Source organism: Nonomuraea sp. NPDC050383 (assembly GCF_044459125.1).
Lineage (GTDB): Bacteria > Actinomycetota > Actinomycetes > Streptosporangiales > Streptosporangiaceae > Nonomuraea.
Map to the genome: position 1 here is coordinate 1 of NZ_JBITIP010000020.1, position 57,115 is coordinate 57,115.

Annotated in this window: 47 protein-coding genes (1 of these 47 cut by a window edge); 33 read left to right on the forward strand and 14 right to left on the reverse strand. The window is 73.3% G+C overall.

Annotated features, from left to right (window positions below; all coding sequences use genetic code 11):
- Positions 1-139 precede the first annotated feature (139 nt).
- Positions 140-1,282 carry an FAD-dependent oxidoreductase gene (locus ACIBG4_RS34955; protein WP_397205919.1) on the reverse strand — a complete coding sequence of 381 codons (1,143 nt, stop codon included), beginning with the start codon at positions 1,280-1,282 and terminating at the stop codon, positions 140-142.
- Between the two features lie 109 nt (positions 1,283-1,391).
- On the opposite strand from ACIBG4_RS34955, the gene ACIBG4_RS34960 reads away from it, so the two are divergent.
- The 5 genes from ACIBG4_RS34960 (at position 1,392) to ACIBG4_RS34980 (ending at position 6,342) form a co-directional block, all read left to right on the forward strand.
- Entirely contained in the window at positions 1,392-1,943 is a 552-nt protein-coding gene (locus tag ACIBG4_RS34960; protein WP_397205921.1) for a TetR family transcriptional regulator, read from the forward strand.
- Between the two features lie 67 nt (positions 1,944-2,010).
- Positions 2,011-3,519 carry a cobyric acid synthase gene (locus ACIBG4_RS34965; protein WP_397205923.1) on the forward strand — a complete coding sequence of 503 codons (1,509 nt, stop codon included), beginning with the start codon at positions 2,011-2,013 and terminating at the stop codon, positions 3,517-3,519.
- 93 nt (positions 3,520-3,612) lie between these two features.
- Complete coding sequence (locus ACIBG4_RS34970; RefSeq protein ID WP_397205925.1) at positions 3,613-4,524, forward strand: ABC transporter ATP-binding protein; 912 nt, start codon at positions 3,613-3,615, stop codon at positions 4,522-4,524.
- On the forward strand, positions 4,502-5,293 hold the full coding sequence (locus ACIBG4_RS34975; protein ID WP_397205927.1) for an ABC transporter permease subunit: 792 nt from the start codon (positions 4,502-4,504) through the stop codon (positions 5,291-5,293). The genes ACIBG4_RS34970 and ACIBG4_RS34975 overlap by 23 nt, the downstream gene beginning before the upstream one ends.
- On the forward strand, positions 5,293-6,342 hold the full coding sequence (locus ACIBG4_RS34980; protein WP_397205929.1) for a PucR family transcriptional regulator: 1,050 nt from the start codon (positions 5,293-5,295) through the stop codon (positions 6,340-6,342). The genes ACIBG4_RS34975 and ACIBG4_RS34980 overlap by 1 nt, the downstream gene beginning before the upstream one ends.
- Before the next feature lie 12 nt (positions 6,343-6,354).
- Here the strand turns inward: ACIBG4_RS34980 and ACIBG4_RS34985 are convergent, their stop codons facing one another.
- Positions 6,355-6,978 carry a LysE family translocator gene (locus ACIBG4_RS34985; protein WP_397205931.1) on the reverse strand — a complete coding sequence of 208 codons (624 nt, stop codon included), beginning with the start codon at positions 6,976-6,978 and terminating at the stop codon, positions 6,355-6,357.
- 91 nt (positions 6,979-7,069) lie between these two features.
- Between ACIBG4_RS34985 and ACIBG4_RS34990 the strand changes: the two genes are divergently transcribed.
- Positions 7,070-8,281 (forward strand): low temperature requirement protein A, encoded by a 1,212-nt coding sequence (locus ACIBG4_RS34990; RefSeq protein ID WP_397205933.1) that lies wholly within the window; start codon positions 7,070-7,072, stop codon positions 8,279-8,281.
- Positions 8,282-8,284: 3 nt separating this feature from the next.
- Here ACIBG4_RS34990 and ACIBG4_RS34995 read toward each other — a convergent pair whose 3' ends face one another.
- Positions 8,285-9,232: a quinone oxidoreductase family protein gene (locus tag ACIBG4_RS34995; protein WP_397205935.1), complete on the reverse strand. Its 948-nt coding sequence runs from the start codon at positions 9,230-9,232 to the stop codon at positions 8,285-8,287.
- Positions 9,233-9,576: 344 nt separating this feature from the next.
- Here ACIBG4_RS34995 and ACIBG4_RS35000 point away from each other — a divergent pair, with 344 nt between their 5' ends.
- The 6 genes from ACIBG4_RS35000 to ACIBG4_RS35025 are packed head-to-tail and all read left to right on the forward strand — an operon-like array spanning position 9,577 to position 15,080.
- On the forward strand, positions 9,577-11,244 hold the full coding sequence (locus tag ACIBG4_RS35000; protein WP_397205937.1) for a hypothetical protein: 1,668 nt from the start codon (positions 9,577-9,579) through the stop codon (positions 11,242-11,244).
- 7 nt (positions 11,245-11,251) lie between these two features.
- Complete coding sequence (locus ACIBG4_RS35005) at positions 11,252-11,707, forward strand: roadblock/LC7 domain-containing protein (RefSeq protein WP_310712174.1); 456 nt, start codon at positions 11,252-11,254, stop codon at positions 11,705-11,707.
- Positions 11,704-12,054 (forward strand): DUF742 domain-containing protein, encoded by a 351-nt coding sequence (locus tag ACIBG4_RS35010; protein ID WP_310712176.1) that lies wholly within the window; start codon positions 11,704-11,706, stop codon positions 12,052-12,054. The genes ACIBG4_RS35005 and ACIBG4_RS35010 overlap by 4 nt, the downstream gene beginning before the upstream one ends.
- Positions 12,035-12,613, forward strand: a complete 579-nt coding sequence (locus ACIBG4_RS35015; protein WP_310712177.1) for an ATP/GTP-binding protein — start codon at positions 12,035-12,037, stop codon at positions 12,611-12,613. The genes ACIBG4_RS35010 and ACIBG4_RS35015 overlap by 20 nt, the downstream gene beginning before the upstream one ends.
- A complete protein-coding gene (locus tag ACIBG4_RS35020) occupies positions 12,610-13,935 on the forward strand; it encodes a cytochrome P450 (RefSeq protein WP_310712178.1) in 1,326 nt (441 codons plus the stop codon). The genes ACIBG4_RS35015 and ACIBG4_RS35020 overlap by 4 nt, the downstream gene beginning before the upstream one ends.
- Entirely contained in the window at positions 13,923-15,080 is a 1,158-nt protein-coding gene (locus ACIBG4_RS35025; RefSeq protein WP_397205940.1) for a cytochrome P450, read from the forward strand. The genes ACIBG4_RS35020 and ACIBG4_RS35025 overlap by 13 nt, the downstream gene beginning before the upstream one ends.
- 62 nt (positions 15,081-15,142) lie before the next feature.
- Here the strand turns inward: ACIBG4_RS35025 and ACIBG4_RS35030 are convergent, their stop codons facing one another.
- Positions 15,143-16,021 carry a virginiamycin B lyase gene (locus tag ACIBG4_RS35030; protein WP_397205942.1) on the reverse strand — a complete coding sequence of 293 codons (879 nt, stop codon included), beginning with the start codon at positions 16,019-16,021 and terminating at the stop codon, positions 15,143-15,145.
- Positions 16,012-17,700, reverse strand: coding sequence for an ABC-F family ATP-binding cassette domain-containing protein (locus ACIBG4_RS35035; protein WP_397205944.1), 1,689 nt, complete (start codon positions 17,698-17,700; stop codon positions 16,012-16,014). The genes ACIBG4_RS35030 and ACIBG4_RS35035 overlap by 10 nt, the downstream gene beginning before the upstream one ends.
- Before the next feature lie 139 nt (positions 17,701-17,839).
- Here ACIBG4_RS35035 and ACIBG4_RS35040 point away from each other — a divergent pair, with 139 nt between their 5' ends.
- The 3 genes from ACIBG4_RS35040 to ACIBG4_RS35050 all read left to right on the forward strand — a co-directional run bounded on the left by ACIBG4_RS35040 (position 17,840) and on the right by ACIBG4_RS35050 (position 20,430).
- Positions 17,840-18,421, forward strand: a complete 582-nt coding sequence (locus ACIBG4_RS35040) for a TetR/AcrR family transcriptional regulator (protein WP_397205946.1) — start codon at positions 17,840-17,842, stop codon at positions 18,419-18,421.
- Between the two features lie 69 nt (positions 18,422-18,490).
- Complete coding sequence (locus ACIBG4_RS35045; protein ID WP_310712184.1) at positions 18,491-19,054, forward strand: helix-turn-helix domain-containing protein; 564 nt, start codon at positions 18,491-18,493, stop codon at positions 19,052-19,054.
- Positions 19,051-20,430: an MFS transporter gene (locus ACIBG4_RS35050; protein ID WP_310712185.1), complete on the forward strand. Its 1,380-nt coding sequence runs from the start codon at positions 19,051-19,053 to the stop codon at positions 20,428-20,430. Before ACIBG4_RS35045 ends, ACIBG4_RS35050 begins: the two co-directional genes overlap by 4 nt.
- Positions 20,431-20,492: 62 nt before the next feature.
- Here ACIBG4_RS35050 and ACIBG4_RS35055 read toward each other — a convergent pair whose 3' ends face one another.
- A complete protein-coding gene (locus ACIBG4_RS35055) occupies positions 20,493-22,151 on the reverse strand; it encodes a serine/threonine-protein kinase (protein WP_397205949.1) in 1,659 nt (552 codons plus the stop codon).
- A gap of 182 nt (positions 22,152-22,333) precedes the next feature.
- Between ACIBG4_RS35055 and ACIBG4_RS35060 the strand changes: the two genes are divergently transcribed.
- Positions 22,334-22,600, forward strand: a complete 267-nt coding sequence (locus tag ACIBG4_RS35060) for a DUF6504 family protein (protein WP_310712188.1) — start codon at positions 22,334-22,336, stop codon at positions 22,598-22,600.
- Positions 22,600-26,397, forward strand: a complete 3,798-nt coding sequence (locus tag ACIBG4_RS35065) for a DNA polymerase III subunit alpha (protein WP_397205951.1) — start codon at positions 22,600-22,602, stop codon at positions 26,395-26,397. The genes ACIBG4_RS35060 and ACIBG4_RS35065 overlap by 1 nt, the downstream gene beginning before the upstream one ends.
- A gap of 53 nt (positions 26,398-26,450) precedes the next feature.
- Here ACIBG4_RS35065 and ACIBG4_RS35070 read toward each other — a convergent pair whose 3' ends face one another.
- Together ACIBG4_RS35070 and ACIBG4_RS35075 are read right to left on the reverse strand one after the other, a co-directional pair.
- A complete protein-coding gene (locus tag ACIBG4_RS35070) occupies positions 26,451-27,143 on the reverse strand; it encodes a DUF4328 domain-containing protein (RefSeq protein ID WP_397205953.1) in 693 nt (230 codons plus the stop codon).
- A gap of 68 nt (positions 27,144-27,211) precedes the next feature.
- A complete protein-coding gene (locus ACIBG4_RS35075) occupies positions 27,212-27,859 on the reverse strand; it encodes a response regulator (protein ID WP_397205955.1) in 648 nt (215 codons plus the stop codon).
- A gap of 90 nt (positions 27,860-27,949) precedes the next feature.
- On the opposite strand from ACIBG4_RS35075, the gene ACIBG4_RS35080 reads away from it, so the two are divergent.
- Together ACIBG4_RS35080 and ACIBG4_RS35085 are read left to right on the forward strand one after the other, a co-directional pair.
- On the forward strand, positions 27,950-28,627 hold the full coding sequence (locus ACIBG4_RS35080) for an ABC transporter ATP-binding protein (RefSeq protein ID WP_397205957.1): 678 nt from the start codon (positions 27,950-27,952) through the stop codon (positions 28,625-28,627).
- A complete protein-coding gene (locus tag ACIBG4_RS35085) occupies positions 28,624-30,633 on the forward strand; it encodes an FtsX-like permease family protein (protein ID WP_397205959.1) in 2,010 nt (669 codons plus the stop codon). The genes ACIBG4_RS35080 and ACIBG4_RS35085 overlap by 4 nt, the downstream gene beginning before the upstream one ends.
- A 33-nt stretch (positions 30,634-30,666) precedes the next feature.
- Here the strand turns inward: ACIBG4_RS35085 and ACIBG4_RS35090 are convergent, their stop codons facing one another.
- Positions 30,667-31,668: an LLM class F420-dependent oxidoreductase gene (locus tag ACIBG4_RS35090; protein WP_397205961.1), complete on the reverse strand. Its 1,002-nt coding sequence runs from the start codon at positions 31,666-31,668 to the stop codon at positions 30,667-30,669.
- Between the two features lie 79 nt (positions 31,669-31,747).
- Between ACIBG4_RS35090 and ACIBG4_RS35095 the strand changes: the two genes are divergently transcribed.
- Entirely contained in the window at positions 31,748-33,190 is a 1,443-nt protein-coding gene (locus ACIBG4_RS35095) for a sulfatase (protein ID WP_397205963.1), read from the forward strand.
- Here ACIBG4_RS35095 and ACIBG4_RS35100 read toward each other — a convergent pair.
- Complete coding sequence (locus tag ACIBG4_RS35100) at positions 33,180-33,896, reverse strand: FadR/GntR family transcriptional regulator (RefSeq protein WP_355450921.1); 717 nt, start codon at positions 33,894-33,896, stop codon at positions 33,180-33,182. The two genes, ACIBG4_RS35095 and ACIBG4_RS35100, sit on opposite strands and share 11 nt — an antisense overlap.
- An 89-nt stretch (positions 33,897-33,985) precedes the next feature.
- Here ACIBG4_RS35100 and ACIBG4_RS35105 point away from each other — a divergent pair, with 89 nt between their 5' ends.
- Genes ACIBG4_RS35105 through ACIBG4_RS35115 form a run of 3 tightly spaced genes read left to right on the forward strand, consistent with a single transcriptional unit; the run spans position 33,986 to position 36,689 of the window.
- Positions 33,986-34,723 (forward strand): (Fe-S)-binding protein, encoded by a 738-nt coding sequence (locus ACIBG4_RS35105; protein ID WP_397205965.1) that lies wholly within the window; start codon positions 33,986-33,988, stop codon positions 34,721-34,723.
- Complete coding sequence (locus tag ACIBG4_RS35110) at positions 34,720-36,105, forward strand: lactate utilization protein B (protein ID WP_397205967.1); 1,386 nt, start codon at positions 34,720-34,722, stop codon at positions 36,103-36,105. The genes ACIBG4_RS35105 and ACIBG4_RS35110 overlap by 4 nt, the downstream gene beginning before the upstream one ends.
- Complete coding sequence (locus ACIBG4_RS35115; protein ID WP_397205969.1) at positions 36,102-36,689, forward strand: lactate utilization protein C; 588 nt, start codon at positions 36,102-36,104, stop codon at positions 36,687-36,689. The genes ACIBG4_RS35110 and ACIBG4_RS35115 overlap by 4 nt, the downstream gene beginning before the upstream one ends.
- Positions 36,690-36,694: 5 nt before the next feature.
- Here the strand turns inward: ACIBG4_RS35115 and ACIBG4_RS35120 are convergent, their stop codons facing one another.
- Together ACIBG4_RS35120 and ACIBG4_RS35125 are read right to left on the reverse strand one after the other, a co-directional pair.
- Entirely contained in the window at positions 36,695-37,708 is a 1,014-nt protein-coding gene (locus tag ACIBG4_RS35120) for a Vms1/Ankzf1 family peptidyl-tRNA hydrolase (RefSeq protein ID WP_397205971.1), read from the reverse strand.
- Positions 37,709-37,711: 3 nt separating this feature from the next.
- Positions 37,712-38,119 (reverse strand): DUF2795 domain-containing protein, encoded by a 408-nt coding sequence (locus tag ACIBG4_RS35125; RefSeq protein ID WP_397205973.1) that lies wholly within the window; start codon positions 38,117-38,119, stop codon positions 37,712-37,714.
- An 87-nt stretch (positions 38,120-38,206) separates the two neighbouring features.
- Between ACIBG4_RS35125 and ACIBG4_RS35130 the strand changes: the two genes are divergently transcribed.
- The 9 genes from ACIBG4_RS35130 (at position 38,207) to ACIBG4_RS35170 (ending at position 51,685) form a co-directional block, all read left to right on the forward strand.
- Positions 38,207-39,286, forward strand: coding sequence for a GNAT family N-acetyltransferase (locus ACIBG4_RS35130; RefSeq protein WP_397205975.1), 1,080 nt, complete (start codon positions 38,207-38,209; stop codon positions 39,284-39,286).
- 62 nt (positions 39,287-39,348) lie between these two features.
- On the forward strand, positions 39,349-40,620 hold the full coding sequence (locus ACIBG4_RS35135) for a precorrin-6Y C5,15-methyltransferase (decarboxylating) subunit CbiT (RefSeq protein WP_397205977.1): 1,272 nt from the start codon (positions 39,349-39,351) through the stop codon (positions 40,618-40,620).
- A gap of 66 nt (positions 40,621-40,686) precedes the next feature.
- On the forward strand, positions 40,687-41,535 hold the full coding sequence (locus ACIBG4_RS35140) for a sirohydrochlorin chelatase (protein ID WP_310712205.1): 849 nt from the start codon (positions 40,687-40,689) through the stop codon (positions 41,533-41,535).
- Between the two features lie 32 nt (positions 41,536-41,567).
- Positions 41,568-42,638 (forward strand): nicotinate-nucleotide--dimethylbenzimidazole phosphoribosyltransferase, encoded by a 1,071-nt coding sequence (gene cobT, locus ACIBG4_RS35145; RefSeq protein WP_397205979.1) that lies wholly within the window; start codon positions 41,568-41,570, stop codon positions 42,636-42,638.
- A 104-nt stretch (positions 42,639-42,742) separates the two neighbouring features.
- Positions 42,743-43,975 carry a uroporphyrinogen-III C-methyltransferase gene (cobA, locus tag ACIBG4_RS35150; RefSeq protein WP_310712207.1) on the forward strand — a complete coding sequence of 411 codons (1,233 nt, stop codon included), beginning with the start codon at positions 42,743-42,745 and terminating at the stop codon, positions 43,973-43,975.
- Entirely contained in the window at positions 43,972-46,221 is a 2,250-nt protein-coding gene (locus tag ACIBG4_RS35155; RefSeq protein WP_397205981.1) for a dynamin family protein, read from the forward strand. Before cobA ends, ACIBG4_RS35155 begins: the two co-directional genes overlap by 4 nt.
- Positions 46,218-47,840, forward strand: a complete 1,623-nt coding sequence (locus ACIBG4_RS35160) for a GTP-binding protein (RefSeq protein WP_397205983.1) — start codon at positions 46,218-46,220, stop codon at positions 47,838-47,840. Before ACIBG4_RS35155 ends, ACIBG4_RS35160 begins: the two co-directional genes overlap by 4 nt.
- 294 nt (positions 47,841-48,134) lie before the next feature.
- Entirely contained in the window at positions 48,135-49,178 is a 1,044-nt protein-coding gene (locus tag ACIBG4_RS35165) for a single-stranded DNA-binding protein (RefSeq protein ID WP_397205985.1), read from the forward strand.
- Positions 49,179-49,975: 797 nt separating this feature from the next.
- Positions 49,976-51,685 (forward strand): GGDEF domain-containing protein, encoded by a 1,710-nt coding sequence (locus ACIBG4_RS35170; protein ID WP_397205987.1) that lies wholly within the window; start codon positions 49,976-49,978, stop codon positions 51,683-51,685.
- A 439-nt stretch (positions 51,686-52,124) separates the two neighbouring features.
- Here the strand turns inward: ACIBG4_RS35170 and ACIBG4_RS35175 are convergent, their stop codons facing one another.
- Together ACIBG4_RS35175 and ACIBG4_RS35180 are read right to left on the reverse strand one after the other, a co-directional pair.
- Positions 52,125-53,378 carry an MFS transporter gene (locus ACIBG4_RS35175; RefSeq protein ID WP_397205989.1) on the reverse strand — a complete coding sequence of 418 codons (1,254 nt, stop codon included), beginning with the start codon at positions 53,376-53,378 and terminating at the stop codon, positions 52,125-52,127.
- Between the two features lie 108 nt (positions 53,379-53,486).
- Positions 53,487-54,029: an SDR family oxidoreductase gene (locus tag ACIBG4_RS35180; RefSeq protein WP_397205991.1), complete on the reverse strand. Its 543-nt coding sequence runs from the start codon at positions 54,027-54,029 to the stop codon at positions 53,487-53,489.
- Between the two features lie 179 nt (positions 54,030-54,208).
- Between ACIBG4_RS35180 and ACIBG4_RS35185 the strand changes: the two genes are divergently transcribed.
- Positions 54,209-57,115: the 5' portion of an AfsR/SARP family transcriptional regulator gene (locus tag ACIBG4_RS35185; protein WP_397205993.1), read on the forward strand. The gene runs 381 nt beyond the window's last position; 2,907 of the gene's 3,288 nt are visible here — the first part of the coding sequence; it begins with the start codon at positions 54,209-54,211; the stop codon falls past the right edge of the window.

A 57,115-nucleotide genomic window follows, 5' to 3' on the forward strand; every position in this document is an offset into this window, starting at 1 on the left:
ATGTACCCATCGAGCCACGCCCGAGCTCACCGTGCTGCCCGAATCGGCGAATCAGGCGGCTAAACACTCCTTCTGATCCACAAAACACTGCCTAGGGCCGCACGACCCTCCCCCGGAAGCCGGAAGCCGGAAGCGGGGGTCAGCGGCGGGAGAGGCCGGAGAGCTGCCAGGAGAGGGTGCGCCGGACCCTGGGGAGCCGTCCGGCCAGCCCCATCACCGCGTTGCGGAGCGGGCGCACGGCCCGTCCGGCCGTGGCGAGGCGGGTGAGCCTGCTCGCCAGCCCCACCACCTCCTCGGCGACCGGCCGGCGGGCGTCGGCGTAGGCGTCGAGGAGGTCCGGCGAGCCGCCGTCGAGCACCCGGGCCAGGGTCTCGCCGAGCGTGACGGCGTCCTCGATCCCGAGGTTCATGCCCTGGCCGCCCGCGGGCGAGTGGACGTGCGCGGCGTCGCCCGCGAGCAGCAGCCGTCCCGACCGGTACGTCGCGGCGATGCGGTGGTGGACGCGGAAGCGCGACCCCCACACCACCTCCTCCACGACGGCGCGCTCGGCCCGCGGCCCGCGCTCGTCCAGCAGCGCCTGGACGAACGCCAGGTCCGGCTCGCGCGGCGCCTCCTCCACCGTGGCGACGATCCGGTACATGTCCCCGGGCAGCGGGGCGACGACGACCAGGCCGGCGGGCGAGAAGTACAGGATGACCTCCTCCGCCGGCACTCCGCCGCGCAGGCGCACGTCGGCGAGCGCGAACGACTCGGCGTACGTGCCGCCCTCGAACGCGATCCCGGCGTGCTCGCGGACCGTGCTGCGCATGCCGTCCGCGCCGACGAGGTAGGCGGCGCGGACGTGACGGCCGTCGTCGAGCGTGGCGGTGACGCCGGACGGGTCCTCGGCGACGGCGGTGACGGTGCGCGGGCGCAGCACCTCGACGCCCAGCTCCTTCAGCCGCGCCCGCAGGTGCGCCTCGGTGTCGGCCTGGGAGAGCATCAGCGTGTACGGGTACGGGGTCGGCAGGTCGCCGAACGGGACGCGGACGAGCAGGCGGTCCCGGTCGCGCACGGTGAAGGTGGGCACGCGCGTGCCGTGGGCCACGAGCCGGGACGTCACGCCGTACGGCTCCAGGAGTTCGAGGGTGCGGGAGTGGACGACGGCGGCGCGGGAGGTGTTGGCGCCCTCGGCCTGCGCGTCGACCACGGTGACGGCGCGGCCGCGCTGGGCGATCACGACGGCGGCGGTCAGCCCGACCGGTCCGGCCCCGACGACGAGGACCTCGGTGGTGATGTCCATGGCTCCTCCATGCGGTCTGCGGTCAACGGCTGTTGGCCAACGCTTGTAGGCATCACGGTAGGCTCGGCCGCCCCGTCATGTCAACGGCTGTTGGCCTACACTCGTTGACATGAGGAGATCTTCGGAGGAGACGAAAGCGGTCATCCTGGGGGCGGCGCGGGAGCGGTTCGCCGCCGACGGGTACGAGCGGGCCACCATCCGGGCCATCGCCGGGGACGCGCGCATCGACCCCGCCATGGTCATGCGGTACTTCGGCAGCAAGGAGCGCCTGTTCGCCGCCGCCTGCGCGTTCGACCTGGCGCTGCCCGCTCCCGGCGCGATGCCCCGGGAGCGGGTCGGCGAGCTCCTCGTCGCCCACTTCCTCGAACGCTGGGAGAGCGACGAGGCGCTGCAGATCCTGCTGCGCACCGGGGTGACGAACCCCTCGGCCGCCGAGCGGATGCGCGAGATCTTCGTCGCGCAGCTCGTCCCGCTCGCGGCGGAGCTGTCCGGCGACCCGGAGAGCGCCCCCCGCCGCGCCGGGCTGGTGACCACGCAGGTGCTGGGGCTGGCGCTGTGCCGGTTCGTGCTGGAGATCCCGCCGGTCGTGGCGATGGGCCGCGAGGAGGTCGTGCGCTGGGTCGGCCCGTCCGTCCAGCGCTACCTGCTCGACCCCGCGTGAGCCGGACGCGCTGACCTCCGGCCCGGGCCGCCTCCTGCCGAATGGGGAGATGTGGGAGGATCCGGGCGTGCGAAGCGTGCGGGCGGTCAAGGGTGCGCTGCTCGTCGCGGGGACGTCCTCCGACGCGGGCAAGAGCGTGGTGACCGCCGGAATCTGCAGGTGGCTGGCCCGTCAGGGAGTTCGCGTGGCGCCGTTCAAGGCGCAGAACATGTCGCTGAACTCCTACGTCACGGTCGACGGCGCCGAGATCGGGCGGGCCCAGGCGGTGCAGGCGCAGGCGGCCGGCGTCGAGCCGGACGCCGACATGAACCCCGTGCTGCTCAAGCCGGGCAGCGACCGCCGCAGCCAGGTCGTGCTGCTCGGCCGGCCCGTCGCCGACGTCGACGCGATGGAGTACGGCCGGGTGCGCGACATGCTGCGCGCGACCGCGCTGCGCTCCCTGGACCGCCTCAGGAGCCGGTACGACGTCGTGATCTGCGAGGGCGCCGGCAGCCCCGCCGAGATCAACCTGCGGCGCGGCGACCTGGCCAACATGGGGCTGGCCCGGGCCGCCGGCCTGCCCGTGATCGTGGTGGGCGACATCGACAGGGGAGGGGTGTTCGCCTCCTTCTACGGCACGGTCGGGCTCCTGGAGGCGGCCGACCAGGCGCTGGTGGCCGGGTTCGTGGTGAACAAGTTCCGCGGCGCGCCGGAGCTGCTGCGGCCCGGCCTGGACCAGATCCGGGCGCTGACGGGCCGCGAGGTGTACGGCGTGCTGCCGTGGGCCGACGGCATGTGGCTGGACGTCGAGGACTCCCTGGCCCTGGACTCGCGCCCGGTGGCGGGCCGGGAGCCGTACGGGCGGCAGACGCTGCGCGTGGCCGTGGTCCGCCTGCCGCGGATGTCGAACTTCACCGACGTGGACGCGCTGGCGGCCGAGCCGGGGGTGGTGGTGCGGTTCGTCACGGCCGCGGCGGACCTCGACGACGCCGACCTGGTGATCCTGCCCGGCTCGCGGGCCACGGTCGACGACCTGGACTGGCTGCGCCGCACCGGACTGGCCGCCGCGCTGCTGGCGCGCAAGGGGCCGATCCTCGGCGTCTGCGGCGGCTTCCAGATGCTCGGCCGGGAGATCGTGGACGAGGTCGAGTCGCGCGCCGGCCGGGTGGACGGGCTCGGGATGCTGCCGGTGCGGTTCGCGTTCGTCCCGGACAAGGTGCTCGGCCGGCCCTCCGGGCACGCCTACGGCCGGCCGGTCACCGCGTACGAGATCCACCACGGCGTCCCGGTGGTGGAGGGCGGCGAGCCGTTCCTGGACGGTTGCCGCGTCGCGAACGTCTGGGGCACCACCTGGCACGGCGCGCTGGAGAACGACGGCTTCCGGCGCGCCTTCCTCGCGGACGTGGCCCGGGAGGCGGGGCGCGACTTCACGCCCGCGCCGGGCACGGACTTCGCCCGGCTGCGCGAGGAGCGCCTGGACGCGCTGGGCGACCTCGTGGAGCGGCACCTCGACACGGCGGCGCTGCTGCGCCTCATCGAGCACGGCCCGCCGGAGCTGCCGTTCCTCCCGCCGGGAGCTCCCGACCCCGTCCCGTAGCCGCGGCGGTTGCCGGTTCCCGGAAGGAAGCCGCGACCGCTCTTGCCGGACTCGCCCCTGACGCCGCCCCGCCCGATCGCCCACCATGGCGGCATGACAGCAGTGGTGCAGGCCGAAGCGCTCAGCAAGTACTACGGCGGGCGCCGTGGCCTGGAGGACCTGACGCTCGACATACAGCCGGGCGAGATCTTCGGGTACCTCGGCCCGAACGGCGCGGGCAAGACGACCACGATCCGGCTCCTGCTGGACGTGATCCGGCCCACGCGTGGCCGGGTGCGCGTCCTCGGCGAGCCCCCCGGTGCGGCGGTGGTCCGGGCGCGGATCGGCTACCTGCCCGGCGACCTGGCGCTGGAGGGACGCGAGCGGGCCCGGGACTACCTGGCGTTCCTGGCCGGAGTGCGGGGCGGGGTGCCGCCCGCCCGGGTCGCCGAGCTGGCCGAACGGCTCGACGCCGACCTGTCCGTGCCGATGCGCAAGCTGTCCAAGGGCAACCGGCAGAAGATCGGGCTGATCCAGGCGTTCATGCACGAACCCGAGTTCCTCATCCTGGACGAGCCGACCACGGGACTCGACCCGCTGGTGCAGCAGGAGTTCCTGGCCATGCTGCGGGAGGTGCGCGCCTCCGGGCGCACGGTGCTCATGTCCTCGCACGTGCTGGCCGAGGTGGAGCACGTCTCCGACCGGGTCGGCATCGTCCGCGCCGGCCGCCTGGTCGCCGTCGAGAACGTGTCGACACTGCGCGAGAAGGCCGTGCGCCGGATCGAGCTGCACTTCGACGCCCCGGTGCCGCGCGAGGCGTTCGAGGGGCTGCCGGGCGTGCGCGACCTGCGGGTGGAGGGCGCCGGCGTCCGCTGCACCATCGACGGCCGGCCCGACCCGCTGATCAAGGCCGCCGCCCGCTTCACCGTCGTGCACCTCGTCAGCGCCGAGCCGGACCTGGAGGAGATCTTCCTCACCTACTACAGCGAGGAAGGCGCACACCATGATCATCAAGAGTCTGCGTGACCACCTCCGGACCCTGGTGGGCTGGACGATCGGCCTCAGTGCGTTCATGTCGATGTACCTCGGCATCTACGGCAGCATCAAGGACGACCCCCAGACCTACAGCGCCCAGGCCATGGCCAAGTACCCCGGCGCGCTGAGGGACCTGATGGGCGGCCTGAACGACATCGCCAGCGGCATCGGCTACCTCCAGTCGGTCGCCTACCAGCTCTTCGTCCCGGCGTTGCTCTCGGCCTGCGCGATGATCCTGGCCAACCGGTCGCTGGCCGGGCCCGAGGAGGCGGGCACGCTTGAGCTCGTCGTCACCCTGCCCGTCAGCCGCCGGCGGCTCGTGCTGGAGCGGTTCGCCGCGCTGGCGCTCGGCCTGCTCGCCGTGGCCGTCGGGACGTTCGCGGTCGCGTGGGCCATGACCCGGGCCGTCGGCATGGACGTCTCCTCCGGCCGGCTGCTGGCCGCGCACACCGGCGTGTACCTGCTCGCCCTGTGCTTCGGCACGGTGACGCTGGCCGTCGGCGCCGCCACCGGGCGCAAGGCCGTCGCCTCGGCCGTGCTCGGCGCGTGGGCCGTGCTCGGGTACATGGTCGTCACCGTCGGCCGGAACGTGGACGCCGTCTCGTGGCTCAAGTGGGTCTCGCCGTTCCACTACTACGGCGAGGGCAGGCCCCTCTATCAGGGGCTCCCGGCCGGGGACTACCTTGTGCTGGCGGGGGCGACGGCCGTGCTCGCCCTCATCGCGGTCCTCGCCTTCGACAGGCGTGACGTAGGAGTGTGATGGTCGCCTCCCGGGTGCCCGCCGACCTGCTCGGCGGGCACTTACAGGTGCTCGCGCGGGCCGCCGGCACCGGCCGGCTGCCGGACCGCGCCGATCTGGACGCCTACCACGAGGCCGGCGCCCGCGCCGCCCGGCTGGGGGTCCCGCTGCGCGCCGTGGTGGACGCGGCCCTGTCGGCGGCTGAGCAGCCGCCCGCCGGCGAGGGGCCGGGCAGCCCCGCGCGGGGCGGCCCGGCCGTGCTGGCCGCCCGGCGCAGGGCGGTCGCCGCGCTCATGGAGGGGTACGAGCGGGCCCAGCTCGCCGCGATCCGTGAGGAGGAGACGGCGCGCCGGGAGTTCGTGGACGACCTGCTCCTCGGCCGGGCCGAGCGGCTCGCCGAGCGCGCCGAGCACTTCGGGCTGCGGCTCGCCGAGTCGTACGTCGTGGCCGTCGCGCGCGGGCTGAAGGACGGCGGGCAGGACCGCATCGAGCGCGACCTGGTCGCCCGCTTCGGCTCCCACAACGTGCTCGTGGCCGTCCGCGACGGGCTGCTCGTCTGCGTCGCGCCCGCCACGCTGCCGGCCGCGGTCGGGGAGTTCACCCACCATGTGCGCTCCCGCTTCCCCGCGGGCTGGCGGGTGGGGGTCGGCCGCCCGCAGCGCGGTCCCGGCGGCGTGGTGGCCTCTTTCCGCGAGGCCGCGTCCGCGCTCGACCTCGCCGACCGGCTCGGGCTGGTCCGGGACGTGGTCAAGGCCGCCGACCTGCTGGTCTTTCCCGTACTGCTGCGTGACAGGAGCGCGATGGAGGACCTCGTGACCAGTGTGCTGAGCCCACTGCTGAGCGCCCGTGGCGGGCACGGGCCGCTGCTGGAGACGCTGGAGGCGGTCTTCGCCGCCCAGGGCAACCAGACGGCCGCCGCCCGCCGCCTCGGCATCAGCACCCGGGCCGTCACCTACCGCCTGGAACGCGTCCGGCGGCTGACGGGCTTCTCCCCGGACGACCCCACGCAGCGCTTCACCCTGGAGACGGCTGTCCTGGGCGCCCGCCTGCTGGAGTGGCCGTGGCCCTGAGGAGTGTCCTCGTCACCTGTCGATCGCCAGCCGCAGGCCGAAGCCCACGATGACCACGCCCGTGACCCGGTCCAGGACCCGCCTGACCCGGGGCGTGCGCAGCACTCCGGCCATCAGCGTCGCGAATCCGACGAGCACGGTGCTCCACACCAGCCCCTCGGTCACGTGCACGCCCGCCAGGAGCAGCCCCATGGCGGCGTGCGGGGCGCCGTCCGGGATGAACTGCGGCAGCATCGCCACGTAGAAGGCGCCCACCTTGGGGTTCAGCAGGTTCGTCACCAGCCCGCGACGGAACCCGGTCCGGAACCGCGTCTCCTGGCGCCCCTCCGCCTCCTCCGGCGCGGCCGTGCCCCGGGTGAGCAGCATCCGCGCGCCCATCCACACCAGGTACGCGGCCCCCGCCCAGCGCAGCACGTCGTAGGCGAGCTGGGAGGCCGCGAGCAGCGCGGACAGACCGGCGGCGGTGAGCACGCCCCAGACCAGCGTGCCGAGCTGGATGCCCAGCACGACGCCCCACGCCGTCCGCCGCCCGGCGACGACGGAGGTCCGCAGGATGAGCGCCGTGTCCAGCCCCGGCGTCAGCGTCAGGAACGCGACGACCACGGCGAACGACGCGACAGAGGCACCGATCTCCATAGCGCCGCACCCTATCCAAACCATGTCGAACCGGGCGGATCACCGTCCCCGCGGCGCGTGACGCGATCCCGGCGATCTATTCTCGTGAGCCGTGAAAGAAGCGGGAGAGCGCCACGCGAGCTGGCTTGAACTGTTCTTCGACCTGGTCGTGGTGGTGGCGGTCGCCCAGCTCGCCCACCGCCTCGCGCACCCGACGTGGGCCAACGTCGCCCTGTTCGCGGTGCTCTACTACGCGGTGTGGAGCGTGTGGACGTCGCTGACCCTCTACTCCAACGTCCGCGCCGAGCAGACCCACACGCGCAGCATGCTGATCGGCATGTTCGGCATCGCCGTCATGGCCGCCGCCGCGCCCGACGTCGCCCACGAGATCGCCGGTGTCGGCACGCACGACGGCTGGTTCATCGCCGCCTACATCACCTGCCGCATCAGCGCCTCCCAGTCCCTGCAGGCGTCGGGCACCATCATGACGGCCTGGCCGGCGACCCAGCTCGGCGCGGGGCTGGCGCCGTGGTTCGCCTCCATCTGGGTGGATCCGCCGCTCCGGTACGCCCTGTGGGGGCTCGGCGTCCTGCTCGACGTGGTCTTCTCGGTGGCCCAGAGCCGCCGGCCCGAGCGGTTCGTCGCGGAGATGCGGCGCCAGGCCGAGCGCGTGGAGCAGCGGCAGCGGCATCGGGGCGGTGCGGGGCGGGCGCACCCGCCCCGCACCGTCACCGCCGCCGTCCTCGACCCCGCCCACCTGGGGGAGCGCCTCGGCCTCTTCGTGATCATCGTGCTGGGGGAGGCGGTCATGCAGGTCGTCCTCGCCGCGTCGGGCCAGGACTGGCAGCCGCCGCTCGGGCTCGCCGCCGTGGCCGGGTTCGGGCTGATCGTCTCGCTGTGGTGGCTCACGCTCCAGTACGGCCTGAGCGCCGTCCCGGGCGTCGGCGAACGGGGGCTCAAGTCGTACGTCGCGCTGCCCGCGCACTTCGCCATGACGGCCGGCATCACCGCGACGGCGGCCGGGCTGGGCGTGGTCGCCGCCGCCCCGGAGGAGCACCTGCACGGCGGCACCGGGTGGGTCATGGGCGGCGGGCTGGCCGTCTACTTCGCGGCCTCCGCCGTCCTGGGCTTCGCGGCGCGGGCCGGGCGCGTGTGGCTCTGGTGCTGGGCGCTGCCCGCCGTCGTGGCGCCGCTCGTGGTGGCGGCGGCGTCGGGTCTCCTGCCGGGGTGGGGCGTGGTGGCCCTGCTGCTGCTCGTGGCCCTGTGGCGGGTCGCCTACCGCCCCCGCGGCGGCCGTGCCGCGGAGGCGGTGTCGCCCGCCTGATGGTCAGGGGATCAGCAGCAGCTTGCCCGTGGTGCGGCGCGAGGTCAGGTCCTCGTGGGCCCGTGCCGCCTCCGCCAGCGGGTAGCGCGCGGAGACGTTGATCCGCAGCCGTCCCTCCCTGATCCAGCCGAACAGGTCCGAGGCCCGCTGGAGCAGCTCCTCCCGATCGGCGATGTAGTCGGCCAGGGTCGGGCGGGTGAGGAAGAGGGAGCCGTTCTTGTTGAGCGTCTGCGGGTCCACGGGCGGCACCGGGCCGCTGGCCGCGCCGTACAGGGCCATGAGGCCGCGCGGGCGCAGCGCCTTCAGCCCGCCGTCGAACGTCGCGGCGCCCACCCCGTCGTAGACCACGTCCATCCGCCCGCTCAGCGCCTCGGCGAAGTCGTCGTAGCGCAGCACCTCGTCGGCCCCCGCCTCGCGGGCCAGCTTCTCCTTCTCGGCGGTGGACACCGTGGCGTGGACCTTGGCGCCCCTGAGCTTGGCGAGCTGGATGAGGAGCTGCCCCATGCCGCCGGCGCCGGCGTGCACGAGCACGTGGTCGCCCTCGCGCACGGCGTGCGTCGAGTGGGTGAGGTAGTGGGCCGTCATGCCCTGGAGCATCGTGGCGGCGGCCAGCTCGGCGTCCACGCCGTCCGGCACCGGCACCAGCCGGTCGGCCGGCACCACGGCCTTCTCGGCGTAGCTCCCGAGCACGCTCGCCCACGCCACGGTGTCGCCCACGGCCACGTCCCGCACGCCGGGGCCGACGGCGGACACGGCACCCGCCCCCTCGGAGCCGATCGCGGCCGGCAGCGCCAGCGGGTACGCCCCGGAGCGGTGGTAGGTGTCGATGTAGTTCACGCCGGCGGCCGCGACGTCGACCACCACCTCGCCCGGGCCCGGCTCGGGGTCGGGACGTTCGACGTGCTCGAGGACCTCTGGGCCGCCGTGGGCGGCGATCACTATGGCTCGCATGCTCCTAGTCAACCCCCGCCCGGGTCTCCCGATTCCACCCGCCCCTCCTCCGCTCGATGCCGCGACACTTCCTTACTCAGAGTTGACTAATGTGACTAAAACGGAATACTGGGACACCTGATCGGCCGCTGCTCACTGATTCAGAGGACGCCCATGCCGGATGGCCACACCCTGCCCGCGACGCGGTCGTGCCGGGCATGGAGCCGGCCCGGCCGCTTACGGCGGCGGGCGGCGCGTGGACGCGGCCCGAGCCGGCTGTCCCGGGACGGCGACGCGTCTCGCTGACGCCTCCCACCGGCAGCCCCTCCCGCCCGGCTCGTCCTCCCCCCGACCTCAGGATTCTCATGCCGCAAGACTCCCTCATCGTCGCGACAGTGATCGGCGTCGCCGTCCTCGCCGTCGCGGGCGTCCTGCTCGTCCACCTCCGCGCACGTCGGGAGCTGGCCCTGACCCGCGGGCAACTGGCCCAGGCCCGGCAGGCGCAGGAGCACCTGTCACGCGAGACCAGCGCCCGGGACCAGCGGCTGAGGGAGGCCGAGCGCCGGCTCCAGGAGGCCGCGGAGCGCAAGGCGTTCGAGGCGGCCGAGGCCGTCCGCGACGCCCGCGGCCAGTACGACCTGGTGTGCGCCGAGACGGAGTACCTGCTCGACAAGCGGATCCCCGCGCTGGCCTCGCACCTGCGGTCCCCGCACGTGATCGTGCCCGGCATGCAGAACCCGGCCCTGGCCGGCACCGAGATCGACCGGCTGCACCGCGGCATCCTCGACGCGCTCGCCCGCGCCATCCGCGACGAGGGCGAGCGCGTCGACGAGGCCGCCCAGGCGGTCGTCAGGGGCGCGATGTCCCGCGTGCAGACCCAGGCGCTGCGCGCCCAGGACCTGCTCGCGGACGTGCAGCGGCGCTACAGCGGCGACGAGCACACGGCGCTGATGCGCGAGGTGCTGGGGCTCGACATGTTCAACGAGCTCATCATCCGGCGCGTCCAGGCCACCGGCATCGCCTGCGGGGCCACGCCCGGTCTGTCGCGTGACGACACCTACCTCGTGGACCTGATGGTGGGCGCCATCTCCCGCGTCGAGAACTTCGAGCAGCGCGTCGAGGGGCCGGCCAACCACCTGCGCCGCCGGGTCGGCGTGGCCGCCCGCGCCGCCGAGCCGATCCTGTTCATCACCTCCGAGCTGCTGGCCAACGCGGTCCACCACTCCCACGGCACCCTCAAGGTGTCCATCGCCGTGCACGAGACCAACACCGGCGCCGCCATCGTCATCGACGACGCCGGGGTGGGGCTGAACGAGGAGCAGTACGCCCGCGCCACCCGCCTGCTCAGCGGCGCCCAGCCCGTGCGGCTGATCGACCTCGGCAACCCGCCGCACACCGGCTGGGCGGCGATCGGCCGCCAGGTGGCGCACTACGGCATGCAGGTCACGGTCAAGAAGAGCGCCTTCGGCGGGGTCCAGGCCGTGGTCGGCATCCCGAACGAGCTGCTGGTGGAGATGCCGGAGCACATCCGGCCCTCGGTGCTGGCGCCCGAGCCGGTCAGGGCCGTGCCGGCCGCGACGCTCCGTCGGGAGCCCGTCATGACGGCGTCCCGGGCCGGCGGCCCCACCGCTGTGCCGGCCGTTGCGCCGGTCACCGCGCAGGCCACTCCGCAGGTCCCGTCGCCGGCCCCTTCGCCGGCGACGGTGCCGATCAGCGAGCCGGCCACGGGCCCGATCGGCGCCCCGTTGACCGCGTCCGCGTCCGGCCCCGTGCCCACGCAGGCGACCGGTGAGCCGGGACGGAGCGAGTCCGGGGAGCCCTTCCCCGGGCTGCCCCAGCGCCGCCGCCAGACGCCCCGGACCACCCCCGGCCGCGCCGGCGGCCCGGGCGGACGCTCCGGCGGCTCCGCGGACAAGGCGCTCACCACTCCGGAGGAGGCCCAGAGGAGGTGGGGAGACTTCCAGACCGGGGCCGAAGCGGGCCGCCGCGAAGCGCTCCCGTCCCAGCCGCACGACTTCACCGAAGGGAACTGACCACCCCATGGACGCCCACTCCGCAGCCCCCACCGCGCAGACCAAGGGCCGCCCGCTCTCGCTAGACGTGTCCTGGGTCCTGTCGCCGCTGCTGGCGCTGCCCGGCGTGAGCCGGGGCGTGGTGCTGAGCCGTGACGGGCTCATCCTCGGCGGCTCCGCCGGTACGTCGGTCGAGGCGGGGGAGCGCGCCGCCGCCATGACGAGCTCGGTGCTGGGCGCCGCGCGCGCCCTGTGCGAGGGCCTCAGCAACGGCGCCGACGGCGAGGTGGTGGACATCGTCATCTCGGCGGGCACCGGGTACTACTACATCGCCCCCGCGGGCGAGCGGGCCGCCATCGTGGTGGCGGCCACCGGAGCGGTCAACATCGGCTCCCTGGCCTACGAGGTCCAGCTCCAGGTGCAGAAGCTGATCAAGGCCCTCGACGAGGCCAGCGCGGCCAGGACGCCGGGCGTCCGGGCATGAGCTCCGGACGGCAACGGCGGCGTGTCGTACCGGACTACATGGCCGCCGCCAGGGTGGTCGTGCCCGAGCACATCAGCATCGAGCGGACCACCCTCGTCTACGTCGCTCCGGACGTGGTCGCCAACGGGCTGGACCCGCCGGCCTCGCACCTGCTGACCCTGCTGGGGGAGGGGCCGCTGTCGGTGTACGAATGCGCCGCGCACCTCGGCCTGCCGTACTGCGTGGTGCGCCTGCTGGTGGCCGGGCTGGTGGCCGGAGGGACGCTGCTGACCCGCGACCCGCCCCCCGCCGACCTGCCCGACCTGGAGATCTTGGAGTTGGTGCTCAGTGGCCTTCGCGCCCTCTGACGGCCGGATCAGTGCCGATCACATACCGGTCAAGCTGGTCATCGCCGGGCCGTTCGGCGTGGGCAAGACCACCATCGTCAACGCGCTCTCGGAGATCGAGCCGCTCAACACCGAAGAGATGCTGACGCAGGCCGGCACGCTGGTCGACGACCTGACCGGCGTCAACGAGAAGACCACGACCACGACCGCGATCGACTTCGGCCGCCTCACCCTGCCCGGCGTGGTCCTCTACCTGTTCGGGGCGCCGGGGCAGACCCGGTTCCAGGTTCTCTGGGACGAGCTGGTCCGGGGCGCGCTGGGGGTGCTCGTGCTGGCCGACACCCGCCGCATCGACGACAGCTTCGCCGTCCTGGACCTGGTGGAGGGCGCCGGCATCCGCTACGCGGTGGCCGTCAACCACTTCCCCGACTCGCCCCACTACCCGGCCGACGTCCTGCGCAAGGCGCTGGACCTGGACCCGCGCACGCCGCTGCTGGTGTGCGACGCACGTGACCCCGTGTCCGCCCGCGCCTCGCTGATCGCGCTGGTGGAGCACATCAGAGAGCTGGTTCTATCGTGACGACGCGCTACATCCCCGACGCCGGCCGCCTGTACGGGCCGGAGTTCGCCCGAGACCCGCAGGCGGTGTACGCCTCGCTGCGCGCGCGGCACGGCGCGGTGGCGCCCGTCGAGATCTCGCCCGGGATCGGGGCGCACCTCGTGATCGGCTACCAGGCCGCCGTGGACGTGCTCACCAACGTGGGGGGCGCGTGGAGCAAGGACTCCCGCGACTGGATGGCCGCCCTGCCCGAGACCCCGGAGGCGGCCGGCGCGGTCGGCATGCTCGGCTACCGGCCCAACGCGCTGTTCTCCGACGGGGCCGAGCACACCCGCTACCGCAAGGCGATCATCGACTGCTTCGGCATGGTCCAGCCGCACAAGCTGCGCCAGCTCGTGATCGAGGTGTCCGACTCGCTCATCGCCCGCTTCGCCGCGACCGGCGAGGCCGACCTGGCCGCCGACTTCGCCAAGCCCATCCCGCTGAAGATCTTCAACCGGCTCTTCGGCCGCCCCGACTCCGACAGCGACGCCCTGATCAGCGCCCTGTCGGACCTGATGGAGGCCGACGGCGAGGCCGGCGCGCGCGGACTGGACGCCTTCAGCCGCTACCTCGGCGAGCTGGTCACGGCCAAGTACGCCGACCGGGGCGACGACCTCACCTCCTGGTTGATCGACCACCCCGCCGGGCTGAGCCAGGACGAGCTCATCTGGCAGCTCGTCCTGGTGGTGGCCGCCAGCTACGAGCCCACGGCCAGCCTCATCTCCAACGCCATCTCCCGCATGGTCAGCGACGACCGCTACTACAGCTCGCTGACCAACGGAGCGCTGAGCACGTACGACGCGCTCCTGGAGGCGCTGCGCGCCGAGCCCGCCATGGCCAACTACGGCCCCTACTTCGTGCGGCAGCCCGTGCACTTCCACGGCACCTGGATCCGGCCGGCCGAGCTGGTCCTGGTCTCCTACGCCGCGGCCAACACCGAGCCCGCCAACGTGCCCGGCGGGCTGCGCTCCGACGGGGGCGCCTACCTGGGCTTCGGCGCCGGGCCGCACCGCTGCCCCGTCAGCGACCCGGCCATGCTCATCGCGATGACCGCGATCGAGCGCCTGACCTCCCACCTGTGCGACCTGGAGCTGACCGTGCCCCGCGAGGAGCTGTCCTGGCGGCCCGGCCCGTTCCACCGGTCGCTCGCCCACCTTCCGGTCCGTTTCACACCTATCCGTCCCGATCAGCCTGGAGAATCCCCTTGGGCAGTGCAGCCCCCGTCGTCCTCGATCCCTTCGGCCGAGACCTTCCCGGAGAGGTCCGCAGGTTACGTGACCTCGGCCCCGTGGTCCTCGTAGAGCTGACCGGAGGGATCCCCGCCTGGGCCGTCACACGCCACGACCTGCTCAAGGAGCTGGTCCTCAACCCCATGGTCAGCAAGGACAAGCGGCACTGGCGGCTGCTGCCGCAGGCCCTGTCGGAGCCCGGCTGGACCTGGATCATGACCTGGATCGGCGTGTCCAACATGCTGAGCGCGTACGGCGAGGAGCACCGGCGGCTGCGCAGGCTCGTCGCCCCCAGCTTCACCGCGCGCCGCTCCCGGGCGATGCAGCCGATCGTCGAGGGCATCGTCGCGGAGCTGCTGGACGCCATGGCCGCCGTGCCGCCGGGCCAGGTCGTGGACCTGCGCGCCGCCTACGCCCACCCGCTGCCGATGCGGGTGATCTGCGAGCTGTTCGGCGTCCCCGCGCACATGCGGGAGGAGATGGCCCGGATGATGGAGGCCATCATGGACACCTCCGCCACCCCCGAGCAGGCGGCGGCCACGGCGGCCCAGATCGGCACGGTGCTGCCCGCCCTGGTGGCCTACAAGCGCGAGCACCCGGGCGACGACCTCACCACGGAGCTGATCAACGTCCGCGACAGCAGCGCCGCCGGCGTGGGCGGGGGCGCGTCGCTGAGCGACGACGAGCTGCGCGACACCCTGCTGCTGCTCATCGCCGCGGGGCACGAGACCACGGTCAACCTGATCGGCAACGCCGTGCACGCCCTGCTCACCCACCCCGACCAGCTCCGGCGCACGCTCGCGGGAGAGATCTCGTGGGAGGCCGTGGTCGAGGAGACCCTGCGCTGGGCGCCGTCCATCGCCCACCTCCCGCTGCGCTTCGCCGTCGAGGCGATCGACGTGGGCGGCGTGCGGATCGAGGCGGGGGACGCGATCATCACCTCCTACCTCGCCGCCGGGCACGACCCGGACCAGCACGGGCCGGACGCGGCGGCCTTCGACGCCACCCAGGAGCGGGACGAGCACCTCGCGTTCGGGATCGGCGTGCACCGCTGCATCGGCGCCCCACTGGCCCGCCAGGAGGCGCTCACGGCCCTGCCGGCGCTGTTCGCCCGCTTCCCCGACCTGCGCCTGGCGGTGGAGGCGGACGCGCTCACGCACGTGCCGTCGTTCATCGCGCACGGCTGGAGCGAGCTCCCCCTGCTCCTGCACCGCTGATCACCGAGCCGCGGCCCGGAGTCCCCCGCCGGGCCGCGCGGCCGGCATGGCGCGCAAGAGTGTCAGGGGATCTCCACCCGGGCGAGCGCGCCCGCTTCGAGGGCCACCCAGATGGCCCCGTCGGGCCCGACCGTCAGACCGTGCGGCTCCGCGCGTACGTCACCGGCTCCCGCGCCCGTCGCGGTCAGGTCGTACTCGTCCACCTCGCCCTTGACGGTGATGCGGCCGAGGCGGTCGGTGGCCCACTCGGTGAACCACAGCGCCCCGTCCGGCCCCGAGACGACGGCGTGCGGGCGGCAGGCGCGGTCCGGCAGCGGGAACTCGGTGATCTCCCCGGTCACGGTTACGCGCCCGATCTGCCCGGCGCCGATCTCCACGAACCACAGCGCACCGTCGGGCCCGGCCGTGATGCCCACCGGGGCGGCCCCGGGCGTGGGCAGCCGGTGGATCGTCATCTCGCCGTCGAGCGAGACGCGGCCGACGGCGTCGCCCTGGTTGAGCGTGAACCACAGGGCGTCGTCCGGCCCGGCGGTGACGGCCGAGGGCATGCCGCCCTTCACCGGCACCTCGAACTCGGTCACCGTTCCGTCGCGGGAGATCCGTCCGATGCGGTCGGCCTGCATCCGGGTGAACCACATCGCCCCGTCGGGGCCCGCGGTGATGCCGTACGGCGAGCCGGCCTCGAAGGAGGTCACCTCGCCCGACTCCGTCACCCGCCCGACCCGGCCTCCCTGGAACTCGGTGAACCACATCGCCCCGTCGGCGCCGGGTGTGATCACGGTCGGTCCGCCGTCCGCCGGGTCGAGCCGGTGGACGACCGGCTCCTCGCCGGGCACGAGCCTGCCCACCATGCCCTGGTGGACCAGCGTGAACCACAGTGCCCCGTCGGGGCCGGTCGCGACGCCGTAGGGGGCGCCCTGCGGAATCATGGTCAGTGACATAGGTGTCCTCCTGAGACTTCCAGCCGCGTCCCCCGGAACCGCCTGTGCAGGGCGCGGTCGTGCGTGACCACCACGAGGGTTCCCGTGAAGCGGTCGAGGGCCTGCTCCAGCTCCTCGGCCAGCTCAGGGGACAGGTGGTTGGTGGGCTCGTCGAGCAGCAGCACGTCGTGCTCCTCGGCGAGCAGCCGGGCCAGCGCCAGCCTGCGCCGCTGCCCCACGGACAGCGCGCCCACCCTGAGGTCGAGCGTCTCCGCCCGGAACAGGCCGGTGGCGAGCAGCGCGGTCCGCCGCTCGTCGGGGTGGCCGTGGCCGTACGCCTCCAGGACCGGCAGCGCGGGGTCGAGAACCGTCTCCTGGGCGAGGTGTCCCACGCGACCCCGGGCCCGCTCGGCGACGGCCCGCAACAGTGTGGACTTGCCCGCCCCGTTGTGCCCGTGGACGAGCAGCCGGTCACCGGCCCGGATCACGAGCGACTCGACGCTCAGCCGGTCGCCCACCCGCACGTCCCGCAGCTCGGCAACCACCCGGCGCGGGGACCGGGGCGGCACCCCGTCGGCCTCCGCCGGCCCGCAGGCGGCCTCCACGGCGCTGGGGGCGGCCTCCACGGCGCCGGGGGCGGGTTCCGCGGGGGTGGGGGCGGGTTCCGCGGGGGTGGGGGCGGGGTCCGCGGGGGTGGGGGCGGTGAACGTGCCGCGGAAGCGGAGCGGGGCCGGGGGCCGGGGGACCGGGTGCTCCTCCAGCCGGCGCAGCCGTTCCTGGGCGTTGCGGACCCGGCCGGCGATCGAGCTCTGCACCCGCCCCGCGTTGCGGTCGTAGGCCATCTTGTTGTTGTCGCGCATGACACGGCCTTGGGCGACGCGGCGGGCGGTCGTCGCGGCGTGGTCGCGCACCTGGCGCACCTCCTCGCGCCAGGCGGTGTACGCCTGCTCCCAGCGGGCCCTGGCCGCCGCCTTGGCGGCCAGGAAGCCGGCGTAGCCCCCGCCGTACCGGGTGACCTCGCCGCCCTCCACCTCGATCACGGCGGTGGTCACCCGGTCGAGGAAGATCCGGTCGTGCGCCACCACGACGACCGTGCCGGGATGGCCGCGCAGACGCTCCTCCAGCCAGACGAGCGCCGACTCGTCGAGATGGTTGGTGGGCTCGTCCAGCAGCAGCGTCTCCGGCGAGGCGGCCAGCACGCACGCCAGCCCGAGCCGGGCCTGCTCGCCTCCGGACAGGCTCCCCAGCGTCCGCTCCCGGCCGCCGGCCTCGCCGCGGCGGGTGCGCGCGGACGGGCGTTCGGCGGTGAGGTGGGGAAGGCCGAGGGCGTGGAGGGACTTGTCCACCCGGGCGTCCGCTTCGTAGCCGCCCCGTGAGGCGAAGGCCGTGAGCAGGTCGCCGTACTCCTCCAGCGAGGCGTCGTAGCCTTCGGCGGGCTCGGCGGCGAGCGTGGACTCCAGCTCGCGCAGCCGCCGCTCCATGGCCCTGAGGCCGGCCAGCGCGGCGTCGACGGCCTGCTGGACCGTGAGGTCGGAGGACAGGCCGAGAGTCTGGCCGAGGTGGCCGACCTCGCCGGACACGACGACCTCGCCGGAGTCGGGCCGCTCGGCGCCGGAAAGGAGCCGCAGCAGGGTGGACTTGCCCGAGCCGTTCTCGCCGACGATGCCCAGGCGCTCGCCCCGCCGGACGGACATGGACACGCCGGACAGGACCCTGCGGTGGGCGTAGGACTTCGTGATGTCTCGAAGCAGGATGGTCAGGATGGAACTCCAATCGCAACTTGTGTAGCGTTAGAGTGGCAGACTCGAAAGGCTAATGCAACTGGAGTAGCGTTTGAAAGTGGTGAAGCGGCCCGGTGGACGCAGCGCGCGCGTGCGCGACGCCGTGCGGCAGGCGACGCTCGGCGAGCTGGCCGAGCACGGCTTCCGCGGCCTGACCGTGGACGGCGTGGCGGAGCGCTCGGGCGTCCACAAGACGACCGTCTACCGGCGGTGGGGCACCGTCGAAGGGCTCGTCGCCGACGCCCTGGAGCTGGCCGCCGGCGAGCCGTGGCCCGTCCCCGACACCGGCACGGTCCAGGGCGACCTGCGGGGCGTCGTCGAGCTGGTGCGGAGCGGGTTCGAGGATCCCGAGCTGGGGCCCGTGTCGTCGGCGTTCGTGGCGGCGGCCATGCAGAGCCCCGAGGCAGCGCGGGCCCTGCGCGCCTTCTTCGAGGCCCGCCACGAGCAGTCGGCCCAGGTCGTGCGGCGGGGCGTGGAGCGGGGCGAGCTGCCCGTCACGGTCGACGCCCGGGAGGTGGTCCGGGTCGCGGTGGCGCCCGTCTACTACCGGCTGTTCGTCGCCCACGAGCCGGTGAGCCAGGCCGACGCCGACCGCGCCGCCGACGCCGCCCTGGCCGCCGCCCGCGCCGGAGTTCTCTGACGAGCAGGGCCCCAGCCCGCGCCGAGGGTCGTATGGATTCTGTACATACAAGTATGTACAATCGAAGGCATGAGCACGAGAACGGCCTTGATAGAGGCGACGTCGGAGCTGTTGTGGGAGCGCGGCTACGCCGCCACCAGCCCCACGATGATCCAGAGGCGGGCCCACGCCGGCCAGGGCAGCATGTACCACCACTTCTCGGGAAAGGCGGGCCTGGCCGTCGCCGCCATGGGCTATTCGGCCGAAAAGCTGCGCGAGACCGCGGAGGCGGTGCTGAGCGGGAGCGGCTCGGCGGTCGAACGCGTGTGCGCCTATCTCGACCTCGAACGCGACCCGCTGGCGGGCTGCCGCTTGGGCGGCCTGGTCCAGGACTACGACGTGGCGACCGACGACAGCCTGCGTGCTCCGGTCGCGGAGCTCTTCTCATGGCTGGTCGGGCGCATCACCCAGGTGCTCGAAGAGGACCGCGAGGACTTTCGCCCGGACGCCGACATCCTGGCGACCGCTTCCATGGTGGTGGCCGCGGTGCAGGGGGGTTATGTCCTGGCCAGAGCCACCCAGGACCCGCAGGCGTTCCGGCGCGTCACCCAGGCCGCCAAGCAGGCGGTGCGCGACCTCGTCCGCGGGCAATGAGCACTCGGACGCTGGAGCGGGCCATCGCGGCGCCGAGCGGACGTGCGCTGGCCGCCGTCTGTCTCGGCTTCTTCATGGTCCTGTTGGACGGCAGCGCGCTCAACGTCGCCCTGCCCGCGATCGAGCGGGACGTCCACGGCTCCATCACGGCGCTGCAGTGGGTGGTGAACGTCTACACCATCCCACTCGCCAGCGTGCTGCTGACGGCGGGCAGCATGAGCGACCGCTGGGGCGCCCGCAGGCTGTTCGCGGCCTCGCTGGCCACCTTCACCGCGGCCTCCCTGCTGTGCGCGGTCAGTCCCACGCTGAACGTGCTCATCGTCGCGCGGTTCGCGCAGGGACTGGCCGCGGGCGGGCTGCTGCCGACCACCTTGGCGATCATCGCCCGCACCTACCCCGACCACGCCGAGCGGGCAAGAGCCATCACGGTCTGGGGCGCGACAGGCGGGCTCGCCCTGGTGGCGGGGCCGGTCGGCGGCGGGCTGCTCACCGACCTGCTCGGCTGGCGCGCGATCTTCGCGATCAACATCCCGATCGGCCTGGTCACGATCCTGCTGGCGCTGCGCCACGTCGCCGAGACCCCCCGACGCCAGGCCCGCGCCGACCTGCCCGGGCAGGTGGCGGCGGCGGTCGCACTCGCGTCAGTCACCGCGTGGCTGATCGAGGGCGGCCCCCTCGGCTGGGGCTCGGCCGTCCCCCTCGGGCTGCTGGCACTCGGCACCGCCGCGACCGCCGCCTTCCTGCTGATCGAGCGGCACTCCGGCCATCCCATGCTGCCGCTGGCGGTCTTCCGCCGCGCCGCCTTCTCCGCGTCGGTCGGCAGCGGACTGGCGTTCCAGTTCGCCGGGTACGGCATGCAGTTCATGCTCGCTCTCCATCTTCAACAGCACTGGAGTCTCGGCCCCGCGCGAACGGGCGTATGGTTCCTGCCCTTCTCGATCGCCTGGGTGTTCGGCACCATCGTGATCAACCGCCGCCTGATCGGGCTCGGGCCCCGGGCACTGCTGTGGAGCGGGGCGCTGGTGTCCGCCGCCGGGGCGATGCTGCTGCTGGGCGTCGCGGGGCCGGGCACCTGGCCACTGTTCCTGGCGGGCACAACGCTGGCTGGGCTCGGATGCGGCGTGTTCTCGCCCAGCCTGAACGCCGCCGCACTCCAGGCGATCGACCCGGCCTACGCGGGGCTCGGCTCAGGAGTCCTCAACACCGCCCGCCAGGCCGGCATGGCCATGGGGGTGGCGCTCCTCGGCTCCCTGGTGTCGATGCGCGACGCGGCGCTGGGCGTCCACCTCGGCGCGGCCCTGCTCACCGCCTGCTTCCTGACCATCGTCTGGCTGAGCCTGCGCTACCTCCCCGGTCGCTCCGATCGGCTCGCGTGACCACCGGCGGCGGCCACGGCGTCGTACGGGTGGGGTGAGGTTCGGGCGGGGTGCGGCGAACCTCAGGTCTGCTGCTGGCCCCGCAGGTCGAAGTCGTCGAACGTGGTGCGCAGCACCGACTCGCTGTCCTTGGGCGTGCGGGCGAACAGCCCCACGTACCCGTTGCCGAGCCCGTTCGGGTCGTCCACCTGCTGGACCCGATCGCCGTTGACCCACATCGTCAGCCGCACCGCGCTCCCGCGCTGCTCGCACGACGCCTCGATGCGGGCCTTGCCCGGCAGCCCGTCCACCTTGACCGGCTGCGCCAGCGTGCCGCCCGAGCCGTCCACGATGCGCCGGATGCGGGCCTGCCCCGACGTGTCCAGGCCGAACTCGTAGGAGGTGCGGTCGTCGGCCGAGTGGCAGTACACGCCGTACTCGCCGCTGCCGACGACCTGCCGGACCTGCGCGGTAACGCCGACGACCACGCTCGGCGGCATCATCGGCGTCGGGGTGCTCGACGGCAGCGGCGTCCCCGTCGGCGTGGCGATGAGGTACGACGTGGGCGCCTTGATCCGGCGCTCCTCGTAGTCCTCCTCCACGTCGAGGCCGAACGTGCCGTCGGTGCGGTAGCCGTAGGAGGCGGTCTCGTCGGGGTCGTAGGTGCCGCCCCAGCCGCCGGAGGTCTGGGTGAAGTCCTCCTGGAGGAGCGTCGGCCCCTCGGGCGGCCCGCCGGGCGACAGGAACGTCCACGCCGCCAGGACCGCGCCGGCGAGCGCCACCGTCCCGACGGCCAGCCCGGCGGCCAGGAGCCCCCGCCTGCGCCCGCGCGAGGGGGCTCCCGGCCCGCCGCCCGGGACCGGGTGCGGGACACCCGGCTCTGTGAACGGCGTCGTCCCCTGCTGCTGCCAGCTCAGCCGCACCGTCCGCGCCGCCTGCTCCGGCGCCGCCGAGCGGCCCACCAGGTGGTCGAGGAGCTGCTGCGCCGTCGGCCGGGCCGCCGGGTCCTTGCGCAGGGCGGCGGCGACCAGCTCGCGCAGCGACGGATCGACCTGGCTCAGGTCGGGCTCGGTGTTGAGCACCTGATAGACGATCGCGGGCAGCGTCTCGCCGCCGAACGGCGCCCTGCCGCTCGCCGCGTACGCCACCAGGCAGCCCCACGAGAACACGTCGCACGCCGGCGACACCGGGTCGCCCCGCAGCACCTCGGGCGCCATGTAGCGAGGCGTGCCGACGATCTCGCCGGTGCCCGTGACCCCGCTGAGCGTGTCGAGCGCCCGAGCGATGCCGAAGTCGATCACCCGGGGGCCGACGGGCGACAGCAGCACGTTGGACGGCTTGAGGTCGCGGTGGACCACCCCGGCCCCGTGGATGGCGGTCAGGGCGGTGGCCACGCTGACGGCCAGCGCGTCGAGGCTGGATCCGCGCAGCGGCCCGGACTGCTCGACGGCCTGCTCCAGGTTGGGGCCCGGCACGTACTCGGTGACGACGTAGAGGATCCGGCCGTCGAGGGCCGCCTCCAGGACCGCGGCGGTGCAGAACCGGCGCACCCGCCGGGCGGCGTCGGCCTCCCTGCGAAAACGCATGCGGAACTGCTCATGCTGGCTGAACTCCGCGTTGATCACCTTGATGGCGACGCGCTGCCCCGCGGTGTCCTCGGCGAGGTGCACCGTGCCCATCCCGCCCCTGCCCAGCACGCTCAGCAACCTGTAGCGCCCGATGTGGGAGGTTTCACCGCTCACGGCGGGTTAGCTTACCGATATCGGGCTCGTCCGGGTGGGCCGACACGGGCTCGCCGCCGACCGGGCTCACCTGCGTGAGCGACTTGCGCTCCGAGCCGCAAAGAACATATGTTCGATATGTAAGAACGCCCGCCTTCCCCCGGGTGGCTGAACACAGTCGAAAAGCCGCGGGGAGAGGCGTCTTGAGCAGACTCTATGGCGATCCGATCGAGGTGTGGACCCGGGAGGGCGAGCCCAGCCAGTTCGTCTGGCGTGACCGGCTCTATCTCGTGCGCCGCGTCCTCGACCACTGGGTGGTGACGCGCGAGTGGTGGAAGGTGCGGGAGGGCGATCCGGGCGAGCGCCAGTTCTGGCGGGTCGAGGCCAGCCCGGGGCGTGAGGCGGGCTCCTACGAGCTGAGGTTCGACACCGCCAGCGGCGGCTGGCTGCTCCTGAGGGCGTGGGACTGATGGGCGCGCCGTTCCCGCACCTCAACGTGGCCTCCGCCTACTCGATGCGGTACGGCACCGCGTTCCCGCGCGAGCTGGCGCGGCGGGCCGCCGACGACGGCATGGACATCCTCGCGCTGACCGACCGCGACGGTCTGTACGGGGCGGTCAAGCACGCGCAGGCGTGCGCGGACGCCGGGATCGGGCCGGTCTTCGGCGTCAGCCTCGTCCTCGCCGGAGCGGGCGGCCCCGGCGGCGGCCACGAGGGCGCGCTCGACGGCCTCACCCTCGACTCCGGCGGCGCGCTCGACGACCTGAGCCCCCTCGCCCGGAGCCGGAAGCCGCAGCGCCCCCGCACCGGGGCGGACGCCGAGGACCGGATCACCGTGCTGGCCCGTTCGGGCGGCTGGTCCCGCCTGGCCCGGCTGGTCACCGACGCCCACTACGCGGGCGGGCGCGGCGAGCCGCGGGTGACCCGGGAGATGGTGGCCGCGTGGGCCGGCCCCGGCGTCACCCCCGACGACGGGCTGACGGTGCTGCTCGGCCCCCGCTCCGACGTGGGCCGGGCGATGGCCGCGCGCCGCGACGAGCGGGCCGCGGCGCTGCTCGGCCTGTGGCGCTCCATGGTGCCCGGGGTGGTGGTCGAGCTGGTCGACCAGTACGGCTTCCGCGACGCCATCACCGCCGTCCGCATGCTCGCCCTGGCCGAGTCCGCCGGGGTGCCCGCCGTGCTCAGCAACGCCGTCAGGTACCTCGACCCGGACGACCACCAGGTGGGCGACGTGCTCGACGCGGCCCGCCAGCTCGTCCCGCTGCACCCGCGCCACCTGGAACGCACCACCTCCCACGCCTATCTCAAGGGCTCCAAGGACATGGCGACGGTGGCCGCGAAGATCTGCGGCTCCGACGCGCGCCGGGTCGCCGACCTGCTGCGCGCCACCCGCAGGGTCGCGGAGGAGTGCGTGATGGACCCGCGTGAGCTGCTCGCGCTGCGCGGCGACCCGCCCGCCCTGCACCTGCCCGAGATCGGCGCCGACCCGGTGCCGCTGCTGCGCCGCCGGGTGGAGGACGGGATGGCGGCGCGCGGCCTGGCCCGCTCCCGGGAGGCCGGCGAACGGCTCCGGGACGAGATGGCGATCATCGAGCGCAAGCGCCTGTCCGGCTACTTCATCGCCGTGTCCGACATCACCGACATGATCCGGCGGATGGGCATCCGGTGCGCCATCCGCGGCTCCGGCGCGGGCAGCCTGGTCAACTACCTCATCGGCATCGGCGAGGTGAACCCCCTCCACCACGGCCTGCTCATGGAGCGCTTCCTGTCGGAGGGCCGCGTCGGGCTGCCCGACATCGACGTGGACGTGGAGTCCGCGCGCCGGCTCGACTGCTACAAGGCCATCTTCGACAGGTACGGCGAGGAGCGCGTGGCCTGCGTGTCCATGATGGAGACCTACCGGGCCCGCAGCGCGATCCGTGACGTGGCGGGCGCCATGGGCCTGCCCCCGTACGAGATCGACGCGATCGCCAAGGCGTTCCCGCACATCAGGGCCAGGCAGATCACCGCGTCGCTGAGCGACCTGCCGGAGCTGCGCGACAGCAGGCTGGGGGAGGCGGGGCTGGACCGGGTGTTCAGGCTGGCTGAGAAGCTCGACGGGCTGCCCCGGCACATCGCGCTGCACCCGTGCGGGGTGCTGATCGGCAACTCCGGGCTGCGCGACCGCACGCCGGTGGAGCGCAGCCTGCTGGAGTTCCCGATGTCGCAGTTCGACAAGGACGACGTGGAGGAGGCGGGGCTGCTCAAGCTGGACGTGCTGGGCGTGCGCATGCAGTCGGCGATGGCGTACGCGCTGGGCGAGATCGAGCGGGTGGACGGCGTCGTGGTCCGGCTGGACGAGCAGCGCCCTCCCGACCCGCAGGCCCGCGACCCGGAGCCGCCGATCCCGGAGCCCCGGCCGATCCCGGACGCCCGGCCGGAGATTCGTTACGTGCCGCACGACGACCAGGACACCTACGACATGATCTGCGCCGCCCGCACCCTGGGCTGCTTCCAGATCGAGTCGCCCGGCCAGCGCGAGCTCGTCGCCAAGCTGGAGCCGCGCGCGATGCACGACCTGATCGTGGACATCTCGCTGTTCCGGCCGGGACCGGTCAACTCCGACATGGTCACCCCCTACCTGGAGGCCAGGCACGGGTGGCGCGCGCCCTACTACCCGCACGAGCGGCTGCACGAGGCGCTGAAGGAGACGCACGGCGTCGTGGTCTTCCACGAGCAGGTGCTCAGGGTCATCGCGGTGATGACGGGGCGCGACCTGTCGTTCGCCGAGATGCTGCGGCGCTCGCTGTCCACGCCCGAGGGCCGGGAGCTGGTCCGCAAGACGTTCGTGCCGCTGGCCAAGGCGAACGGGTTCGACGACGCGACCGTGGAGCGGGCCTGGGAGGTGCTCGACGCGTTCGGCGGGTTCGGCTTCTGCAAGGCGCACGCGGCGGCGTTCGCGCTGCCCACCTACCAGTCGGCCTGGCTCAAGCGGCACCACGCGGCGGCGTTCTTCGCCGGGGTGCTCACCCACGAGCCCGGCATGTACCCGCAGCGGGTCATCATCGACGAGGCCCGGCAGTGCGGGGTCACGATCCTGCCGCTCGACGTGAACCGGTCGGGCCGTGACTGGCAGGTGGAGCGCCTCGGGCCGCGCCCCCCGCTGCGGCTCCGGGTCCAGGCGGACGCGCTGGGCGAGCCCGGCGAGCCCCGGCGGGCGCCGTTCAGGGCCGAGGAGTTCAGGCCGGGGGAGCTGGGCAAGGGATACGCGCTGCGGGTGCCGTTCTCGGCGGTCAAGGGGGTGAGCGAGGCGGAGGTGGACCGCATGGTCGCGGGCCGGCCGTACACGTCGCTCGCGGACTTCTGGGACCGCGCCCGCCCATCGCGGCCGATCATGGAGCGGATCGTGCAGGTGGGCGGCCTGGACGCGCTGCACGGCCTGAGCCCAGGCGGAGGCGGCGACCGCTGGCGGCCCGGCCGCCTGACCCGCCGCGACCTGGTCGCCCAGGTGGGCGCCCTGGAACGTGCCTCCGCCTCGCACGTGGGGCACGCCACCGCCGGCCGCTCCAAGCGCTACGCCCCCGCCCGCCCCGTGCCGCCGGGCAGGCAGCGGGAGGGGGAGGCGGCGGCCGTGCAGCTCCCGCTCGGGTTCGGCGAGCACGTGCCGCCGGGCGAGCTGCCCGAGATGACCGACGCCGAGATGGTGGAGGCCGAGCTGGAGATCCTCGGCATCGACGTCTCGCGCCACGTGATCAGCTTCTACGACGAGCTGCTCGACGCGCTCGGCGTGGTGCGCTCCAAGGACCTGCTGCGGCAGCGCAACGGTGCGGAGGTGCTGGTCGCCGGGGTCAAGGTGGCCACGCAGACGCCGGCCGTCCGCTCGGGGCAGCGGGTCATCTTCACCACGCTCGACGACTCGACGGGGCCGGTGGACCTGACGTTCTTCGAGTCGGTGCAGGGCAGGTGCGCGGCGACGGTGTTCGGTGCGTGGCTCATGGTGGCCCGGGGAGTGGTCCGGCGCACGGGCACGCGGGCGGTCTCGCTGCGCGCGGTGGACTGCTGGAACCTCGCCGACCTCGAACGGGTGTGGCGCTCGCAGGGCGTCGAGGCGGTCCGGGCGCTGATGGCCCGCGACCCGGAGTCCCGGGGCGGCGTCGGCGGGCGGCCCATCGAGTACGCCAACGGCTTCCTGCTCTCGCCGTACTCCGACCTCGGCCCGGCGGTCGCGTCACCGCCGCGCAAGCTGTGGCACGCCAGCCCGGGCAGCTCCGGCCCCACGGCCGCCTGACAGGGCCCGGACGGGGCCCGGACGGGGCCCGGACGGGCGGCGGGCCCGGCGGATCAGCTCACCTGGCCGAGCGGCGCCGACTCCGGCGGCGTCGCCGGCCGGCGCATCCCCGGCAGCACGGTGGGCATGGCCACGCCGCGCGCCGAGCACTGGACGGCCGTGATCTGCCGGACGGTCGCCGCGCACAGCAGCGCCGCCGCCGTCAGCGCCACCAGCTCCGGCACGCCGACCCCGGTCAGCCCGTCCGCCGACGTCTCCCGCGGCAGCCGTACGAGCACCAGCGCCAGCGTGGTCAGCCAGCTCGTCCACCACGCCGCCAGCAGCACGAGCCAGCGCCGACGGCGGCCGGCCGGCGGCAGGGCGCCACGCCACAGCTCGTCGACCAGCAGGACGGGCGCCACCAGGTTGACGCCGGGGATCAGCCAGGCGGCGGCGACCGGCCCGGCCGTGGCGGAGCGGTGGTCGGCCTGCCGGGCATGCACCAGCCAGGTGGTGTACGCGGCGGCGCTGGCGATCGTGGCGACGCCGAGCAGCAGGATGAGGACGGCGAAGAGCGTCACCGGGCCGACGACCGCCTCGGCCTCCGCGCCTCGGGGACGGCCGTCGAACGCGGCGAGCTGGGCGGCGAGGCTGCGCCCCCGGACCAGCTCGAAGGTCACGAGGGCGCCCAGGCAGAGGACCTGCGCGGCGAGCGTCACGTATACGGCGGAGGCGGCTCTCGTAGGCGGTGCCTGGGCGTAGCGCACGTTGGTTCTCCCCCCGTGCCATGCGCTGGGTTCTCCCTCACCTTGTATCCCGCCGAGCTCATTGTTAATCAGCCCACCACGCCGGATTCCCACGCCCAAGCTGCGATTTCCACCCGATTACGGACACCGAGTTTCGCCTGGATGCTGCCGAGATGCGTCTTGACCGTCGACAGCGAGACGAACAGCTCGCCGGCCACCTCCTGGTTGGTGCGGCCGCGGGCCACCAGCCGCACCACGTCGAGCTCCCGCTCGGTCAGCGGATCGTCCGGGGCGGGGGCGCCGCGCTCGGGCCTGGCCAGGTGGCGCAGCAGCCGCACGGTCACCGACGGCGACACCAGCGCCTCCCCGTCCGCCGCGGCCCGGACCGCCTCGATGAGCAGCGTCGGCCCGCTGTCCTTGAGCAGGAAACCGGTGGCGCCGGCCCGCAGCGCGCCGTAGACGTACTCGTCCAGGTCGAAGGTGGTGACGATGACCACCCGCATCGGGCTCTCCACGCCGGGCCCGGCCAGGGCGCGGGTCACCTCCAGCCCGTCCAGCTTCGGCATCCGGATGTCGAGCAGGCACACGTCCGGCCGCAGCCGCCTGGCCTCGGACACCGCCTCGGCGCCGTCGGCGACGGCCGCCACGACCTCCATGTCCGGCTGGGCGTCCAGGATCATCTGGAAGCCGGTGCGAACCAGTTGCTGGTCGTCTGCGATGAGCACCCGAATAGTCACGCCGAACACTCTAGGATCGGCCGTTCGGCCGAGGGACAACCGGACGCACGGCCGATCCGCCGCACGGGCCGCGCCGGAAGACTTTCCGGCATGAACGACGTGCTCGCTGGACGTGAGCTGACCAAGAGATTCGGGCAGACGGTGGCCCTGGCCGGCGTCGACATGACGGTGCGGTCGGGGGAGGCCGTGGCGATCATGGGGCCGAGCGGCTCCGGCAAGTCCACGCTGCTCCACTGCCTGGCCGGCATCATGCGGCCCGACTCGGGGGAGGTGCGCCTGGAGGGCACCCGCATCGACGACATGGGCGAGCGGAAGCGCAGCGCCCTGCGCCGCACGCGCTTCGGCTTCGTCTTCCAGTTCGGCCAGCTCCTGCCGGAGCTGCCCGCCGACGAGAACGTGGCGCTCCCGCTGATGCTGGGCGGGGTGACGAGGACGGACGCCGTACGCCGGGCAAGGGAGTGGTTCGGCCCGCTCGGCCTGAGCGGCATGGAGACGAGGCGGCCCGGCGAGCTGTCCGGCGGCCAGGCGCAGCGGGTGGCCATCGCCCGCGCCCTGGTGACGCGGCCCGCGGTGGTCTTCGCCGACGAGCCGACCGGCGCCCTCGACCAGACGACCGGCAACGACACGATGCGGCTGCTGGTGGACGCCACCAAGCACAACGGGGCCTCGCTCATCGTGGTCACCCACGACCCGGGTGTCGCCGGCTGGTGCGACCGCACGGTCGAGGTCCGGGACGGCGTGCTGCTCGCCGCGGGGGCCCGATCATGAGCGCGGGCACGAACGCGGGCCTGACCTGGCGGCTGCTCAAGGGCGGCGGGCGCAGGGGCATGCTCGGCACCTGGCTCACCCTGGGAGCCGTCGCGGTGTCCACGGCGCTGCTGCTGTTCGCGGTCACGGTGGACTTCGCCTTCGCCGACCGCGCCGACCGGGGCGCCTGGCGCAACCCGGTCGCGGCCGGCTCGCGCCCGGCCGTCGCGGTCGAGGCGAGCCGGCACGACTACGTACGCGGCAGGGAGATCACGGTGGTGGACCTGGCGGCCCTGCCGGGGAAGAGCCCCGAGCCGCCGCCCGGCCTGCCGCGTTTGCCGGCGCCCGGCGAGGTGTGGCTCTCGCCCGCCCTGGCGGAGCTGGCGGACCGGCTGCCCCCGGCCGAGCTGGCCGCCCGCTACCCCGAGCGGGCCGGCGTGCTCGGGGACGAGGCGCTGGTCCATCCGGACGAGCTGATCGTGGTCGCCGGTCGCGCGCCGGACGCGCCGGAGCTCACGGCCGCGCGCAGCTCCGACTGGATCGTCGGCTCGCCGCCGGTCAAGGTCGCCTCGCTGGCGGGGGAGCCGACGGAGGACGCCGAGGGGTACCAGATGCTCGCCCTCATCGCGAGCGTGCTCATGGTGGTGCCGCTGCTGGTGTTCGGCGGGGCCGCCGCCCGGCTCACGGTGGCGCGCCGGGACCAGCGGCTGGCGGCGCTGCGGCTGGTCGGCGCGACACCGGGCCAGGTGGTCGCCATGACCGTGACGGAGGCGGTGATCGTCGCGTTCGCGGGCGCCCTGGCCGGCGCCGCCGCGTACGGGCTGGCCGTGCCGCTGCTGTCCCGCGTGGAGATCGACGGCGGCCCGTGGTTCGTCTCCGACCTGTGGCCGAGCCCGCTGGTCATGATCGGGGCCGTGGTCGCGGTGCCGCTGCTGACCGGCCTGTCGGCCGTGGTGGGGCTGCGGCGGGTCGTGGTCAGCCCGCTGGGCGTGGCCAAGCGGGAGACGCCTCCCGGGATGCGGTTCGTGCGGATGCTCGCCCTCGTCGCGGCGCTCGCCGCCGTTCCGGTGCTCTCCCGCGGCACCAGCGCCGGTGTGATCGCGGTGGTGATCGGGCTGGCGTTCCTCTCCCTCAACCTGGCCGGCCCGTGGGTGGTGGGCCTGATCGGCAGGATCACCGCCGCCTCGGCCCGCCGCCCGGCCCGGCTGCTGGCCGGGCGCCGGCTGGTCGACGACCCGCGCGCGGCGTGGCGCACGGTGAGCGGCGTGGCCCTGACCGGCTTCGTGGCCGGCTTCCTCGGGCTGCTCAGCCCCGGAACCCTGGTCGGGGCCCAGGACACCGGCCACCTGCGTGTGACCGCGCCCGCCGGTCAGGTCGCGGCCGTGGCGCAGCAGAGCCGGGACCGGCTGAAGCAGGCCGGCGTGGCGGCCGCGGTGACGACGAGGAAGGACCTCGTCGTGATCGCTCTGAAGGACGCGACCCGGGTCACCGGCGAGGACGCGCGGCGGAAGAAGCCGGACGAGGCCGTCACCCAGGCGGACCCCGCGGTGCTCGACCGGGCGCGGACCGCCCTCACGGGCCTCGTGCCCGGCCGCGCGCCGACGACCCAGGCCGATGACGAGTCCTTCGGGAGCCGGCTCCTGGGCGACGTCGCCACGGGCACGGTCGTGGTGCTGTCGGTGTCGTTCCTGGTGGCCATCGCGAGCGCGGGCATCACCGCCGCCTCCTCCGTGCTGGACCGGCGCCAGACGTACGCGCTGCTGCGCCTGGCCGGCACGCCGCTGGAGGTGCTGGACCGGGCCCGCCGCGCGGAGACGCTGATCCCGCTGGCGGTCATGGGCGGCGGGGCGATCCTGGTGGGGGCGTTCTGCGGGATCCCCTTCATGATCACCGACCCGAACCTCTCGGGCCTGGTCACCCTCCTCGTGTGCGTCGCCGCCGGCTTCGCCGGGGTCGTCGGGGCGGGGGCGCTCAGCAGGCCGCTGCTGCGGTCGGTGACCGCCGACCCGGCGCCCCGCCCGGACTGACCGGACTGACCGGACTGACCGGACTGACCGGATTCAGCCGAGGACCAGGTCGCGGACCGTGGTGAGCTGCTCCTCGTCACGCGGCCCCATGACCAGCAGGGACGTGACGGGGGAGGCCCGCCACGGTTCGAGGCGCTCCTTGATGCGCCCCGGCGGCCCCACGAGCGCGATGCCGTCGGCCAGCTCGTCCGGGATCGCCTGGAACGCCTCGTCCTTCCGGCCCGCCAGGTACAGCGCCTGGATCCGCTCGGCCGCCTCGGCGAAGCCCATCCGGCCCATGATGTCGGCGTGGAAGTTGCGGTGCCGGGCGCCCATGCCGCCGATGTAGAGAGTGAGCATCAGCTTCACCCCGTCGAGCGCGGCCCGGACGTCGTCGGAGACGACCACCATGACCATGGCCGCGATGTCGAAGCCGGGGCCGCGCCGCGCGAGCGCGTCGCCGTACATCTCCTCGATCTTGGAGGGGAACGTGAACAGCGGCAGCCAGCCCTGCGCGACCTCGGTGGCCAGGGCGACGTTCTTGGGGCCCTCCGCGCCGAGGTAGACGGGGATGTCCGGGCGCAGCGGGTGCGTGATGAGCTTGAGCGGCTTGCCGAGCCCGCCGGGCAGGGGGAGGGGATAGTGCGGGCCGTCGCCGGTCACGGGCTCCTCGCGCCGCCACACCTTGCGCATGATCTCGACGTACTCGCGGGTGCGGGCCAGCGGGCGGGCGAACGGCTGGCCGTACCAGCCCTCGACGACCTGCGGGCCGGAGGCGCCCACGCCGAGCAGCAGCCGGCCGCCCGTGAGATGGTCGAGCGTCATGGCGGTCATGGCGGTCGTGACCGGGGGTCGGGCCGAGAGCTGGGCGACCGACGTGCCAAGCTTGATGCGAGACGTGTGGGCCCCGTACCAGGCCAGCGGCGTGAAGGCGTCGCTGCCGTACGCTTCGGCGGTCCACACCGAGTCGTAGCCGAGCCGTTCGGCGGCCCGGACGAGCTCGGTCGCGTCGTTGGGATGGCGCTGCCAGTATCCGAGGTTGAGGCCGAGTTTCATGACACCTCCAGAATTTAGTTCTATTACGGCGGCGCCGGCCTCGCGTGTCAATGCATGATCTACCGGGGAGGTCTGACCTGTGCTCAAGGGTCTGTGCCGCATAACCTCAGTCCTGCTGTTCCTCGCCGCAGCCCCCGCGGCCCTTCTCCCCTCGGCGTCGGCCCAGGCGAGAGCCTCGAAGCCGAACATCGTCATGGTGCTCGCCGACGACCTGGAGACGGGGACTCTGCCGTACTTCCCGAACATCACCCGGCTGGTGCGCGAGGGTGCCACCTTCGACCGGCACTTCGTGACGAACTCCTGGTGCTGCCCGTCCCGCTCGTCGATCCTGCGCTCCCAGTACGTCCACAGCCACGGCGTGTGGACCAACACCCCGCCCGAGGGCGGTTTCGACAAGTTCCACACGACAGATCTGGAACGTTCCACCGTGGGCGTCTGGATGCAGCAGGCCGGATACCGCACCGGGCTCATGGGCAAGTACCTCAACCACTATCCCGGCGGCAGCGCCGAGGAGACCTTCGTGCCACCCGGCTGGAACGAGTGGGACGTGCCCGTCCGCCGCCTCTACGAGGAGTACGGCTACCGGCTCAACGAGAACGGCAGCACCGTCGACTACGGCTGGGCCGAGGACGACTACCTGTCCGACGTGCTCGCCCGCAAGGCGAGCTCCTTCGTCACCGCCTCCGCCGAGCCGTTCTTCCTCTACCTCGCGCCGATCGGGCCGCACAACCCGAACAACCCGGCCGTCCGCCACGCCGACGCCTTCGTGGGAGCCAAGGCGCCCCGCACGCCCTCGTTCGACCAGGAGGACGTCAGCCGCGAGCCGGCCTGGCTGCGCCGGCACCCGAGGCTCTCGGAGAGCGCCATCGCCCGCGTCGACGAGCGCTTCCAGGCCCGGATGCGCTCCATGCTCGGCGTGGACGACCTCGTCGGCTCCGTCGTCGAGGCGCTGCGCGCCTCCGGCAAGCTCGACAACACCTACATCATCTTCACCTCGGACAACGGCTTCCATCTCGGCACTCACCGCCTCAAGCAGGGCAAGACCACGCCCTTCGAGGAGTCCATCCGGGTGCCCCTCGTGATCCGGGGGCCGGGGGTCGCGGCCGGCTCGACGGTCAAGGAGATGACGCAGACCGTGGACCTGGCGCCCACGTTCGCCGAGCTGGGCGGGGCGACGGTGCCGGCGTTCACCGAGGGGCGCTCGCTGGTGCCGCTGCTGCGCGGGCAGCATCCGTCGCCGTGGCGCAGGAACGCGCTGGTCGAGTTCGCCAGGCCGGCCGACAAGTCCTCGGCCGCCCAGACGCCCGTTCCCGACTACCAGGCGGTGCGCACCGAGACCCACGCCTACGTCAAGTACGCGACGGGGGAGACCCAGCTGTACGACCTCGTCAAGGACCCGTACGAGCTGCACAACCTCGCCGCCGACGCGGACCCCGAGCTGGTGCGCAACCTCCAGGAGCGGCTCCAGGCGATGGTCGCCTGCTCGGGCGCGAACTGCCGGGAGGCCGACGTCAAGGAGTGACCCGTCCCTCCCCGGCCGGGGCGGGGTAGGCGCGCGCGAGGTGGTCCGTCACCGCCTCCGCCGCCTCGTCCGGATCGCCGTCCAGCACCGCCCGCAGGATGCGCCGGTGGTCGGCCTGGAGCCCCGAGGTGTCGCCGAGCCGGACGACGGCCTCGACCGCGTACCTGCGCAGCGAGTCGCGCAGCGAGCGCATGAACGCGGCCGTCAGCCGGTTGCCCGACGCCTCGGCGAGCGCGCAGTGGAAGGCCGTGTCGTGCTCCACGAACTCCTCGGCCGAGGCCGCCGCGTCCATCCCGGCGATCGCCTCGGCGAGCACCGAGGTGTCCGGGCCGGTCAGGGCGGCCCGTGCCGCCGCCCAGCGCTCGATCATCAGCCGGGTGTCGATCACCTCGCGCGGTTCCAGCGAGGCCAGCCCGAGGTGCAGGCGCAGCAGGTCGGTGAGCGCCGCGCCGGGCTTGGAGACGAGCACGGCCCCCGCGTCAGGTCCCCGGCCCACCTGCGACGACACCACGCCGAGCGTCTCCAGCACGCGCATCGCCTCACGCACCGACGACCGGCTCACGCCGAGTTGCTCGGCGAGGTGCCGCTCGGCGGGCAGCCGGTCGCCCGCCGTCAGCCCGTCCTCGGCGATGCGGCGCTCCACCTGCGCGAGGACGTCCTCGAACGCGCGGGTCTTCCTGACGGGCTGCCAGCCGGTGCCGGTCAACGGGTCTCCCTGGATGCTATGGTCTGACCATACTGTGGTCTGACCATACCTCGGTTCCTCGTCAGGATCGGGTCCTCGGAAGGAGAGCGGTGCGAGTCGCCCTGTTCATCACGTGCGTGAACGACACGCTCTTCCCCGGCACCGGCAAGGCCGTCGTGTCCCTGCTGCGCCGGCTGGGCTGCGACGTCGACTTCCCCGCCGCGCAGACCTGCTGCGGCCAGATGCACGTCAACACCGGTTACCGCGAGGAGGGCGTGCGGCTCGCCCGCCACTTCACCGAGGTCTTCGCCGGGTACGACGCGATCGTCGCGCCGTCGGGCTCCTGCGCCGCGATGGTCCGGGAGCAGTACCCCAAGCTCGTACGGCCCGGCAGCAGGGGGGCGGCGGCCGTGGCCGAGGTGGCGCCCCGGGTGTACGAGCTGACCGAGTTCCTGGTGGACGTGCTGAAGGTCGAGGACGTGGGGGCGTACTTCCCGCACCGGGTGACCTACCACCCGACCTGCCACTCGCTGCGCGGCCTGCACCTCGCCGACCGCCCGGCCCTGCTGCTCCGCAACGTCCGCGGCCTCGACCTCGTCCCGCTGGCCGGGGCCGAGGAGTGCTGCGGGTTCGGCGGGACGTTCGCGGTCAAGAACCCGGCCGTCTCCGCGGCGATGGGCGCCGACAAGGTGCGCAGCGTGCTCGACACGGGCGCCGAGGTGCTCTGCGCGGCCGACAACTCGTGCCTCATGCACATCGGCGGCATGCTCGGCCGCCAGCGGACCGGCGTCCGGGTCATGCATCTGGCCGAGATCCTCGCCTCCACCGAAGAGGGCAAAGCATCATGAGCGCCACTTTCCTCGGCATGCCAGGAAATTTCCCGAAAAACGCCGCGCAGGCCGTTCAGAACTCGCAGCTCCGGTACAACCTCCGCAAGGCCACGCACACCATCCGCGGCAAGCGCGCGAGCGTCGTCGGCGAGCTGCCCGACTGGCAGGAGCTGCGCGCCGCCGGCAAGGCGATCAAGGACGAGACCCTGCGCCACCTCGACCGGTACCTCGTCCAGCTGGAGGAGGCCGTCACCGCCGCCGGCGGCCACGTCCACTGGGCGAGGGACGCCGCCGAGGCCAACCGCATCGTCGCCGGCCTGGTCAAGGCCACCGGCGAGACCGAGGTGGTCAAGGTCAAGTCCATGGCCACCCAGGAGATCGGGCTCAACGAGGCGCTGGCCGCCGAGGGCGTCACCGCGTACGAGACCGACCTCGCCGAGCTGATCGTCCAGCTCGGCGACGACTTCCCCAGCCACATCCTCGTGCCCGCCATCCACCGCAACCGGGCGGAGATCCGCGAGATCTTCCTCGACAAGATGGACGACGCGCCGCCCGGCCTGACCGACGAGCCCGCGGCCCTGGCCGAGGCCGCCCGCGTCCACCTGCGCGAGCGCTTCCTGCGCAGCAAGGTGGCGATCTCGGGCGCCAACTTCATGATCGCCGAGACCGGCACGCTCGTCGTCCTGGAGTCCGAGGGCAACGGCCGCATGTGCCTGACCCTGCCGAAGACGCTGATCAGCGTGGTCGGCATCGAGAAGGTGCTGCCCACCTGGCGCGACCTGGAGGTCTTCCTCCAGCTCCTGCCGCGCAGCTCCACCGGCGAGCGGATGAACCCGTACACCAGCACATGGACCGGCTCCGCCGAGGGGCAGGGCTTCCACCTCGTTCTCCTCGACAACGGCCGCACGGACGTCCTCGCCGACGAGGTCGGCCGCCAGGCCCTGCGCTGCATCCGCTGCTCGGCCTGCCTCAACGTCTGCCCGGTCTACGAGCGCGCCGGCGGCCACGCGTACGGGTCGGTCTACCCCGGCCCCATCGGCGCCATCCTCACCCCGCAGCTGCGCGGCATGACCTCGGATCTCGACGCGTCGCTGCCCTACGCCTCCAGCCTGTGCGGCGCCTGCTACGAGGTGTGCCCGGTCGCCATCGACATCCCCGAGGTCCTCGTCGACCTGCGGGCCAAGGCGCCGCACGGCGCGGCCGAGCGGGCCGGCATGCGCGTCGCCGGATGGGTGCTCAACGACCAGGCCCGGCTGGCCACGGCGCAGCGGGCCGCCACCCGGCTGCGCAAGCTGGTGCCCAGGCGGCTGCCGGGTCCGCTGTCGGCGTGGACCGACACCCGGGACCTGCCGGACATCCCGGAGGAATCCTTCAGAGACTGGTGGGAGCGAGAAGGGTGAGCAGGAGCGCGCGCGAGGAGATCCTCGCCCGGATCAGGCGGGCCGTCGACGGGGCCCCGGAGGTGGAGATCCCCCGGGACTACCGCGCGACGGCGCCGGTGGACGACCTGGTGGCCCTGTTCGCCGAGCGGGTGGGCGACTACCGGGCGATCGTCCACGTCGTGCCCGAGGCCGAGGTCCCGGCCACCATCGCCGGGATCGTCGCGGGGCGGCACATGGTCGTCCCCGACGGGCTCCCGGAGGCGTGGACGCCCGCGCGGGAGGTGGGCGCGCCCCCGGCCGACCCGTACACGGCGGACGGCGTCATCACCGGGTGCGCCGTCGCCGTCGCCGAGACCGGCACCATCGTGCTCGACACGGGGCCGGGCCAGGGGAGCAGGGCGCAGACGCTCGTCCCCGACTACCACCTGTGCGTGGTCCGGGCGGACCAGATCGTGGCCGGGGTGCCCGAGGCCGTCGCCCGGCTCGATCCGGCCCGTCCGCTCACCTGGATCAGCGGGCCCTCGGCGACGAGCGACATCGAGCTCAACCGCGTCGAGGGGGTCCACGGCCCCAGGACGCTGGAGGTCCTGATCAGCACCTGATCCCGTCAGTACCTGATGACGGCCGCGACGTCGGACACCTTGTCGGTGAACCACAGCTCCGCGTCCGTCATGGCCGCCGCCCTGGCCAGCGCCGAGTCGGCGCGCTCACGCACCGGCTCCTCGACGCCCCACCCCCGCAGCTCTCCGTCGTCGGTGGAGACCTGCGTGCCGCCCTCGCCGACCCACACCTCACGCGGCAGCTCACCGGGCGACAGCAGGGCGTGCACGCGCCCCTCGCGCAGCGCCTGGAACACCAGGGTCAGCCCCGTCGGGCCGGACGCCTCGCGGTGCCGGTCGAGCAGCTCGGCCCGCCTGCCCTCCAGCCACGCGTCGAGCGCCTCCTCGACGTCCCGCTCGAACGCCCCGTGGCCGGAGCGGCTGCCGTGCTCCACCATCACGATCCGGTCCGACGCCTTCGTGCCGAGCTGGTCGGTGAGCATGGCCCGCGACTTCGGGTCGCCGGCCACCAGGACGAGCTCGGCGCCGATCCGCCGCACCTGCTCGTCCACCTCCCGCGCCACCGCCCCCGCGTTCCTCTCCCAGGTCTCCTCCACCGCGTTCTCGTAGCGCCACTGCGCCCAGCCGCCCTGGGCGGTCTTCTGCAACGGCCAGTCCTCCGCCTCCACGGTGGACGTACGCGGCGAGCCGCCCCCGAAGACCGTCACCTCGGCGCCCGCGTGGTCCACGATGACCCGCAGGTGCGGCACGTTCTCGCCCCTTGCCAACAGCAGCGGCGTGACGTGCGGCAGCGGCGACCAGACCGCCAGCTCGCTCGGCGGCGGCTCGGCCAGCGGCTCGGCGAGGACGACGTCGCCGTGGGTGGCGAACAGCGCCCGGCCCGGCCCCGGCCGCAGGGCCTCGCTCTCCACGACCTTCAGCGTGTCGGGGTCCGCCGCATCCAGCCGGTCCCGGACGGCGTGCCAGCGGGACTCACGGTCCCCCTCGGTGAACGCCCCCGTGTAGACCGACGCGTACGGCCCGCGGCGCTCGTACAACGGCCGGATGAAGTCGAGCCGCACGGGTCACCACCTCCGCTTCTCCATCCCGAGTCCCAGGGCCTCGGCCACCTGGGCGACGTTCTCGAAGCTGCGGTCCGGCAGCCCTCGAACCATGCCGACGATGTGGTCCGGGGCGTGCCCGTCCTGCGCCTGCCGCACCAGCTCGTCCTTGGAGGAGGGGAAATGGCTGTCGTTGAGCCACCTGGCCAGGTCGCTGCGGGCCTCGACGCCCTCCTGCGTGATGCCCTCGGGGGTGCCGGGCTCGTGTCCGGGCGGGTACTTGCCGTGACTCTCCTCGCCGGTGGCTGACATGGGCTCGGACTCCTTCCACTCCTCCGCGTGGGTCGGGCCGCCGCCGCGTACCAGCCCCTCGGTCTCGTGCTTCTGCTGCTCGTCGACGCGTGGGGTGTGTTTGGCGCTTCCTCGATCCATGGTTCTCACTCCTCTCCTGGGCGCCCCTACCCCCGCTTTCATGGGCAAACATCGCAGAGAACATCACGCCTGTGTACGCTGCCGGTCGTGTTCGATGCCGATGTGAAGGTCGTCACCCCCCGGCTCACGCTCCGCCCCTTCGGCCCGGCCGACGCCGCGCGGATCAGATCGATCGTGGAGTCCGGCGTCCGGTTCCTGCCGCCGGGAGCGCCCGCGCACGTCGCCGGCGTCTCCCACTGGCTGCAGACCGGCGTGCACGAGCTGCGGGAGTCCGGCCAGGGCACGCACCTGGCGATGGCCGACGCCGAGGGCCGCATCGTCGGCGCCATCAGCCTGCTCAAGACGTCCTGGGGCGCCGGCACGACCGAGGTCGGCTACGGCGTCCACCCGCTCCACCGGGGCCGCGGCTATGCCACCGAGGCCGTGCGCGGGCTGACCGCGTGGGTGTTCGCCACCACCGACCTGCGCCGCGTCGACCTGACGGCCAACCTGGACAACCTCGCCTCGCTCCGCGTCGCCCAGAAGTCCGGCTTCACCTGGGAGGGCGTGCTGCGCGAGGCCAGCCTGGAGGACGACGGGCCGCACGACCTCGTCGTCTTCGGCCTGCTCCGCGAGGACGGCCGCACCCCCGCCGAGACGCTGCCCCGGGCCGAGCTGCGCACCCCGCGCCTGCTGCTGCGCCCCCTGTCGGAGGCGGACGTGCCCGGCCTGGCCGCCACCGGCGCCGACTCCCTCACCCAGGCCAGGACCGGCGTGCCGCGCGGCTACACCGAGGCCGACGCCAGGGCCTTCGTCGCTGTCGCCGAGCGGATGCGCGTCAGGGGCGAGGGGATCGCCTGGGCCGCCGTCGAGCTGGACGGCGGCCGGTTCGCCGTCAACGTGGATCTGCGGGACGTCGACTGGCGCAACGAGTCCGCCGAGGTCGGCTACATGACCGCGCCGTGGGCGCGCGGCAACGGGTACGCGGGGGAGGCCGTGCTCGGCGTCGCCCGGTGGCTGTTCGAGGTCCAGCGGTTCCAGCGGCTCGTGCTGCGCGCCGCCGTCTCCAACCCCGCCTCCCAGCGCGTGGCCGAGAAGGCCCGCTTCGTCCGCGAGGGCGTGGCCCGCAACGCGCTGCGCGGCGAGGACCTCGTCGTCTACAGCCTCGTCCCGTCCGACCTGCCCTAGCCCGGCATCTGGTTAAACCACCACGAAACCGTCACTCTTGGTGGTGAGGACGGTGAGGCGCCATGATCACGGTGGTCGGCTGGGACGGATCGGAGCTGTCGGCCGAGGCCGTCGACCGGCTCCACGCGGCGGCACTGGTCGTGGGCCCCGGCGCCCTGCTGGGCCGGCTCGAACTCTCGGCGGCCGTCGTGCCCGACGACACGCTCCTGCAGCCTCACGACCGCGTTCTCCCGGAGCACCACGACCGCACGCTTCCGGAGACCCACGACCGGACGCTCCCGCAGCCCCACGGCCGCACGCTCCTGGAGACCCTCGACCGGCACGCGGAGGAGGGCGGCGGCCCGGTCGTCGTCCTCACCCAGGGCGACCCCGGCTTCTTCGGCGTCGTCCGCTCCCTGCGGGCCCACGGCCTGCGGCCCGAGGTGCTGCCCGCCACCGCGCTCGTCACCCGCGCCTTCGCCTGCGCCGGGCTGCCCTGGGAGGACGCCCTCGTCGTCGCCCCGGCCGGCCCGGACCACCTCGGCCGGGTCGTCAACGCCTGCCGCGCCCACCCCAAGGTGGCGGTCCTCGTCACCCCGGGCGTCGGCCCCGCCGAGATCGCCCGCGAGCTGGCCCCCACCACCCCCCGCTCGCTCATCGTCTGCGAGGATCTCGGCGGCCCCGACCGGCGCGTCACCCACAGCCGCATGGGCGAGGCCACCACCCGCCCCTGGAAGGACCCGGACGTGGTGCTGGTCATCGACCCGCTGCACCGGCCCGGCCCGCCCGGGTGGGTGGCGGGTGCGCAGCCCGGACCGGCCGAGTGGGCGCTGCCGCTCGGCGGCCCCCTGCCCCCGGAGGTCATGGCGTTCGTCCTGGCCAAGCTCGGCCCCCGGCTCGGCGACCTGGTGTGGGACGTAGGCGCGGGCTCCGGCGAGGTCGCCGTCGAGTGCGCCAGGCTCGGCGCGGCCGTCATGGCCGTCGAGCGCGACGAGCATGCCTGCGCCCGGCTGCGGGCCTCCGTGCTCGCCCACGGTGTCAAGGTCGCGCTCACCCGCGGCCAGGCGCCCCCGGCGCTGGAGCCCCTGCCCGACCCGGACGCCGTGTTCGTGGGCGGAGGCGGCATCGACGTGATCGTCGCCTGCGCCGCGCGCCGCCCCCGCACGCTCGTGTGCGCCGTCAGGACCCTGGAACGCGTGCCCGCCGTGCTCGACCGGCTCCGCGAGCACGGCTATCGTGCCGAGGGCACCCAGATCCTCGCCTCCAAGCTCATCCTCCAGCCCGACGGCTCGCACGGCCTGGCCGCCTCCGACCCGGTCTTCGTCGTCCACGCGGTCCCCGCGTACACCGAGTGACCTGTCGCTCACGGGTGCGCATCGGTTATCCTCGCGTGTCTTTGTCTACCTCCGGAGATTCCCTCGATGAAGCCGCCGCTCCTGCTGATCGGGCAGGGCTCGAACGATGACGCCGACTCCGCGGAGTTCGGCAGGTTCGTCCACCGGCTCCGCTGCCGGCTCGACCAGCACGCCGCCGACGTCTCCGGCGGCTACCTGGAGCGCGCCACGCCGCGGTTGAGCGAGTCCGTGGCCTCCCTGGTCGCCCGCGGCCACCACCGCCTGGTGGCGCTGCCGCTGAGCCTCAGCCGCGTCGGTGAGGAGTGGCCGCAGGCGCTGGAGGCCGAGACGCGACGCCACCCCACGCTGATGTACGACTACGGCCGCCCCCTCGGCCCAGACCCCCGCGTGCTCGCGCTGCTGGCCGAGCGGCTCAAGGACGCCGCCACCGAGATGCCGCGCCTGCGCCCTCTGGAGGTCGTCGGCGGCAGGTTCCGCCAGCTGCGGGCCGTCGACGCTCCGGCCGCCGAGCTGCAGCCCGGCCACGTCGAGCCCGGCGACACCGCCGTCGTGCTGGTCGGCGAAGGCTCCACGGACCCGGCCGCCAACGCCGAGATCCACCGCGTGTCCCGGCTGTTCTGGGAGACCCACGCCTACGACTTCATGACCGTCGAGACGGCGTTCGTCTCCGTCACTCCGCCCGGCGTGCCCGGCGGGCTCGAACGCTGCCGCCGCCTCGGCGCCAAGCGCGTCATCGTGGTGCCCTATCTGCTGTTCGCCGGCGGGGTGCTGGAGCGGGTGTGGGCGCAGGCGCTCGCCTACGGTGCGGGCCATCCCGACCTCGACATCCGCTGCGCCGAGGTGATCGGCGACTGCGACACCCTGGCCGACGTCGTCATCGACCGCTACGAGGAAGCACTCCAGCTCGTCCCCTGACCCCCACCTTCCTGATCCCACGGAGGTTCGCCGTGCTCGCAGAGACGCTCGCCGCGATCCGTCCCGCCGACCCCCGGGCGCGCGCCGAGGCCCGCGCCCACCAGGACCGCCTCACCAAGCCGCGGGGCTCGCTGGGCGTGCTGGAGGAGGTCGCCGTACGGCTCGCCGGTGCGGCCGGCGTCAGCCCGCCGCCCATGCCCGAGCCCGCGACGCTGGCCATCTTCGCGGCCGACCACGGCGTCCACGCCAGCGGCGTCACGCCCTGGCCGCAGGAGGTGACCGTCCAGATGGTCGCCAACTTCCTCGCCGGCGGCGGCGTGGCCAACGCCTTCGCGGCCCAGGCGGGCGTCTCGGTGACCGTGGTGGACGTCGGCGTCGCGGCCGACCTGCCCGACGCGCCGTCGCTGCTCAAGCGGAAGATCGGGTACGGCACCGCCGACCTGTCCAAGGGGCCGGCCATGACCGTCGACCAGGCGGCGCGGGCCATCGAGGCGGGCATCGCGGTCGCCCGCGACCTGGTCGCCGGCGGGGCCCGCTGCCTGATCACCGGCGACATGGGCATCGCCAACACCACGGCCTCCGCCGCGCTCGTCGCCGCCTTCACCGGGGCCGACCCGGCCGACGTGACCGGGCGCGGCACCGGCGTGGACGACGCCACGTACGAGCGGAAGGTCGGCATCGTCCGCGAGGCCCTGCGCGTCAACGGCGTCACCCGGGCGGGCACCGAGGCCAGCGACGCGCTGCGCGTGCTCGCCGCAGTCGGCGGGTTCGAGCACGCCGCCATCGCCGGCTACATCCTCGGCGGCGCCGCCGCGCGCGTTCCGGTGATCCTCGACGGCGTCATCGCCGGAGCCGCCGCCCTGGCCGCCGCGGCCCTGGACCCCGCCAGCGTCGACCACTGCGTCGCCGGGCACCTCTCGGCCGAGCCCGGCCACACCGCGGCCCTGGCCGCCCTGGGGTTGCGCCCCCTCGTCGACCTGGAGCTCAGGCTCGGCGAGGGCACCGGCGCCCTGCTCGCCCATCCCCTCGTCTGCGCGGCCGTCCGCACCATGCACGAGGTCGCCACGTTCGACTCGGCAGGGGTGACCGAGAAACCGGTGTGACGGCTGATGACACGGGTTGACGCGGGCGAAACACCGGGCGCGCCCGGACCCGGTAGGTTTACCTCCTGACACAGCCCAACCCTCGCGAACGGGAGAATCCCACCATGGGCCCCTACCTCCTCGGCCTGCGGCTCTCGGGTCGCCGGGTCCTCGTCGTGGGCGGCGGCCGCGTCGCCCAGCGCCGGGTTCCCGCCCTGCTGGAGGCGGGCGCGGTGGTCACCCTGGTGTCGCCCGGTGTCACCCCCGCCCTCGACGACCTCATCGCCGCCGGCCGCGTCACCTGGCACGCCCGGCCGTACGAGGTGGGCGACTGCGACGGCGCCTGGCTCGTCCAGGCCTGCACCGACCAGCGGTCCGTCAACACGGCGGTCGCCGCCGAGGCCGAGGCCAAGCACATCTGGTGCGTACGCGCCGACGACAAGGACGCCACCGCCGCCTGGACCCCCGCCTCCGGGCGCGTGGACGAGATCACCGTGGCCGTCACCGCGGGCGGCGACCCGCGCAGGGCCGCCGGCATCAGGGACGCCGTGGTGGGCGCCCTGCGCGACGGCACCGTGGACGCCCGGCGCAGCCGCACCAAGCCCGTCGGCGTGGCCCTCGTCGGCGGCGGGCCCGGCGACCCCGGGCTCATCACCGTGCGCGGCCGGCAGCTCCTGGCCCAGGCAGACGTCGTGGTCGCCGACCGCCTCGCCCCCCGCGCCCTCCTCGACGAGCTCGCGCCGGACGTCGAGCTGATCGACGCCGCCAAGGTCCCGTACGGCAGGTCACTGCCCCAGGAGAAGATCAACGAGCTGCTCGTGGACCGCGCCCGGCAGGGCAAGTTCGTGGTGCGGCTCAAGGGCGGCGACCCGTTCGTGTTCGGTCGCGGCGGTGAGGAGATGCTCGCCTGCGCCCGCGCCGGGATCCCCGTGGTCGTCGTGCCCGGCATCACCAGCGCCGTCGCCGTGCCCGCCTCGGCCGGGGTCCCGGTGACTCATCGGGGCGTCAGCCAGGAGTTCCACGTCGTGTCCGTGCACGTGGCGCCCGACGATCCCGCCTCGACCGTCGACTGGCCCGCCATGGCCCGCTCGCAGGGCACATTGGTCCTGCTGATGGCCGTGGAGCGGCTCGCCAAGGTGGCCGAGGCCCTCCTGCGAGACGGACGCTCACCGGAGACTCCCGTAATGGTGGTGCAGGACGGTACCCTTCCGACCCAGCGGGCGGTTATCGCTCCACTGTCCACCGTGGCCGACCGCGTGTCCGCGGCCGGGATACGGCCGCCGGCGATCGTCGTCGTCGGCGATGTCGTGAGCGTCGGCCAGGAGGTCGAGATGGTTCGAGCGGAGCGCTTGCCGTGAACACGGCCATGGATGACGGGCGCCAGGAGTCGCCCGGGGAGCAGACGTTGAGCTTCCGCGCCATCACGGACGAGGAGGACCCCTCCCCAGAGGCGGAAACGGACTCCGTACCGGAACCAGAGCCCCAGTTCGCAACGGAGCCGGACCCGGAGCCCGAAGAGCCGCCCGCCTCCCGGCCCTCGCTCTTCCAACCCGCGGCCTTCCGCCCGCCGGCCTCCCGGGCCTCGGCCGCGCAGGCAGAGCCCGAGGCCGCCACCGAGCCTTCGACCGAGCTCTCGACCGACGCCGAGCCCTCGACCGAGCCCGAGCCCACGACCGACGCCGAGCCCTCGACCGAGCCCGAGCCCACGGCCGACGCTGAGCCTTCGCCCGAGCCCGAGCCCGAGTCCGAGCCCGACGCCGAGCCTGAGCCCCAGACCGACACCGACGCCGACACGCAGCCGGGGACCGATCCTGATCCCGAGACCGGGACCGCTCAGGCGGAGCCCGAGACCGGGAGCACTCGGCAGCCGGCGACAGACCCTGAGCCGGACCCGGACCCGGACCTGGAGACAAAGCCGGAGACCGAGCCGGAGCCCGAGGCCAAGGCTGGGACGGGGGCGCAGGCTCTTCCGCCGGAGACCGTCGCCGCGCTCACCTCCGCCCTCGACACCCTCCGCGTCAGCGTCGCCGACCTGCGCTTCGGCCTCGACCTGCCGGGCGCCGACGAGGCCAGGCAGGCCCGCGCCGACCTCCTGGCCCAGCTCCAGGACTACGTGCTCCCCAGGGTGCGCACCAACACCGCGCCCGCCCTCATCGTGGTCGCCGGCTCGACCGGCGCCGGCAAGTCCACGCTGGTCAACTCCCTGGCCGAGAAGAACGTCTCCCGCACCGGCGTCCGCCGCCCCACCACCGGCGTACCCGTGCTGGCCTGCCACCCGGAGGACCAAAAGTGGTTCGCCGAGGGAGAGCTGCTCGGCGGCCTGCGGCGCATCGACAAGCCCACGGCCGAGTCCGGCCCCGACAGCCTCGTCGTCGTCCCCACCGAGAAGCTGCCCCAGGGCGTGGCGCTGCTCGACACCCCCGACATCGACTCGGTCGTCGAGAAGCACCACGAGATCGCGCAGCGCATGCTCGACGCCGCCGACCTGTGGGTCTTCGTCACCACCGCCGCCCGCTACGCCGACGCCCCCGCCTGGAACCTCCTGCGCATGGCCAAGGAGCGCGGCGCCCGCCTGGCCATCGTCCTGTCGCGGGTCCAGCCGAAGGCGCGCGAGGTGGTGCTCAAGCACTTCGCCCGCATGCTCACCGAGTACGGCCTGGGGGAGATCGACCGGTTCGTCATCGGTGAGTCCAAGGTGGTCGACGGCCGGCTGCCCGACAGCGAGGTCACCGACCTGCGTCTGTGGCTGGCCGAGCTGTCGGTCGACGAGGAGCGCCGGGCGCAGGCCGTACGGGAGACCCTGGACGGCGTGCTCGACAGCTTCCGCACCCGCGTACCCGCGCTGGCCAAGCACATGGAGACGCAAGTGGCGTTCCGGGGCGAGCTGCGCTCCGACGTGGACGCCGCGTACCGCAACGCGCTGTCCGACATCGACCGGGCCTTCCGCGGCGGCTCGCTCATCCACGGCGAGGTGCTCGCGCGGTGGCAGGACTTCGCGGGCTCGGGCGACCTCATGCGCACGCTGCAACTGCGCAGGCGCGGCCGCGCGGCCCGGCAGGCCCCCGAGCGGGTGCTGGCGTTCAGGGCGGCGCTGCGCGCCGGTCTGGAGTCGGTGATCGTCGCGGCCGCAACCCGCGCGGCCGACGAGGTGGCGGCCCGCTGGCGCCACCGCTCGCCGCTCGGCGCGAAGCTCGCCGCCGATCTCGACCGGCCATCCGACGATCTCGTACGGCACGCGGCCCGCGCCATCGCCGCCTGGCAGGAGCACGTCACCGAGCTCGTGCGCACCGACGGAGTGGCCAAGCGCTCGGTGTCGAAGGTTGTGTCGTTCGACGCCGACTCGCTGTCGTTGATCTTCATGGTGGCGATGTTCAGCGGCGCGACCACGGGTGTGCCGCACCGGCTGGTCAACGCCCTGCTGGGCGCCGAGTCGCTGCGCGGCATCGGGGCGAAGGCGCTCAGCGACCTGCGCGCCAGGATCGGCATGCTGTTCGACGAGGAGTCCATGCGTTACGTGCAGGCGCTCGACTCGGCCGGGATCCCGGACGAGTCCATCGCGACACGGCTCTACCAGGCCACCTACAACCTTGAGGTGGCGCGATGACCACCATGACCACCAGGCCCGGCCTGGCGCCGCGGCTCACCGCGCTCACCAAGCTCGTGGAGCTCGGGCCGGGACGGCTGGAGCCCAAGCTGCTGGCCGAGGCGAGCACGCTGCTCAAGCGGGCCGGCGAGCGGCTCAAGCTGTCGTCGGAGCACACCGTCGTCGCGCTGGCCGGAGGCACGGGCAGCGGCAAGTCGTCGCTGTTCAACGCCATCTCGGGGCTGGAGCTGTCGCCCACGGGCGTGCGGCGGCCCACCACGGCGCGCACCCATGCCTGCGTGTGGGGGCTGGAGGGCGCCGCGCCGCTGCTCGACTGGCTGCAGATCCAGGAACGGCACCGGTTCGCCCGTGCCAGCGCCCTCGACCGGGGCGAGACTCAGCTCCACGGGCTGATCCTGCTCGACCTGCCCGACCACGACTCGATCAGGGCCCTCACCGACAACGAGGCGGACCGGCTCATCGGCCGGGCCGATCTGGTGGTGTGGGTGCTGGACCCGCAGAAGTACGCCGACGCCTCCACGCACCGCCGCTACGTGACGGAGCTGGCGGGGCACGAGGCGGTGACCGTGTTCGCGCTCAACCAGGCCGACAAGCTGAGCGCCGCCGAGCTCGCCGAGCTGGTCATCGACCTCAACGACCTGCTGCGCCGCGAAGGCGTCGAGCACCCGACCGTCGTCCCCACCTCGGCGACCACCGGACGCGGGGTGGACAGTCTCAAGACCGTCGTCGCGGGAGCCGTCTCCCGGCGCCGGGCCGCCATCCAGAAGCTGGAAGCCGACCTCCACCGGCTCGAACAGCGGATCAGCACGGCCATGCCGGTGGGGGAGTCCCTGTCCGCGCCGTCGGCCGTGGACGACGCCCGCAGGCTCGGCCTCACCGACGCGCTGTGCGACGCCGTGGGCGTCCCGGCGGTGGGTGAGGCCATGGAGAACGTCTACGCCGAACGCTCCATGGGCTGGGTCGGCTGGCCGTACCCGCGCTGGATCTCCAAGCTGCGGCCCGACCCGGTCAAGACGCTGCGGTTGCAGGACGTCGGGGACGAGATCCGCGGCATCACCACCGGCACGGTCAGCGCCCAGACCGCGGAGGTGGTGAACGCGGTGCAGGCTCTCGCCGACGGGTTGTCGGGCGACATGCAGCCGGTGTGGCGGTCGTCCCTGCATCACGCCGCCCGCTCGCGCCTCAAGCAGCTTCCGCAGGCCCTCACGGAGGATCTCTCGGAGGTGGCGCCCCGGCTCGACCAGGTGCCGGGCTGGTGGTGGCTGCTGAAGATCTGGCAGTACCTGCTGGTGGCGGCGTTCGTGCTCGGACTGGGCTGGCTGGTGACGGGGCTGTTCCTGCCCGGCCAGTCGCCGCTCGGCTTCCAGCTTCTGGGTGACACGGCCGCGCTGCCATGGGTGGGGCTGATGATGGCCTCGGTCCTGGGCCTCGGGGCACTGTCGGGCATCGCCGCACGCAACTTCGTCGAGCTGGGAGCATCGAAGGAGCGCGAACGGCTGGAACGGGAGATGCGGCGACGGGTCGCGGCGGTGGCGGAGACCATGGTGGTGGAGCCGGTCGAACGCGAGCTCGGCCGCCACCACACCTTCTACACGGCCATCCGCACCCTCGCCGGCTAGCCCGCACCCTCGCATTCGCCCGCTCGCGCCGACCGACGGCCCTGCCACGGTCCGGCAGGGCGATGCAGTCCGGTACGGTGTCGCGTTCTCGTACGGCGTCGGGCCGACATACGGCCCCCTTGCGCCGCCCCTTCGGCAGTGGTGAGCCGAGCGCCACGACGTTTTCCACAACCGGCCCGCCCCTCCACCCCGCAAATCCACAGAACGCCATTCGGCGCCCCGGGCCCTCCACCCCTTCTGGCACCGTGATCCCAGGTCGCGGGCACCCCGCCCGCTGACATGGGAGGCAATGGGATGAACGACATCTACATCACGCTCACCGGAAACGTCGCAGCAGAGCCCCGTCAGTACACCTTCGAGGACGGGGCGAAGGTCACCTCGCTCCGGGTCCTGACGTCGCACCGCTACTTCGACAGGAAGACCGGCCAGTGGACCGACGGCGAGAGGGTCTGCTTCGCGGTGCGCTGCTGGCGGTCCCTCGGCGACAACGTGGCGCAGTCGATCAAGATAGGGCAGCCCGTGGTGGTGTCCGGCAAGCTCCGCATCCGCGAGTTCGGCCCGGAGGGCGACCGCCGCTTCATGCCCGAGATCGAGGCGAGCGCGGTGGGTCATGACCTGCGCTGGGGCACCGGTGCCTTCGTCAAGCCGGAGCGTGGCGGCGGCGCTGCCACGGTGAGCAAGGAGATGCGCGACCGCTTGGACGCGGAGACCCAGGACTGGGCCATGGGCATGAGCGCGGGCATGAGCGCGGGCATGGGTACGAGCGCGGGGACGGCCATGGGGACGAGCGCGGGGACGGGCATGGGCACGAGCGCGGGGATGGGCATGGGCACGAGCGCGGGGACGGGCATGGGCACGAGCGCGGGGACGGGCATGTCCGGAAGGACCGATCATGCCCGCCCGTCTCTTCCGGAGCCTCCCGCCTTCACCCCGCTTCCCCCTGCCCCGGCGGACGACGCAGGCGAAGCCGCCTACGCCTCCATCCAGCGGGACCTCGCTCCCGCCACCCGCGCAGGCGAGCCCCGTCACGCCACCGACCCGGCAGAGTCCCATCACCCTCACCCCATGGGAAAGGCCTCCGACACCGGCGACGGGGCGGACGCACCCCGTGCCGACGACACCACCGCCTCCAATGTTCAGCGGCCCAAGACCTCGCCCGCCCCGACCTCGCCCGCCCCGACGTCTCCGGCCTCCGGCAAGGCGCCCTCCAAGCCCTCCCGCTCCAAGGGACGCCCGGCCCGTACCGACGGCACCGTGATCCGCATCCTCGGTGAGGACGACAACGAGCACGAGGCGGAAGACGCCGAGTGGCCCACCAGGGAGCCGATCGCGGCCTGACACCGCCGCACTCCCACACACAACCGGCCCGACGCCCTCTCCCCAAGGGCCTCGGGCCGGTACGGCCAGGTGAGGGTCCATACGAGAAGCCCCTTAACCCCCAGAACCACTCAAAACACCCCGCCGACCTCACGACAAGCCGGCACCCGAACAGAGACAAGAAAGCCGCAGGCAGACACGAGAAGAAGCAGTGAGAAGCCTGAAGGAGGCCAACACAATCTGGAGGGGAAACGACGCGAGGCCTGGCAACGCCGCAAGGCATGGAAGGGCCCAGCTCAACCCGGGCGGAAGGACGCATGCCCCGGGGGAGAGCACCGGCCCGGAGGGCGAACACCGCCCCGGAGGGCGAACACCGGCCCGGAGGGCGAACAACGCGGGTCCAGAGGGGTGACAACGCGATGCCTGGAGGGGGAGCAACGTCGGCCCAGAAGGAGAGCAATGGGGCTGAGAGGGGACAAGGGCGAGTCGTCGGCCACGAGAAACCAAGCTGAGAAAGACCAACCCAGAAAGACCAAGCCCAAGACCAGCTCAGAAAGACCAAGCCCAGAAGGGTCAAGGCAGAAAGACCAGGCCAAGGCGTCGCATCAAGATCAGGCAAGACGTCGCATCAAGACCAGGTCACACCTCGCGCCATGGCTGCTCCTTTCCGTCGTCTCCCCGCTCGTGGAGTGAGCCGGAATCTCCCTTAGAGACCACGATGACCTAGGTGGTCCCGTCGCCCAACGTATCGGTTCCGATCGCACAACGCACACTCCGCAACTATTGTGTTACATATCGTTAGTCAGGGAGGAGACGTGATGGCGGCCCCTCGTCACACCCCGATCACGCCTCGCGACGGAGTGTCCACCCTGGTCGGCCGCTGGCCGCTGCTAGGGCAGCGGCGTCCCCTCGTGATCTATCTCGTCGGGATCGTGGCCCTCGACCTCGTCGCGATCGTCCTGCTGGCGGCGTCCACCCCGGTTCGGTGGTCGGACGTCATGGCATTCGTCGCGCTCATGGTGTGCGGCGCGGTATGCATCGAGGCGACGAGACGTCTCGGCATGCCCGCCGGCGTCTCCCGCGACCTGCTGTCAGCGTGGTGGTTGCCGGTGGCGCTGCTGCTGCCGTCCCTCTATGCCCTGCTCGCGCCCATCGTGTTGCAGATGCTCCTGCAATGGCGGGTCCGGGCCACGGTGCTGCATCGCCGTGTGTTCAGCTCGGCCGCCATCGGATTGGCGGGATGCGCCGCCTCGATGGCGTTCCACCGGCTGGTGCCCGATCCGGCGGCGCTGACGCGGGGCGCCATCGAGCCGATCGGCTTGGCGGTGGCAGCGGCGGTCGTGTTCGCCCTGCTCAACACGGCCCTCATCGCCCTGGCCGCGCACATGGCCGACCCCGAGGTTCCGTGGCGCGAGGTCCTGTGGGACAAGGAGAGCGCCCTGCTCGACGTCGTGGAGCTGTGCCTCGGCGTCAGCGTGGCCATCTCGGCCGGGCTCAATCTCGGCCTGCTCATTCTCGCGCTGCCACCGGTCGTACTGCTGCAACGCAGCCTCCTGCACGCCCAGCTCCAGGCGGCCGCCCGCACCGACCCCAAGACCGGCCTGCTCAACGCGGCGGCGTGGCAGCGCGAGGCCGACACCGAGATCGTCCGCGCCCGGCGCACCGGCGAGACACTGGCCCTGCTCATCGTCGACATCGACCATTTCAAACGGGTCAACGACCGACACGGCCACCTCGTCGGCGACCAGGTCCTGGCAGCGGTCGCGGCCACGCTGCGGAGCCAGTTGCGCGAGTACGACGTGGTGGGCCGCTTCGGCGGGGAGGAGTTCGTGGTCCTGCTGCCCGGGGCCGACGTCCACGAGGCGCGCCAGGTGGCCGAACGCCTCCGCAACCGCATCAGCCACATGGCGGTCGCCGCCGACGACGCCATGATCACCGTGACGATCTCGGTGGGGGTGGCCATCATGACCCTGCACGGTGACGACCTCATAGAGCTCCTGGCCGCCGCCGACCTGGCCCTCTACCGCGCCAAGGAGCTCGGCCGGGACCGCATCTGCCTCCCGGTCATCCAGCCCACCCACCTCACCGACACCGAGACGGCAGCGATCCCGGTCCCCTCACCCCCCGAAGGCCTCCACCCCGAAGAGCTCCACCCCGAAGAGCTCCACCCACCGGAAGACCTCAACCTCGAAGAGCTCCACCTACCCGAAGAGCTCCACCCACCGGAAGAGCTCCACCCACCGGAAGAGCTCCACCCACCGGAAGAGCTCCACCCCGAAGAGCTCCACCCACCGGAAGACCTCGACCCCGAAGACCTCCACCCACCCGAAGACCTCAACCCTGAAGACTCGCCGTCGACGCTGGATCACTCATCGGCCTCAGACCCTCACCCACCGCCGGACCGCCTCTCGACCCCGAACTCCCTCATGACAGAGCTGTCGCTGAACGACGAGCCGGAGTTAGCACCGAGTCCGACGCCTCAACAGCTCCCAGAGCACCCGCCGCAAACGGCAACGGCGGGCGACTGAGATGGACCGGGCACTTTCGAGAGGGACCCAGGCGCTTGCGAGCGGTGATCGACTGCGTCACCCACGGGCAGAACTGCCGGCAACCGCAGGGACGAGAGCGTCTCCCAGCCGGAGCGAATGCAACGGCCGGAGAGTGGATGCAACAGCCGGAGAGCGGACGCAACGGATGGTGGATCCGCATGCCCCAGCCGGGCGGCGGCTCCCCGAGGGCGCAGCCGTGTCTCCGGGACAACTCACGACGGGCCTTGGTACGGAGGCAGCGGCACCGACACCTCGACTCCCTCTCATTCCAGCGACGCGTCGGGGGAGGCCGGGATCAGGTTCGGATGATCCCGATGCCGCCTCCCCGAACGTCGCGGCCGAACAGGTGCCAGAGAAGATCAAGGCTCCTGCAGTTCTCCGACTTGCATGGGGATCAGTCTGTATCGGGGGAGTGCGGTCACGGGGACTCGACCGAGGGTCGCCTGGCGGGGAAGCCATGGCTGCGCGCGGCGAGAACCACCCCGAGCACCGGTAGCAGGAGCAGCAGCACACTCCACGGGAACGACTCGCTGCCGAGCAGGTCGAGCAGGACGCCGCCGATGACACCACCGCCCGCCATAGCGACGTTCCACAGCGTGACGAGCATCGCCTGGGCCGCGTCGGCTTGGTCACCGCCCGCGTCACCGGCCGCGGTCTGGAGCAAGGTGGGCACCCCGCCCCAGCCGAGACCCCACAGGACGGCGGCGAGGTAGACGAGGGCGGACTGATCGGCCAGGACGGCCAGCAGCGCGGCGGCCACGGCGACCGACAGCGCGCTGGCGATGCTGAGGGCACGCAGCCGGTGATGGATCTGGGCACCGACGATCCAGATGCTCACCAGCGAGGCGGCGCCGAAGACCAGGAGCACCAGATCGGTGTTGCCGCCCATGCCCAGATCGTCGAGGAAGGCGGCGATGTAGGCGTACAGGATGGTGTGGGCCAGGACGAAGATGAGTGTGACGAACAGGACTGCGGCCACCCCCGGCACACGCAGGGCCCGCAGCATCCGGGGCCGCTCGCCACTGGCCTGTCCCGGGAAGTCCGGCACCGTGGCCACGATCCAGGCCAGCAGCAGCACGGTGAGCGCCGTCATCGCGAAGAAGGCCACGCGCCAGTCGGTCACCTTGCCCAGGAAGGTCCCGGCCGGCACGCCGAGCGAGAGCGCGACCGGGATGCCCGCCATGGCGATGGCTATCGCCCTGCCCTGGAGGTGAACGGGGGCCATGCGGCGCGCGTACCCCGCGAGCAGCGCCCAGGCGAGGCCGGCGGCCACACCCGCGACGAACCGCGCCGTCATCGTCAGGGCGTACAGGGACGACATGGCCGTGATCGTGTTGGCCAGGGCGAAGCCCCCCATGGCGGCCAGCAGCAGTCGCTTGCGCCTCCATCTCGCGGTGGCCGCGGTCAGCGGGATCGCGGTCAGCGCGGTGCCGAGCGCGTAGATCGTCACCGTCTGGCCGGTCGCGGACTCGCCCACGCGGAGGGCGTCGCTCATCGCCGGGAGCAGGCCCGCGGGGAGCGTCTCTGTGAGACTGGTGATGAAGACGGCGGTGGCCAGGGCGAGCAGGGCGAGGAGCGGAAGCTTCTGCTGCTCCTCGCCCCTGCCCCTCGTGCCGGATCGGGCGCCGGTGCCTGCGGCAGAACCGGCTGCGGTGTCGGGTGCGGTACTCATGTGGTGTACTCCGGGTCTTTCCAGGGACATCGTCTGTTCGGCCGCACCGTGTGCGGTGCAGCGGGTCTGGCGGCAGTGATCCGGGCATGGGCGGACTGCGCCGGTGGGTCACGCCCGGCTCAGGCCGCCGTCGACGGGGAGGCGGGCGCCCGTCGTGAAGGTCGCGTCCGTCGCCAGGAAGAGCGCGGCGCGGGCCACCTCCTCGGCGGCTCCGAGACGGCCGAGCGGAGGCAGGGATGCGGCGCTGCCGCCCGGCGACTCGATACAGTCCGGGGCCACCGCGTTGACGCGGATGCCGCGGGAGGCGAGCTCCGCGGCGAGGTCGTGTACGGCGGCGGGGGACGGGGCGGGTGTGGTGAGCACCACCGCACCACCGTCCTTGACGTGTGACAGCAGCGGTCGCGTGGTGGGAACGGAGTCGGCGAAGAGCAGATCCACGCCGCCGCCCGCCTCCAGGTGAGTTCTGAGAGCGGCCGGGTTGACGACACGGGCGGCGGAGCCCAACTCGTCGCCCAGCCGCATGCGTTCCTGCGGTGTGCGGGCGGTCAGCAGGATCCGCGCACCACCTTCCACGAGGCGCTTGGCGATTGCCAGGGCAATGCCTGTGGCATCCCCGGCGATCACGCCCCATTTGTCCCCGTACCTGGTCATGCTTACGGTTCCCTCTCACACGTGTCGTTCCGTGGGGCACGCGTGGCGCCTCACCCATACGACTGTGCTCTCGGGCGCTTCAGGTTTTCTTCGGAAGGGCTGACGGCCGGCTGCAGGCGGTGCCGTCGCAACCCAGGAGCGAGTCCGCCTCGATGCATGCAAAGACATACAGTGGCCCCATGCGGTTTGGGGTGCTCGGGCCACTGGCCGTGTGGGACGAGGAGGGGCGAGAGGTCAAGATCCCGGAGGCCAAGGTCCGGGTGCTGCTCGCGGATCTGCTCGCCCACGACGGAGGCCCCGTCTCGGCGGACCGGCTCATCGACGACCTGTGGGGCGACCGCCCGCCGGGCAGACCCGCGGGCGCCCTGCACACCAGGGTCTCCCAGCTGCGCCGGGTCATCGGCCGGGACCGGGTGGTGCGGCAGCCGCCGGGCTATCGGCTGGAGCTCGACGGCGACGAGCTGGATGCCACGCGGTTTCGCTCCCTCGTGGCCGAGGCCCGGTGCAGCCCGGATCCGCGCACCCGGGCCGCCCTGCTCACCGAGGCCCTCGACCTGTGGCGGGGGCCCGCCTACGCCGACTTCGCGGACGAGGAGTTCATGCGGCCGGCCGTGCAGCACCTCACCGAGCAGCGGCTGTCGGTGTTGGAGGAGCAGGCCGAGGCCCGCCTCGAGGCCGGGGACCACGTGCTGCTCGCCGCGGAGCTCGCGGACCTGGTCTTCCGGTACCCGTTGCGGGAGCGCCTGCGTGCCCTGCACATGCGGGCCCTCTACGTGTCAGGGCGGCAGAGCGAGGCCCTCGCGTCGTACGAGGACCTGCGGCGCCGGCTGGCGGAGGATCTGGGAGTAGACCCCGGCCCCGAACTGACCGCGTTGCACCGGGCGGTGCTTCGGCAGGATCCCCGCCTGGAGACCCCGCCGGCGCCGGGCCCGACGGCTGCCGGTGGCGAGGTGCCCGGGCGCACCCACGCGAACCTGCCGGTCCCGCGCACCCACGCGAACCTGCCGGTGCCGCACACCCACTCGAACCTGCCGGTGCCGCTCACCCCCCTCATCGGCCGGGGCCAGGCCCTCACCGACCTCTCCCGCCTCCTGCGCGGAACCCGGCTGGTCACGCTGACCGGCCCCGGCGGCGTCGGCAAGACCCGCCTGGCTGTGGCGGCGGCCGCCGCGGTGGGAACGGACGAGGGCGCCGGCGACGGCATCTGGCTCGTCGAGTTCGCCGGCCTCCGCGCCGGCACCGGCGCCGACCTCGCCCAGGTCATCGCCGCCACGCTCGGTGTCCGGGACGACACCCATTCCCCCCGGCCAGGCTCCGGCTCACCGGCCCACCGCCTCGCCGACGCCCTGCGGGATCGCCGCATCCTGCTCGTGCTGGACAACTGCGAACACATCGTCGACGCCGCGGCGGAGCTCGCCGATGTCCTCCTGACCACCGCCCCCGCACTGCGGGTGCTGGTGACCAGCCAGGAGCCGCTCGGCCTGGCGGGTGAGGCCGTGTTCCTGGTCGAACCACTCCAGGACGTCGACGCCGTACGGCTGTTCATGGACCGCGCCGTCGCATCCGCCCCCGGCTTCCCCACGGACCTGGACGCCCTGGAGCCGGGGGACCGCGCGGCCGTCGCGGAGATCTGCCGCCGTCTGGACGGCATCCCGCTCGCCCTCGAACTCGCCGCCACCCGCGTACGGGCGCTCGGAGTCCGGGAACTGGCGGATCGGCTCAATGACCGGTTCAAGATCCTCGGCTCCGGCCGGCGCGGCGCACCGGCCCGGCAGCAGACCCTGCGAGCGATGATCGACTGGAGCTGGCAACTCCTCGGCGCGCCCGAACGGATCGTGCTGCGCCGCCTCGCCGCGTTCGGTGACGGCTGCGACCTGGAAGCCGCCACCGCGGTGTGCGCGGGCGACGGCGTCGCCCGGGAGGAGGTGCCCGAGCTCGTGGCGCGCCTCGTCGATCGGTCCCTCGTGGTCGTGGTGAACGGGCCCACGGGGCCCCGTTACCGGCTCCTGGAGTCCGTGGCCGCGTACACGATGGAGCGGCTGTACGAGATGGAGGACCTGACCGCCGTCCGCGACCGGCATCTGCGTCACTACCTGGCGCTCGCCGAACACGCCGAGTCCCGGCTGCGCGGCGCCGAGCAGCGGTCCTGGCTCTCCCGGCTGGATGCCGAGACCGGCAATCTGCGCGCGGCTCTCGAGGAGGCGATACGCCGCGCCGCCGCGGGTGAGCCGGCCGATGCCGTGGGCCTGGCCACCGCACTGTCGTGGTGGTGGTTGCTGCGCGGCCGTCTCATCGAGGCCCGGCGCAGCCTGGAGGCCGTGCTGGCCGCCGTTCCGGCGTCGGCGCCCGCGCCGGTGACGGCGGAAGCAGCGCTTTTGCACCGCGCGTTCGCGCTGCTGACGGGTGATCACGGCGCTGCCGCCGCCGCCCCGGACGCCGACGCCGTCCCCGATCTCGTACGCCGGGCGCGTGGCCTGTGGTTGTGCGCCTTCGGATTGTTCAGCGCCGGTGCCGCAGCCGACAGCGACACGTGGAACACGCGCGCCCTGACCCTCTTCACCGAGGCCGGCGACCAGTGGGGCACGGCCGCCGCGCTGGGCCTGCGGGCGAGACTCGCTCTGGACCGCGGCGACCTGCGAGGGCTCGGCCGCGACGGGCGGCGCAGTGCCTCGCTCTTCCGCGAACTGGGCGACAGATGGGGCGAGCTGCAGACGGTGTCGCCGCTCGCCGTGCTCGCCGAGATCAAGGGGGAGTACGGCGAGGCGGAGCGCCGCCAGCACGAAGGGCTGCGGATCGCCCGGGACCTGGGCCTGGCGGCGGAGGTCGCGGCGCGGCTGTCCGGGCTGGGCCGCCTCGCGCTGCTGGCGCGCGACTGGGACCGGGCGCGCGAACTGCACGAGCAGGCCCGCCGCATCGCTGCCGAACAGGGCTACATCTACGGCGAGCTCCACTCCGAGATGGGCCTGGCCCTCGGGGCGCGCCGTTCCGGTGACCTGGACGCCGCGGAGGCGCACCTGCTGCACATACGCGACGGCTACGGGCACGTGTCGTCCCAGGCCGGGGACCATCTGCTCCTCGCCGAGCTG

What these genes read in the sequence shown, in the direction of transcription:
- ACIBG4_RS34955 (WP_397205919.1), bottom strand. Translation starts at nt 1,282, where the DNA reads ATGGACATCACCACCGAGGTCCTCGTCGTCGGGGCCGGACCGGTCGGG.
- ACIBG4_RS34960 (WP_397205921.1), top strand. Translation starts at nt 1,392, where the DNA reads ATGAGGAGATCTTCGGAGGAGACGAAAGCGGTCATCCTGGGGGCGGCG.
- ACIBG4_RS34970 (WP_397205925.1), top strand. Translation starts at nt 3,613, where the DNA reads ATGACAGCAGTGGTGCAGGCCGAAGCGCTCAGCAAGTACTACGGCGGG.
- ACIBG4_RS34975 (WP_397205927.1), top strand. Translation starts at nt 4,502, where the DNA reads ATGATCATCAAGAGTCTGCGTGACCACCTCCGGACCCTGGTGGGCTGG.
- ACIBG4_RS34980 (WP_397205929.1), top strand. Translation starts at nt 5,293, where the DNA reads ATGGTCGCCTCCCGGGTGCCCGCCGACCTGCTCGGCGGGCACTTACAG.
- ACIBG4_RS34985 (WP_397205931.1), bottom strand. Translation starts at nt 6,978, where the DNA reads ATGGAGATCGGTGCCTCTGTCGCGTCGTTCGCCGTGGTCGTCGCGTTC.
- ACIBG4_RS34995 (WP_397205935.1), bottom strand. Translation starts at nt 9,232, where the DNA reads ATGCGAGCCATAGTGATCGCCGCCCACGGCGGCCCAGAGGTCCTCGAG.
- ACIBG4_RS35000 (WP_397205937.1), top strand. Translation starts at nt 9,577, where the DNA reads ATGCCGCAAGACTCCCTCATCGTCGCGACAGTGATCGGCGTCGCCGTC.
- ACIBG4_RS35005 (WP_310712174.1), top strand. Translation starts at nt 11,252, where the DNA reads ATGGACGCCCACTCCGCAGCCCCCACCGCGCAGACCAAGGGCCGCCCG.
- ACIBG4_RS35010 (WP_310712176.1), top strand. Translation starts at nt 11,704, where the DNA reads ATGAGCTCCGGACGGCAACGGCGGCGTGTCGTACCGGACTACATGGCC.
- ACIBG4_RS35030 (WP_397205942.1), bottom strand. Translation starts at nt 16,021, where the DNA reads ATGTCACTGACCATGATTCCGCAGGGCGCCCCCTACGGCGTCGCGACC.
- ACIBG4_RS35045 (WP_310712184.1), top strand. Translation starts at nt 18,491, where the DNA reads ATGAGCACGAGAACGGCCTTGATAGAGGCGACGTCGGAGCTGTTGTGG.
- ACIBG4_RS35050 (WP_310712185.1), top strand. Translation starts at nt 19,051, where the DNA reads ATGAGCACTCGGACGCTGGAGCGGGCCATCGCGGCGCCGAGCGGACGT.
- ACIBG4_RS35065 (WP_397205951.1), top strand. Translation starts at nt 22,600, where the DNA reads ATGGGCGCGCCGTTCCCGCACCTCAACGTGGCCTCCGCCTACTCGATG.
- ACIBG4_RS35080 (WP_397205957.1), top strand. Translation starts at nt 27,950, where the DNA reads ATGAACGACGTGCTCGCTGGACGTGAGCTGACCAAGAGATTCGGGCAG.
- ACIBG4_RS35085 (WP_397205959.1), top strand. Translation starts at nt 28,624, where the DNA reads ATGAGCGCGGGCACGAACGCGGGCCTGACCTGGCGGCTGCTCAAGGGC.
- ACIBG4_RS35090 (WP_397205961.1), bottom strand. Translation starts at nt 31,668, where the DNA reads ATGAAACTCGGCCTCAACCTCGGATACTGGCAGCGCCATCCCAACGAC.
- ACIBG4_RS35110 (WP_397205967.1), top strand. Translation starts at nt 34,720, where the DNA reads ATGAGCGCCACTTTCCTCGGCATGCCAGGAAATTTCCCGAAAAACGCC.
- ACIBG4_RS35125 (WP_397205973.1), bottom strand. Translation starts at nt 38,119, where the DNA reads ATGGATCGAGGAAGCGCCAAACACACCCCACGCGTCGACGAGCAGCAG.
- ACIBG4_RS35135 (WP_397205977.1), top strand. Translation starts at nt 39,349, where the DNA reads ATGATCACGGTGGTCGGCTGGGACGGATCGGAGCTGTCGGCCGAGGCC.
- ACIBG4_RS35140 (WP_310712205.1), top strand. Translation starts at nt 40,687, where the DNA reads ATGAAGCCGCCGCTCCTGCTGATCGGGCAGGGCTCGAACGATGACGCC.
- cobA (WP_310712207.1), top strand. Translation starts at nt 42,743, where the DNA reads ATGGGCCCCTACCTCCTCGGCCTGCGGCTCTCGGGTCGCCGGGTCCTC.
- ACIBG4_RS35160 (WP_397205983.1), top strand. Translation starts at nt 46,218, where the DNA reads ATGACCACCATGACCACCAGGCCCGGCCTGGCGCCGCGGCTCACCGCG.
- ACIBG4_RS35165 (WP_397205985.1), top strand. Translation starts at nt 48,135, where the DNA reads ATGAACGACATCTACATCACGCTCACCGGAAACGTCGCAGCAGAGCCC.
- ACIBG4_RS35170 (WP_397205987.1), top strand. Translation starts at nt 49,976, where the DNA reads ATGGCGGCCCCTCGTCACACCCCGATCACGCCTCGCGACGGAGTGTCC.
- ACIBG4_RS35175 (WP_397205989.1), bottom strand. Translation starts at nt 53,378, where the DNA reads ATGAGTACCGCACCCGACACCGCAGCCGGTTCTGCCGCAGGCACCGGC.
- ACIBG4_RS35180 (WP_397205991.1), bottom strand. Translation starts at nt 54,029, where the DNA reads ATGACCAGGTACGGGGACAAATGGGGCGTGATCGCCGGGGATGCCACA.